The 57,671-nt window shown below is 62.7% G+C and carries 47 protein-coding genes and 1 pseudogene (1 of these 48 running past the window's edge); 27 read left to right on the forward strand and 21 right to left on the reverse strand.

Going from position 1 to position 57,671, the window contains the following annotated elements; all coding sequences use genetic code 11:
• On the reverse strand, window positions 1-235 hold a 235-nt coding region (locus HPY64_10290), incomplete at its 3' end, for a transposase family protein (GenBank protein NPV67522.1).
• Between the two features lie 380 nt (window positions 236-615).
• Here HPY64_10290 and HPY64_10295 point away from each other — a divergent pair.
• A complete protein-coding gene (locus HPY64_10295; GenBank protein ID NPV67523.1) occupies window positions 616-3,723 on the forward strand; it encodes a hypothetical protein in 3,108 nt (1,035 codons plus the stop codon).
• A 77-nt stretch (window positions 3,724-3,800) separates the two neighbouring features.
• Here the strand turns inward: HPY64_10295 and HPY64_10300 are convergent, their stop codons facing one another.
• Window positions 3,801-4,523 (reverse strand): FHA domain-containing protein, encoded by a 723-nt coding sequence (locus HPY64_10300; protein NPV67524.1) that lies wholly within the window; start codon window positions 4,521-4,523, stop codon window positions 3,801-3,803.
• Between the two features lie 231 nt (window positions 4,524-4,754).
• On the opposite strand from HPY64_10300, the gene HPY64_10305 reads away from it, so the two are divergent.
• Both HPY64_10305 and HPY64_10310 read left to right on the forward strand, forming a co-directional pair.
• Complete coding sequence (locus tag HPY64_10305) at window positions 4,755-6,938, forward strand: VWA domain-containing protein (GenBank protein NPV67525.1); 2,184 nt, start codon at window positions 4,755-4,757, stop codon at window positions 6,936-6,938.
• An 83-nt stretch (window positions 6,939-7,021) separates the two neighbouring features.
• Entirely contained in the window at window positions 7,022-8,131 is a 1,110-nt protein-coding gene (locus tag HPY64_10310; GenBank protein ID NPV67526.1) for an alanine racemase, read from the forward strand.
• A 70-nt stretch (window positions 8,132-8,201) separates the two neighbouring features.
• Here the strand turns inward: HPY64_10310 and HPY64_10315 are convergent, their stop codons facing one another.
• On the reverse strand, window positions 8,202-9,014 hold the full coding sequence (locus HPY64_10315) for a hypothetical protein (protein ID NPV67527.1): 813 nt from the start codon (window positions 9,012-9,014) through the stop codon (window positions 8,202-8,204).
• 79 nt (window positions 9,015-9,093) lie between these two features.
• Here HPY64_10315 and HPY64_10320 point away from each other — a divergent pair, with 79 nt between their 5' ends.
• Entirely contained in the window at window positions 9,094-10,515 is a 1,422-nt protein-coding gene (locus HPY64_10320; GenBank protein ID NPV67528.1) for a hypothetical protein, read from the forward strand.
• An 86-nt stretch (window positions 10,516-10,601) separates the two neighbouring features.
• A complete protein-coding gene (locus HPY64_10325) occupies window positions 10,602-12,170 on the forward strand; it encodes a protein kinase (protein NPV67529.1) in 1,569 nt (522 codons plus the stop codon).
• A 48-nt stretch (window positions 12,171-12,218) separates the two neighbouring features.
• On the opposite strand, the gene HPY64_10330 is transcribed toward HPY64_10325, so the two are convergent.
• From HPY64_10330 to HPY64_10340, 3 genes are all read right to left on the reverse strand, one after another.
• Complete coding sequence (locus HPY64_10330; GenBank protein ID NPV67530.1) at window positions 12,219-12,563, reverse strand: DUF4345 family protein; 345 nt, start codon at window positions 12,561-12,563, stop codon at window positions 12,219-12,221.
• A 26-nt stretch (window positions 12,564-12,589) separates the two neighbouring features.
• On the reverse strand, window positions 12,590-13,864 hold the full coding sequence (locus HPY64_10335) for a cysteine desulfurase-like protein (protein ID NPV67531.1): 1,275 nt from the start codon (window positions 13,862-13,864) through the stop codon (window positions 12,590-12,592).
• Between the two features lie 420 nt (window positions 13,865-14,284).
• Window positions 14,285-14,452: a hypothetical protein gene (locus HPY64_10340; protein NPV67532.1), complete on the reverse strand. Its 168-nt coding sequence runs from the start codon at window positions 14,450-14,452 to the stop codon at window positions 14,285-14,287.
• A gap of 256 nt (window positions 14,453-14,708) precedes the next feature.
• Between HPY64_10340 and HPY64_10345 the strand changes: the two genes are divergently transcribed.
• The 4 genes from HPY64_10345 (at window position 14,709) to priA (ending at window position 19,472) form a co-directional block, all read left to right on the forward strand.
• A complete protein-coding gene (locus HPY64_10345; GenBank protein ID NPV67533.1) occupies window positions 14,709-14,900 on the forward strand; it encodes an IS1 family transposase in 192 nt (63 codons plus the stop codon).
• Window positions 14,901-15,021: 121 nt separating this feature from the next.
• On the forward strand, window positions 15,022-15,456 hold the full coding sequence (locus HPY64_10350; protein NPV67534.1) for an IS1 family transposase: 435 nt from the start codon (window positions 15,022-15,024) through the stop codon (window positions 15,454-15,456).
• A gap of 92 nt (window positions 15,457-15,548) precedes the next feature.
• Complete coding sequence (gene amrB, locus HPY64_10355) at window positions 15,549-16,397, forward strand: AmmeMemoRadiSam system protein B (protein NPV67535.1); 849 nt, start codon at window positions 15,549-15,551, stop codon at window positions 16,395-16,397.
• A 90-nt stretch (window positions 16,398-16,487) separates the two neighbouring features.
• Complete coding sequence (gene priA / locus HPY64_10360) at window positions 16,488-19,472, forward strand: primosomal protein N' (protein NPV67536.1); 2,985 nt, start codon at window positions 16,488-16,490, stop codon at window positions 19,470-19,472.
• Window positions 19,473-19,476: 4 nt separating this feature from the next.
• Here the strand turns inward: priA and HPY64_10365 are convergent, their stop codons facing one another.
• On the reverse strand, window positions 19,477-21,090 hold the full coding sequence (locus HPY64_10365) for a hypothetical protein (GenBank protein NPV67537.1): 1,614 nt from the start codon (window positions 21,088-21,090) through the stop codon (window positions 19,477-19,479).
• Between the two features lie 73 nt (window positions 21,091-21,163).
• Between HPY64_10365 and HPY64_10370 the strand changes: the two genes are divergently transcribed.
• Genes HPY64_10370 through HPY64_10385 form a run of 4 tightly spaced genes read left to right on the forward strand, consistent with a single transcriptional unit; the run spans window position 21,164 to window position 25,569 of the window.
• Complete coding sequence (locus HPY64_10370) at window positions 21,164-22,507, forward strand: phospholipid carrier-dependent glycosyltransferase (GenBank protein ID NPV67538.1); 1,344 nt, start codon at window positions 21,164-21,166, stop codon at window positions 22,505-22,507.
• 35 nt (window positions 22,508-22,542) lie between these two features.
• On the forward strand, window positions 22,543-22,950 hold the full coding sequence (locus HPY64_10375) for a hypothetical protein (protein ID NPV67539.1): 408 nt from the start codon (window positions 22,543-22,545) through the stop codon (window positions 22,948-22,950).
• Window positions 22,951-22,965: 15 nt separating this feature from the next.
• On the forward strand, window positions 22,966-24,462 hold the full coding sequence (locus tag HPY64_10380; protein ID NPV67540.1) for a hypothetical protein: 1,497 nt from the start codon (window positions 22,966-22,968) through the stop codon (window positions 24,460-24,462).
• 12 nt (window positions 24,463-24,474) lie between these two features.
• Entirely contained in the window at window positions 24,475-25,569 is a 1,095-nt protein-coding gene (locus HPY64_10385; GenBank protein ID NPV67541.1) for a hypothetical protein, read from the forward strand.
• Here the strand turns inward: HPY64_10385 and pgl are convergent.
• The 3 genes from pgl to rpiA are packed head-to-tail and all read right to left on the reverse strand — an operon-like array spanning window position 25,564 to window position 28,473.
• Window positions 25,564-26,307: a 6-phosphogluconolactonase gene (pgl, locus tag HPY64_10390; protein ID NPV67542.1), complete on the reverse strand. Its 744-nt coding sequence runs from the start codon at window positions 26,305-26,307 to the stop codon at window positions 25,564-25,566. The genes HPY64_10385 and pgl overlap by 6 nt on opposite strands.
• On the reverse strand, window positions 26,304-27,773 hold the full coding sequence (gene zwf, locus HPY64_10395) for a glucose-6-phosphate dehydrogenase (protein ID NPV67543.1): 1,470 nt from the start codon (window positions 27,771-27,773) through the stop codon (window positions 26,304-26,306). The genes pgl and zwf overlap by 4 nt, the downstream gene beginning before the upstream one ends.
• Window positions 27,774-27,783: 10 nt before the next feature.
• Window positions 27,784-28,473, reverse strand: coding sequence for a ribose-5-phosphate isomerase RpiA (gene rpiA, locus HPY64_10400; protein NPV67544.1), 690 nt, complete (start codon window positions 28,471-28,473; stop codon window positions 27,784-27,786).
• Between the two features lie 246 nt (window positions 28,474-28,719).
• Between rpiA and HPY64_10405 the strand changes: the two genes are divergently transcribed.
• Both HPY64_10405 and HPY64_10410 read left to right on the forward strand, forming a co-directional pair.
• Window positions 28,720-29,883, forward strand: a complete 1,164-nt coding sequence (locus HPY64_10405; protein ID NPV67545.1) for a peptidase M4 family protein — start codon at window positions 28,720-28,722, stop codon at window positions 29,881-29,883.
• Window positions 29,884-29,922: 39 nt separating this feature from the next.
• The gene (locus HPY64_10410; GenBank protein ID NPV67546.1) at window positions 29,923-30,225 is read left to right on the forward strand and encodes a hypothetical protein; all 303 of its coding nucleotides are present in this window, start codon (window positions 29,923-29,925) and stop codon (window positions 30,223-30,225) included.
• A 65-nt stretch (window positions 30,226-30,290) separates the two neighbouring features.
• On the opposite strand, the gene HPY64_10415 is transcribed toward HPY64_10410, so the two are convergent.
• From HPY64_10415 to HPY64_10430, 4 genes are all read right to left on the reverse strand, one after another.
• Window positions 30,291-31,922, reverse strand: a complete 1,632-nt coding sequence (locus tag HPY64_10415; GenBank protein NPV67547.1) for a glucose-6-phosphate isomerase — start codon at window positions 31,920-31,922, stop codon at window positions 30,291-30,293.
• On the reverse strand, window positions 31,919-33,019 hold the full coding sequence (gene tal / locus HPY64_10420; GenBank protein ID NPV67548.1) for a transaldolase: 1,101 nt from the start codon (window positions 33,017-33,019) through the stop codon (window positions 31,919-31,921). The genes HPY64_10415 and tal overlap by 4 nt, the downstream gene beginning before the upstream one ends.
• 83 nt (window positions 33,020-33,102) lie before the next feature.
• Entirely contained in the window at window positions 33,103-33,822 is a 720-nt protein-coding gene (locus HPY64_10425; GenBank protein ID NPV67549.1) for an SDR family oxidoreductase, read from the reverse strand.
• Window positions 33,823-33,845: 23 nt separating this feature from the next.
• Window positions 33,846-35,135, reverse strand: coding sequence for a Stp1/IreP family PP2C-type Ser/Thr phosphatase (locus tag HPY64_10430; protein NPV67550.1), 1,290 nt, complete (start codon window positions 35,133-35,135; stop codon window positions 33,846-33,848).
• A gap of 209 nt (window positions 35,136-35,344) precedes the next feature.
• Here HPY64_10430 and HPY64_10435 point away from each other — a divergent pair, with 209 nt between their 5' ends.
• Window positions 35,345-36,139 carry a hypothetical protein gene (locus HPY64_10435; GenBank protein NPV67551.1) on the forward strand — a complete coding sequence of 265 codons (795 nt, stop codon included), beginning with the start codon at window positions 35,345-35,347 and terminating at the stop codon, window positions 36,137-36,139.
• Between the two features lie 235 nt (window positions 36,140-36,374).
• Window positions 36,375-38,006: a phosphodiester glycosidase family protein gene (locus tag HPY64_10440; GenBank protein ID NPV67552.1), complete on the forward strand. Its 1,632-nt coding sequence runs from the start codon at window positions 36,375-36,377 to the stop codon at window positions 38,004-38,006.
• 4 nt (window positions 38,007-38,010) lie between these two features.
• Here the strand turns inward: HPY64_10440 and HPY64_10445 are convergent, their stop codons facing one another.
• Window positions 38,011-38,373, reverse strand: coding sequence for a hypothetical protein (locus tag HPY64_10445; protein ID NPV67553.1), 363 nt, complete (start codon window positions 38,371-38,373; stop codon window positions 38,011-38,013).
• Between the two features lie 197 nt (window positions 38,374-38,570).
• Window positions 38,571-39,137: an NUDIX hydrolase gene (locus HPY64_10450; GenBank protein NPV67554.1), complete on the reverse strand. Its 567-nt coding sequence runs from the start codon at window positions 39,135-39,137 to the stop codon at window positions 38,571-38,573.
• A gap of 162 nt (window positions 39,138-39,299) precedes the next feature.
• Between HPY64_10450 and HPY64_10455 the strand changes: the two genes are divergently transcribed.
• Complete coding sequence (locus HPY64_10455) at window positions 39,300-40,913, forward strand: gamma-glutamyltransferase family protein (protein ID NPV67555.1); 1,614 nt, start codon at window positions 39,300-39,302, stop codon at window positions 40,911-40,913.
• A gap of 80 nt (window positions 40,914-40,993) precedes the next feature.
• Window positions 40,994-41,776 carry an SDR family oxidoreductase gene (locus HPY64_10460; GenBank protein NPV67556.1) on the forward strand — a complete coding sequence of 261 codons (783 nt, stop codon included), beginning with the start codon at window positions 40,994-40,996 and terminating at the stop codon, window positions 41,774-41,776.
• 71 nt (window positions 41,777-41,847) lie between these two features.
• On the opposite strand, the gene HPY64_10465 is transcribed toward HPY64_10460, so the two are convergent.
• The 5 genes and pseudogenes from HPY64_10465 to HPY64_10485 all read right to left on the reverse strand — a co-directional run bounded on the left by HPY64_10465 (window position 41,848) and on the right by HPY64_10485 (window position 49,572).
• Window positions 41,848-42,438 (reverse strand): BMP family ABC transporter substrate-binding protein, encoded by a 591-nt coding sequence (locus HPY64_10465; GenBank protein ID NPV67557.1) that lies wholly within the window; start codon window positions 42,436-42,438, stop codon window positions 41,848-41,850.
• Window positions 42,439-42,857: 419 nt separating this feature from the next.
• A pseudogene (locus HPY64_10470) lies at window positions 42,858-43,840 on the reverse strand (BMP family ABC transporter substrate-binding protein).
• A gap of 137 nt (window positions 43,841-43,977) precedes the next feature.
• On the reverse strand, window positions 43,978-45,030 hold the full coding sequence (locus HPY64_10475) for an aminomethyl transferase family protein (GenBank protein ID NPV67558.1): 1,053 nt from the start codon (window positions 45,028-45,030) through the stop codon (window positions 43,978-43,980).
• A 49-nt stretch (window positions 45,031-45,079) separates the two neighbouring features.
• Window positions 45,080-48,064, reverse strand: coding sequence for a penicillin-binding protein (locus tag HPY64_10480; protein NPV67559.1), 2,985 nt, complete (start codon window positions 48,062-48,064; stop codon window positions 45,080-45,082).
• Window positions 48,065-48,306: 242 nt separating this feature from the next.
• On the reverse strand, window positions 48,307-49,572 hold the full coding sequence (locus HPY64_10485; GenBank protein NPV67560.1) for a hypothetical protein: 1,266 nt from the start codon (window positions 49,570-49,572) through the stop codon (window positions 48,307-48,309).
• 551 nt (window positions 49,573-50,123) lie between these two features.
• On the opposite strand from HPY64_10485, the gene HPY64_10490 reads away from it, so the two are divergent.
• From HPY64_10490 to groEL, 8 genes are all read left to right on the forward strand, one after another.
• Window positions 50,124-50,480: an IS1 family transposase gene (locus HPY64_10490; protein NPV67561.1), complete on the forward strand. Its 357-nt coding sequence runs from the start codon at window positions 50,124-50,126 to the stop codon at window positions 50,478-50,480.
• A gap of 145 nt (window positions 50,481-50,625) precedes the next feature.
• Complete coding sequence (locus tag HPY64_10495; GenBank protein ID NPV67562.1) at window positions 50,626-50,871, forward strand: IS1 family transposase; 246 nt, start codon at window positions 50,626-50,628, stop codon at window positions 50,869-50,871.
• Between the two features lie 107 nt (window positions 50,872-50,978).
• Window positions 50,979-51,995, forward strand: a complete 1,017-nt coding sequence (locus HPY64_10500) for a LacI family DNA-binding transcriptional regulator (protein NPV67563.1) — start codon at window positions 50,979-50,981, stop codon at window positions 51,993-51,995.
• A 154-nt stretch (window positions 51,996-52,149) separates the two neighbouring features.
• Window positions 52,150-53,598, forward strand: a complete 1,449-nt coding sequence (locus HPY64_10505) for a glycoside hydrolase family 32 protein (GenBank protein ID NPV67564.1) — start codon at window positions 52,150-52,152, stop codon at window positions 53,596-53,598.
• A 97-nt stretch (window positions 53,599-53,695) separates the two neighbouring features.
• A complete protein-coding gene (locus tag HPY64_10510) occupies window positions 53,696-55,084 on the forward strand; it encodes a sugar ABC transporter substrate-binding protein (GenBank protein NPV67565.1) in 1,389 nt (462 codons plus the stop codon).
• Between the two features lie 70 nt (window positions 55,085-55,154).
• The gene (locus tag HPY64_10515; GenBank protein NPV67566.1) at window positions 55,155-56,102 is read left to right on the forward strand and encodes a sugar ABC transporter permease; all 948 of its coding nucleotides are present in this window, start codon (window positions 55,155-55,157) and stop codon (window positions 56,100-56,102) included.
• A 31-nt stretch (window positions 56,103-56,133) separates the two neighbouring features.
• Window positions 56,134-57,006 carry a carbohydrate ABC transporter permease gene (locus HPY64_10520; GenBank protein NPV67567.1) on the forward strand — a complete coding sequence of 291 codons (873 nt, stop codon included), beginning with the start codon at window positions 56,134-56,136 and terminating at the stop codon, window positions 57,004-57,006.
• Window positions 57,007-57,009: 3 nt separating this feature from the next.
• Window positions 57,010-57,671 carry the start of a chaperonin GroEL gene (gene groEL, locus HPY64_10525; GenBank protein NPV67568.1) on the forward strand. It continues 967 nt past the right edge of the window, so the window shows 662 of its 1,629 coding nt (coding positions 1-662); it begins with the start codon at window positions 57,010-57,012; its stop codon lies off the right edge, out of view.

The following is a 57,671-nucleotide window of genomic DNA, read 5'->3' on the forward strand; positions in this document are numbered from 1 at the left end:
GCCCCAGCGCCTTGGCCAGGGGCTTGGCCCGCCACTTCGCCCACTCCGCTATCCCCCGCGCTTCATCTTCTCCCGAAAGCCTGGCTGACACCATGATCATCAGCACCGCTGCCAACGGATAGCGTACGCCGCGCCGGTCTCGCCGATCCTTTAACCCCTTCAGTCGCTCATAGAGCCCCCCTACCTCCCTGCAAAGTGCCTCTATCTGTCCGCTTCCGGCTATGGTATAGTCCATGTTGACCTTTCCTGGTGCAGGGTTCGTGGCGCACAACACTACCTTAACCAGGAAAGGCCTTTTTGTCTTGGAACTTTGCAACAGCCGTGGTGGCCGTGGGGAGGCCGAACCGATGCCGCATGGTCAGGAGACCGGGAGGCGAGAATGCCGCCACGGGCGCGGCTGCCCGATCGCCGACAACCCCGCTGTGTACCCTGTTGACCGGCCAGTGAATTCCTGCAGCGGGATGCGTTACAATGGGGGGTGGATGGGCAACCTGGCAGCTGCGTCGCCCGGAGTCAGGTGACTGAATGCACCTGAGGGGGGCGGTATGTTGCCAGGCAAGATCCGGGATGGTGGGCGTCGCTTTTTCAGGTGTGGGGGCAGGCAAGGCGGTTGATATGAATGAGGACAGCGTAGACCGCGAGCAGCAGAGCTTTCTCGGCTCAACCCAGCCGTCGCTCCCGCCGGAGATGCTGCCGCCGGGCGGCGCAGACGATGAAACGGCAACGCTCTCTGAGTTGCCGCTGGTGATCGCTCCTGAGACCCGGTCGGACCTGCCGGGTGCTTTCCCCGCGCCAACGATGGCCGGGCAGCCGCCAGCGCAATCGCCGCCAACGCCGCCAGCCATGCACGCGGTCACCCCGTCAGGCCAGCGTCCCGGTCGCCGGGGTGCCCCGCCGCGCCGTGGCCCTCGACGCCGCAGCCAGTTCAAGCTGTTTTCCGGTGGCTGCCTGATCACGATTGGGGCGGCGCTGCTTGCCTTTTTAGGGCTGGTGATTGTCGTCGGCCTGGTCATCTTCACCGCCCTTAGCGCCCGGCTGGAGGACGGCCTGCAGCGCCTTGGCGATCTTTCCTCCCGCCACACCTTCCAGACAACAGTACTCTACGACCGCCATGGCGAGGAGCTCTACCAGATTTTTGAGGAAGGTCGCCGGACGAACATCACCCTGGAAGAATTGCCGGAATACGTCAAATGGGCAACGATCGCCATTGAAGACAGGACGTTCTACAGCAACCCCGGTGTCGATCTGGCAGGTATCATTCGCGCGGCGCTGCAGAACGCGCAGGAAGGCGGGATTGTCTCCGGCGCGAGCACGATCACTCAGCAACTGGTGCGCAACATCGCTTTCGATTATGAGTACCGCACCGCCCCGAGCTGGCAGCGCAAGATCGAGGAAGCCATCCTGGCGCTCATCCTGACGACCAGGATGAGCAAGGATGACATCCTGGAGCTTTACCTCAACGAGATTTACTACGGGAACCTGGCCTATGGTATCGAGGCGGCCAGCCAGACGATCTTCGGTAAGCCTGCCGCGGAATTGACCCTGGGGGAAGCCGCGCTGCTGGCCGGACTGCCACAGGCCCCGGCTGAACTGAACCCGCTCAATCCTGACCCGGCTGTGCAGGAAGCTGTGCTGGCCCGCCGGCGGCTGGTGATCGACCTGATGCTGGAGAATGGTTTTATCACGTCGGAACAGGCGTATGCGGCCTACGGTGAGCCGCTTTCCTATGCCAGTGCGGATGTGTCGCTGGTTGCCCCGCACTTTACGGTGGCGGCCCGCAACGAACTGGAATCGATCATGGCCATGCTCGGCTACCCGCCGGAGTCCATCGCTACCGGTGGGCTGCAGGTCTATACGACGGTTGACCTGCGCTTTCAAGACCTGGCTGAGCGGACAGCAAAAGAACAGGTCGCTGCGCTGCGTGATGTGCACCACATGACCAATGCTGCGGTGGTCATCCTGCACCCGTTGACCGGCGAGGTGCTGGCGATGGTAGGCAGCGTGGACTACTGGGACGACAGCATCGACGGGCGGGTGAACGTGGCGCTGGCTCCCCGCCAGCCCGGCAGCACGATGAAGCCGTTCACCTATGCGGCGGCGCTGGAACTGGGCTGGACTCCGGCCACCATCCTCTGGGACACCGAGGTGCGCCTGGAAGCACCGGGTCAGCCGCCTTACATCCCGGTCAACTACGACCGCACCCATCACGGGCCGGTTCGGCTGCGCGATGCGCTGGCCAACAGCTATAACATCCCGGCGGTGCAGACTCTGCGGCAGGTGACAGTGCCCTATTTGTTGAACCTGATGCAGCGTTTTGGGGTGCAGAGTCTGGGCGATGATGCGTCCCGCTATGGGCTATCGCTCACGCTGGGGGGCGGCGAGGTCACGTTGCTGGAACTGACCCGCGCCTACAGCGTGTTCGCTAATGGCGGGTTGCTCGTGCCCACCACCATGATCCGTTGCATCATCGATGGCGATAACAACATCGTTTACCAGTACGAGAATGGTTGCCCGCGCGGGCAGGCTACTACGCGGACGGTCAACGTGATGGCCTACGGCCTGCCGGTGCTGGATCCACGTATCGCCTTCTTGATCAGCGATATTCTGGCCGACAACGAAGCCCGCACGCCGGCTATGGGCGCCCGCAGCCCGCTTTACACCGGTGACATTGTAAGCAGCGTCAAGACCGGGACAACCAACGATACCCGCGACAACTGGACAGTCGGCTATACCCATAATGTGGTTGTCGGCGTGTGGACCGGCAACAGCGATAACTCGGCGATGGTCAACACCAGCGGCCTGATTGGCGCTGCGCCGATCTGGAACGCTATCCTGCGCAGCCTGTATGCCGACCCAGACCTGCTGGCGGTACTGGCCCAGGACGGGCAACTCCTGCCGGATTATCTAACCGCGCCGCCCGGTCTGAGTCGGCGGCCGGTGTGCGCGATCCAGACGCTGCGCGATCCGGCCACCGAGTGCCCAACCACAAAGGTGGAGTGGTTCATGGATAGCCCGGCGCTTGTTCCTGACGGGCAGGGTGGCCTGACGGCGGGCAGCACACCGCTTTCTCAGCCGCTGGTGACGCCTGACCCGGATGCTTATGGCCCGCAACTGAACGAAATAGAAGATGGCCTGTTCCAGGCGCTGGTCAAGCCGCTGGCGCCTGATCTGGCCCAGGCGCTGGTCAGCCGCACCGATCCAACCCTGCCGGAAGTTCCGCCGCGCTACTGCCTGATCCCCAATGAAGTCGACCCGGCCATGGTTCCCGGTGCTCAGACGCTACTGTTCATCGGCCCACCGCCCGATCCACGCGATGCCATCTATGCGGCAGCCTGGGCGCAGGCGCACAACGTGCCAATCCTGCCGACCCTGCCGTGCACGGCGGAGCTGCTGGTGCTGGGCAGCGGCGGCCCGGCGGTTGTCGAAGCCTATATCACGTCCCCTGCGCCTGGTCAGGAGGTCAGGACGGAGATTCCGATCATCGGCACGGCCAATTTCACGCCGCAACAAGCCGCGTACTACAAGCTGGAAATTCGCGGTCCGGCCTTCCCGGAGTGGGTAACGCTGGGCCAGCCGCACAGCAATGCCGTGATTAACGGCCAGCTGGAAACGCTGGCGGCAGCCGGTCTGCCCTCCGGCACTTACTACCTGCGCCTGGTGATCGTTGGGCTGGACGGCAACTACCTGCAGGAGCCGTACCAAGTGGCTTTCATCGTGCCCTGAGGTCTGGTCCGCCGCGACGCAGCAAAAAGCCCCGCCGGGCATGGCGGGGCTTTTTGTCACGGGGCTTGGTCCTGGCGCTAGAGGATGGGCAGCAGGAGTGGCAGCAGCAGGCCGATGTTCTGCGGGCACTGCAGATTGAACAGCTCCGGCATCAGCGGCAGATCGCACCACAGGTTGAGGTAGTCGATGACGAAGCCGATGATGGCGATGGAAACAATGCACAGCAGCACCAGACAGCCGCAGCCAATGGCGATCCAGCGCCCGGTGTTGCTGGCCTGAGGCTGCTCTTCGTAGTATTCGTAGCCCGCCTGTTCCTCCGCGTAGGGCCGGGCGGGGGCGCTATACTGTGGTTGCACGTATGGCTCAACTGGTGGCTGGCGGACGGGCGGTGCGTAAGGCTCCGGCTGGACGACGGGCTGCGGCCCGTAGGCGGGCGGGCGAGCCGTTGCACCGATCATGGTCTCCTGCTGCGCTACACCGGGAACCTGACTGATCCGGGCCTCGTAGGAGAGGGTAACCGTCTCGCCCAGGCCGATCGTGTCGCCGTTCAGCAGCGGGCGCACCCCGGTCAGACGCTGGCCGTTGACGAACGTCCCATTGGTGGAACCGAGATCTTCCAGCGTGTAGCCGGTCGGGGTTCGGGTCAGCCGGCAGTGATGGCGACTGACCTCCGGATCGTTGATCACGATGTCGTTGGTGATATCGCGCCCCAGGGCGATGATGTCTTTGCTCAGTTCATACGTCTGGTTGGGCTGCGGGCCACGTCGAACAACGAGCCGAATGCCGCCGTTCGCTTGCATCTGATGCCTCCTCATCCGGGCAGGGAGAGGGGAGTCTCGCCTGATAAGACCTTGTCGTTGACGATGGGAAGTATAGGAGCAATGAGGGAGGCTGTCAAACAGAGATCAGGGGGGCGGGTGGCCGGGAATGGAGGCCGCGGGAAGGGAAAAAGCAGGGAACTTTCCGGCGGGGGAGTACGTCTAGTAGCCAGAGCACTCGATCTGGCCGTTGATGTTCTGGTGAGGTGGCTTATGAAACGCGCAGTTCTGGTATTGAGCACGCTCCTGCTGCTGCTGACGACGGTCTGGCCCGCCCTGGCGGATGGCATCATCATCCCTCTGCCGCCGCCAATCCCCGGCCCCGTCACTGATCCACCCTGGCTGACGATCAAATATCACCGCGTACATGTGACCATCGACAATCAGGTCGCGACAACCCGCATCGACCAGTTGTTTGTCAACGAGGGGCAGGCAGTGGTCGAAGGCACATACATGTTCCCGCTGCCGCAGGGCGCCACCGTGAGCGACTTTACAATGTGGGTGGATGGTCGCCCGATCGAACCGCAACTCCTGGAAGCGGAGGAAGCCCGGCGTATCTACAACGACATCGTGCGCCAGTGGCGCGATCCAGCGCTGCTGGAGTACGTGGGCACGAACGCCATCCGCGCTAACGTGTTCCCCATCCCGCCGGGCGAGCAACGCCGGATCGAGATCGAATACCAGCAGGTGCTGGAAGTCGATAGTGGTCTGGTGCATTACGTGTATCCACTCAACACGGAACGCTTCAGCGCCCGCCCGCTGGAAGAAGTGACCGTGACGGTTGAGATCACCTCCAACGATCCGATGCAGACGGTTTATAGTCCCAGCCATCGCATTGCTGTTGACCAGACAGACGAATTCCATGCCCGTGTGGGGTATGAGGAATATAACGTCCTCCCTGATAAGGACTTTAGCCTCTACTATACTGTCTCGCCGGAGGATATCGCTCTTAACCTGCTGACCTACCGCGAGAGCGCCGACGAGGATGGTTTCTTTATGCTGCTCATCGCTCCGCCGGTGGAGGTCAGGGCGGAAGTCGTCATCCCCAAGGATGTGCTGATCGTGCTGGATCAGTCGGGCAGTATGGCCGGTGAAAAGTGGGATCAGGCCCGCACGGCGGTCGAATACATCCTCGAGAATCTTAATGCAGAAGACCGTTTCAACATGATCGTGTTCAGCACCGGCAGCCGCATCTACGCCAATACGCTCCAGCCGCCAGCGGAAGGGGCTGCTGCCGCCCGCTGGGTCAACAGCCTGGAGGCCATCGGTGGGACGGATATCAACGGCGCGCTGCTCCGGGCGTTGGAGATGGTCGATCCAGAACGGGCGACCGTGCTCCTGTTTGTCACCGATGGCCTGCCGACCGAGGGCGAGACCGCCATCGACCGCATCCTGGAAAATGTCCGTGCCAAGGCCCCGCAGAATGTGCGGCTGTTCAGTTTCGGTGTGGGTGATGACGTCGATACCTTCCTGCTGGACCGGCTGGCCCAGGAGAATCGCGGCACCAGCGCCTACGTGCGCTCCGGCGAGCGCATCGACGAGGAAATTGGCGCGTGGTATGCCAAGGTGAATGCGCCTGTGCTGACCGATATCGCCCTGGACTTTGACGGGATGATGATTGAGGACATGTATCCCGCCGAGCCGCTGCCCGATCTGTTCGCCGGGACGCAGATGGTGATCGTCGGGCGCTACCGTGGCAGCGGTCGGGATGTGACGATCCGCCTGAGTGGCGATGTCAATGGTGAGCGCCAGACATTCGTCTACGATGGGCTGGATTTCCCCGATCGCGCTGGCGGCGGCTCCGGCACGGACGCTGAAGCCTTCATCCCGCGCCTGTGGGCCACCCGGCGCATCGGCGCTCTGCTGGACCAGATCCGACTGCAGGGCGAGAACAAGGAACTGGTCGATAGCGTGATCCGCCTGAGCCTTCGCTATGGGATCATCACGCCTTACACGTCCTTCCTGATCCAGGAAGAAGACATTTTCACCCAGGCCGGGCGCGATGTCATCCTGCGGGAAGCGCAGTCCAGCATGGACTTGGCCTTCAGCCAGTCGGCGGGGGCAGCAGCCGTTGACGCGGCGGAGGCGATCGGCGGGGCGCGGAGCGCGGAAGCGCCGGCGGCGATGCCAACGATGGTGCAGACCAAATCCGGCGAATTGATTGATACACGTGAGGTTATCCGCCAGGTGCGTGACAGGGCGTTTGTCCTGCGCGAGGGCGTGTGGATTGACACCGCCTATGACCCGACGCAGATGACCACGCAGAAGGTTGAGTTCCTCAGCGAGGCGTATTTCGAATTGCTGGCGCAGCAGCCGGCTCTGGCCGACTTCTTTGCCCTGGGTGAGCGGGTGATCGTGGTACTGGAGGGTGTGGCCTACGAGGTGGTGACCGGCTGATCCCGGTCGCCGGGCGGCAAGATCGCGCGGACGGGCTAGAATTGGGGCCTGTCCGCGCTTCTTTTGCACCGGGGAGACTGAGCATGTTGTCCGATATCACCAGACCAACCGCCCTTCTGAACGAAGAGACTGCCCGCCGCAACATCGCCCGTATGGCGGAAAAGGCGCGTCGCTCGGGGGTGCGCTTCCGCCCGCACTTCAAGACGCACCAGTCCGCCGTCATCGGGGAGTGGTTCCGTGCGGAAGGCGTGACGGCAATCGCGGTCTCGTCGGTTAGCATGGCCCGGTACTTCGCCGCGCACGGCTGGCGGGACATCCTGATCGCCTTCCCGGTCAACTGGCGGGAGATTGAGGCGATCAACGCCCTGGCAAAGGCGATCAATCTGCATCTGCTGGTCGAATCGGTGGAGACAGTCCGTTTCCTTTCCGAACGGCTGGCTTTTCCGGTGATGGTATGGCTCAAAGTCGATACGGGCTACGGGCGCACCGGCCTCCGCTGGGACGATCTTGAAAATCTGAAAAGGGTGGCCAGGGCGGTTGAGGCAGGCCGGCAGATGACACTGTGTGGTGTGTTGACTCATGCTGGCCATAGTTACCAGGCGCGGTCCGTGGCAGAACTGCGCTCGATTTTCGCCGCGACCGTTGGGCGGATCCGCGTTGCGCGCGGTGCACTGGAACAGGCCGGGTTCAGCGGTCTGCAGACCTCTGTGGGCGATACGCCCTGCTGCTCGGTGGTGGAAGGTTTCGCCGGTGTGGACGAAGTTCGGCCCGGTAACTTTGTGTTCTACGATATGATGCAGGTGCAGATCGGGGCGTGCCGGGTGGAAGATGTGGCGGTCGCCGTGGCCTGCCCGGTGGTGGCTATCCATCCCGGTGATCGCAGGATCGTGATCTACGGTGGCGCGGTGCACCTTTCCAAGGAACGGCTGGCGCTTGATGATGGGGCAATCAGCTATGGCGCGGTGGCCCTGCCGGACGAAAGCAGAGGATGGGGGCCGCCGCTGCCGGGATGCTATGTAGCCAGCCTGTCGCAGGAACATGGCGTCATCCGGGCCAGCGATGACTTGCTGGCACAGGCGCGGGTTGGCGACCTGCTGATGGTGCTGCCGGTGCACTCCTGCCTTACGGTCGATTTGCTCAAGGTGTACCGTACACTGGCGAGCGAGCGCATCCCGATGATGGGAGCGGGCTAGCGGAAGTATAGCGTCCGCCAGGCGGCAGGAATCCATCGCCCGACCGTCGGGTCGGAGGGGCGAGGGTCGCCTATAATGAGGGTATGAAGCGCAGGCTCGGACTCCAGGCGGGATTCTTGCTGCTGATCATGGTGGGAACAGCCCTTGGCTGCAACCTGCCGATCGGTGTGCCACGCGCCACGCCAACCCTGGCGCCGACACATACGCCGAGCCATACGCCTGTCAGATCGCCCACGCCTGTGCCGTCATTGCCGCCCAGCGCGACGCCACTGGCGTTGCTGTACGCGACCCTTACGCCGACTCCATCGGCAACCCCGACTCCTTCTTTCACGGTGACGGCGTCACTCACTGTGACAGCGTCGCCTACGGAGACGGCGTCACTCACTGTGACGGCGTCGCCTACGGAGACGGCGTCACCCACTGTGACGGCGTCACCCACTGTGACGGCGTCTTCCACCGTCACAGCGTCGCCTACTGTGACGGTATCCCTGACCGTGACAGCGTCTCCCACGGCTACCCGGACGGCCACCACGACCCGCACGCCAACCGCTACAGCGACAGCCACCGCGACCGCTACTGCTACGGCGACACTGCCACCTACGTTGACCGCCACACCATCGCTAACCTGGACGGTGACGGCCACACCCACCGCTTCGCCGACGTCCAGCGCGACGCCTTCGCTGACCCGGTCGCCGACAGCGACCACCAGGCCTTCTGCTACGCCAACCCGAACACTCCTGCCGACTGTAACCCCGTCACCAAGCGCGACGGCGACGCCTCTGCCAACCCGAACTGCCCCGCCTCCGCCAACGGCTTCGTTGACACCAACCGCCCTGCCCACCGCTGCGCCACCGCCAACCCGCACGGCAACGGCCAAACCCACCCTGATCTCCTCTCCAACGACTACGCCGTTCCCCACCAAAACTATGCTGCCAAGCCGTACGCCGACAGATACGCCATCTATGGTGCAGGCGCCAACCCGCACGGCGACTGCGACGCAGGCTGTCTCACCAACGGCATTGTTCACCAAGACAGCGATGCCGACCCTGACACCCACGTTGACGCACACACCTGTCGTTGTGCCTTCAGCAACCGGGAGCGCGACGGCGACCTCAACTTTGCTGCCAACCTCGACCGCGCCACCGACGAACACGGCCATCCCGCTGACGATCCAGAGCTTCCCGGTGGCGACTCGCCCGCCGCAGGTGACCCGTGTGCCCGATCTGGGCCTCCCGCCGACGTTCGCCCTGCCGTCGCCATCGCCGACTGCCATTCCTACACCGACCCCGCGTCCGCCAGTCCTGCCGCCTACACCGCTGCCGATCCCGCCTACGCCCACGTCAGCTGCAACCGCTGTCGCCTTTGCGCTGCCGGGCGGGATGCTGGCCATGCCGCATGATGTCTTTGTGGTTGATCCGCGCAGTCTGGCGGTGTTGCGCCCGGCGGAGGCTGGCGCTTCGACCCTGGCGCTGGATTACGGCCCCGGTGGGCAGATCGCGGCGGTTCAGGACGAGGATGCAGCTCATCCTGGCTTCGGCTACACGCTGCGGGTGGGGGCGCAGACGCTGATCGGCTCGCCGCTGCCCAGCGCGACCATCCGCTTCACTAGCGTGAAGTGGTCGCCGGATGGCTTGGCGGTGGCCTTTGTGGCGGAAACGCCCGGCGCACGCCGTGGCGAGCCTGTTGGTGATACACCCAGCGATGGCCTGTGGGTCTGGACACTGCGTCCGGACAGCCAGAATCAGGATACCTACCACGCGCTGGAGAACCGTTACGAGTACAACCGGGGCCGCGACCTGGCGCGTATGGTGCGCGACTTCGCGTGGTCTCCGGACGGCCGCCGGTTGCTGGTGAGCCAGGATCGGGCGGGTGGCTTTAGCGGGCAACTGGTCGTGATCCCGCCGGATCATAAAGCCTGGGCGGAGCCATTTCCAATTCTGCCGTTTGAGAACGGTTCCTGGTCGCTAGATGGCCGCTATGTCCTGGTCAGCGGCCTGTACCGGGATATCGGGGCGGCGGCGCTTGGCTGGGCTGACCCCGAAAGCGGGGCGCTGGACGTATTGTTGGATGGCCGGGCCCAGGGCCTGTGGATACAGGATGCGGTTCAGTTACCGGATGGCCGGATCGCCTTCTTTGGCGGGCCTTCGGCGGGCGGCGCGGAAAGACCGCCGCAGGTCAACCTCTATGTCTACAGCGGTGGGCAGGAACCGCGTGCAGTGGTGGGAGCGGGCGGCGGACCGGCACTGAACGTGATCTGGAACGCGGCGCGGTCGGCGGCGATCGTCCGTCTGGCTGATGGCCGGACGCTGATCATGAGCGTCAATGGAATGGTACAGGACATCAGCGCCAACGTGGGGACGGGTAGCGTGGTCTGGGGGGAATAGGCGCTGCCCGGACATGGTTTTGACTTCTGCACTTGCCGCGTACAATACAGGCGTTGGAGTTAGCCAGGACTGGCGGAGCGTGCCACATGTTGCAGCCGGGTGATGTGCTGGGCGGGTATGAGATTGTCGAGCAGCTGGGTGCAGGCGGGATGGCGACCGTTTACCGGGCTTATCAGCCGCGCCTGGATCGCTATGTAGCGATCAAGGTTATGCACCAGACACTTTCCGCCGAGGAAAACTTCCTGGCGCGTTTCCAGCGGGAGGCGCGCATCATCGCCCGCCTAGATCACCCGCATATCGTCCCGGTCTACGATTTCGACGACCATGATGGCTCCCCCTACCTGGTCATGAAGTATGTGGAAGGGGAGACGCTGGAAGATCGGCTGCGGCGGGGGCCGCTCCCGCTCCCCGAAGTCGTGCGGATCATGACGGCTGTGGCTGACGCGCTGACCTATGCCCATGAACACGGCGTGCTGCACCGCGACGTCAAGCCCGCTAACATTCTGATCGACGCCCGCGGCACCCCTTACCTGACTGATTTTGGATTGGCCCGGCTGGCCGCCGGGGGATCGTCCACCCTAAGCCAGGGTACGATCATCGGCACGCCGCACTATATCTCGCCGGAGCAGGCGCTGGGTCAGGCCGAACTGGATGCGCGGACGGATGTCTATTCGCTGGGGGTGGTGCTGTACGAACTGGTGGTGGGGCGCGTGCCGTTCCCCGGCGATACGCCGTTTTCCGTGGTACATGACCACATCTACGCCCCGCTGCCCACGCCGCGTGAAGTCAACCCTTCGGTATCGCCGGCGGTGGAAGCCGTCCTCATCCGGGCGCTGGCCAAGAAGCCTGACGACCGTTACCCGACGCCCAACGCGCTGCTGGAGGCTTTCCGCGCTGCGCTGGGCGAGTCCCCGTCAGCGCCGGGCGCCGGACAGCAGCCCTCTGCTGCTCAACGCACAAAGCGCTCGCCCGGCCCCGGCTTTGCTGAGACGCTGCCGCCGGTCCCGCCCCCGCCTGCACGACGGCCCTCGCCGCCCCGGCGCTTTCTGGATGATGATGAGCCTGATCTGGACGATCTTGGCGACATCATCGAGGAGAAGGTTGAGGCTTGGGCGGAATCGATCGAGGACTGGGCGGAACAGCTCGGGGAGCGGATCACGGGGAATATGGGATCGCTGGGAGGAGGTGAAGCAATGCGCGCCCGTCGCCGCCAGCCACTAACTGAAGAGGAAAAGATTCGCCGCCGGGTGGAGAAACGACTCAAGGAACAGGCCGACTTACGGATTCACAGCGTGATCTTCCTGATGGTTAACCTGTTGCTGTGGGTCATCTGGTTGCTAGCGGGCGGTGGATTCCCGTGGCCGTTGATCGTCACCCTGGGCTGGGGGATCGGCATCGTGGCCCATTACATGGATTACCAGCAAAAGTACGGCTCCGGAGCAGAGCGCCGCGAGCGCGAGATTCAGCGCGAGCTGGAACGGGCGCGGCTGCGGGGCGAACTGCCCGCGGACGATACCGGTCTGCGGCCTGCCAAGCGCAAGAATGAAGACCTGGCCGATTACCCCGTGCGCCTCACGGACGACGGGGAACTCTCGGCCAGCCTGATCGAAGAGATGGAAGACGAAGACTCTCCCCGGCGGCACGGGCACAGCTAGGGTATGGCGGGGCGTGGCTGATCTCCACGCCCGCCTGGTTTCCTGGCTTTACAGCAGCAGCAAAATGCCAAAGACGTACTCCACGGCCAGGCTGATCAGGTTGGAGCGTTCCGTCGAGCGATCGTAGACGATCGAGAAGGTGCGTGCGATGCCGATCGCCAGGTACGCCAGGCCGAGCATCCGATAGGTCTCCGGCGTGGCGTAAAGTAGGGGGGCCAGGCCCATCCCGATGAACAGCCCGCCGAACACCCCGCGCAGTTCAGAGACGCCGCGTGCGCCGGGCGCTTCCAGCCCGATGAAGCCGGTGATGGCGCGGGGCCGGATCAGTCCCAGCAGGCCGGTAGCGATGGTGAGCACCGCCGCCGCGATTTTGAGGATATTCAGCAGTGGCATAGTTTTCTCTCCTTTTGTGCAGGTTTCTACAGGCTGTCCAGCGCATCAAGCAGGCGGTCGATTTCGTCGTGCGTATTATAGTGCACCAGGCCAACACGCACTGCGCCGCCGCTCCGGGCCAGCCCCAGCCGTTCCATCACCGCGACGGCGTAATAATCGCCATCCCAGACGTAGATATTCCGGGCAGCCAGATGCTCGGCGATAGCACGTGGGGTATGCCCGGCCAGGGTGAAGATGACTGTCGGCACCCGCTCTGCGAACTGCGCCGGATCGGTGATACCGTAGATGCGGACGCCCGGCAGGCGCATCAACCCGTCGATCAGGTGGGCCACCAGGCCGCGCTCATAGGCGCTCAGGGCCGCCATTGCCGTCTTGAATTGGAGCCGCCGCCCACTGAGACCTGGAAACTGGCTGCTGTACTCGCCACCGTACGTTGCGCCGATCTCGGCCAGATAGTCCAGTGCAGCGGCGGTAGCGTGCCAGGTCTCGTAGCTGGGCGTGCCGGTCTCCCAGCGGTAGGGAGGCGTATCCTGGGCCGGACGTACTTTGTAAGCGGGCAACGCCACCAGCAGATCGTAGCGGCCGTACATCACGCCGATGTGCGGGCCGAAGAACTTGTAGGCGCTGCAGATCAGGAAGTCACATCCGATGGCCTGCACGTCGATGGGGATGTGCGGTGCGCTCTGCACAGCGTCTACCACATGCAATGCACCGACGCTGTGAGCCAGCCGGGCGATCCAGTCGACAGGGTTGATCGTGCCCAGGGCATTAGAGGCGTGGACGGTGGCGACGACCTTCGTCCGGGGTGTGATCGCCGCCTCCAGGCTGGCCATATCCAGCGTACCGGTTTCCACGTCGAAGTCGGCCCAGCGCAGTGACAGCTGCTGATCGCTGGCAAGGCGCATCCAGGGGGCGATGTTGGCGTCGTGATCCATGCGTGTGACCACGATCTCGTCGCCGGGCTGCAGGGTTCGGCCAATGGCCCGGCTCAGGGCAAAGTTGAGCGTGGTCATGTTCGGGCCGAAGACGATCTCTTCCGGGCGGGAAGCGTTCAGAAAGTCGGCAGCAATCTCCCGCGTTGCCATCTGCATCGCATCGCTGCGCTGGCTGGTGGCGAACGCCCCGCCGTGGTTGGCGTTCATGGTGATGTAATACTCGGCGACGGCGTCGATCACGCGCCGGGGAACCTGCGTCCCGGCGGGGTTGTCAAAGTGAACGGGCAGCGGGCCGCCGGGTGCGACCGGTCGGTTCAGGGCCGGGAACTGGGCGCGCAGGGCGTTTACGTCAAGCGGCATGGGCATCATCTCCTTAGTGTGGCAATCGCATCCTGAACGTTAACGGAAAGGGCTTTAGGGAGGTAGTTATCGTCCCAGCTAGCTCTTTTGCGGCGAGCGCATTTCATTGGATGGTTCATACTCAAGCAGGTTTAGGGCTGCGTGACGGATCAAGGCCGTATTTTCAGGGGCATGGTCGCGACGAATATGGCTCCGGTCCTGGTTGAAACTGACGTCAAGTACCCAATGCAGACTGTTCTCAATGTGCCAGTTTCTCTTCGACAGTCATAGGTCTCTCTCCTTTTTGCTGCTGCTATGATCCATCCGATCTGTTCGAAGAGAAACTTAGTCATACAAATTTTATAAACCCTTAATGTTTAGTGTGCAATTGCCGTGACAAGGGCGGGCCATTTAGTAACCCGCCCCTGTATACATTGACTCAGGCGATCAGTCGCGCTCGAAGCCGTAGCCTTTGAACTTCAGTGTCCTGCTGTTCTCGGTGACGGTGCGTATAATAGCTTCGTCAAAGCCGTCGCGCCACCAGGCGCGGATCTCCAGCGACACTTCCACCTCACACCCCGTAAGGCTGGTGAGGTGTTGCAGAATCTCATCCACGATCTGATCTACCTGGCTGGTCAGGCGCTGGGCATCTAACTGCACATTGCCATGATAGCGGGTCTGCAGCAGTTTAGACGGCGATGGTGGCGCAGGCTCCCTGCGCTGTCGATCTCCACAAAATGCACTTCCTTGGAGAAGGGCGGGTGGTTGTTGCGGGTGCTAAGGCCGTCCTGCACCTCCTGCTCTAAGTAGAAGAGGACACGCAGTTGGTCACCAGGGTGGGTGTCATCGGGGAGTGGAAAACAGACAGGACATGGACATAGCCCCAATCACATGCCCTTACTGTCGCCAAACCGACCGCCAGGTCAAGGCCGGGCGGAATGCCTCGGGTAGCCAGCGGTACAAATGCCAGCACTGCCAGCGGAAATACACGCCCAACCCCAGCCCGCGTGGCCACAGCGACGAGCTGCACCGCCAGGCCTTGCAGAGTATGTGGATGGGATGAATTTTCGGCGCATTGGGCGGACCCAGTTCATCACCCACCGCACGGTGATGAACTGGGTCAACGCCTATGGCACCCGCCTTCCGGAGCGTCCTCCGCAGCCCAACGACCCGGGTTAGATGAGTTGTTCACCTTTGTCGGGCAGAAAAAAACCGAAGCCTACATCCTGACCCAGGTCGACCGAGCCAGTCGCTGCATTGTCGGCTGGGCGGTGGCCTCTCCGCGCACGCCCGAAGCCCTGCAAGCCATGCTGGACCGCAGTCCCCAGGCGACACGCTACTACTCCGATGGCTATACGCTCTATGAGACCCTGATTTACACCCCCGGCCAGCACGTGGCCGTGGTCGATAAGAGCCAGACCTGTTCGGTAGAGGCTGACAACGCTGAACTGCGCCATTATCTGGCACGGCTCGCCCGCAAGTCGCGTTGTTTCTCGCGGTGTATTCAGGCACTGCGCACCGCTATCAAGCTCTTTGTGTATGCCTGGAACCGCCGCCAACGCTACAAACGCCAGTTCCCAACCCATCCGGCCCATGTCCGAGATTTCATATGCCCTTGAATTTATCCACTCCCGATCGGGCGCCCGGGGCGACGCACCTGCTGTATAATCAGGATAACAGGCTGGTCGATCGGAGACGTGGAGAATACGCTATGGCGGCAACGATCAAAGATGTCAGACCATCCCCTCTGGCCGGAACCTGGTACCCCGCTGATGCGCAGGCCCTGCGCCAGATGGTTGATGGATTCCTGGCTCAGGCTAAACCCGCCGCCCCAGAGGGTCGCATCATCGGCCTGCTGGCCCCACACGCGGGCCTGCGTTATTCCGGGCCGGTCGCCGGCTATGCCTTCAAGCTGGTGGGCGATCTCCAGCCGGAAGTCGTCGCCATCCTGTGCCCCTATCACCGCCCCCCCTATCAGCTTTATGACAGTCCCTTTGCCACCACTGCCCATGACGCCTATGAGACGCCGCTGGGCATCGTGCCTGTGGACCGGAAGACTCTGCACACACTGGCAGAAATCGTGCCGCTGGCGGCTGTCCGGGGCGACCAGGAGCATGCCATTGAGATCGAATTACCCTTCCTGCAGCGCGTCCTGCCACACCCATTCGCCATCCTGCCGATCATGATCATCCACCAGACGGAAGACCTGATCGAGCAACTGGGTCATGCCCTGGCCCGCGTTCTCAAGGATCGACGTGCGCTGCTGGTGGCTAGCTCAGACCTGTCTCACTTCTTCCCACAGCAGATGGCTCAGCGGCTCGACCAGGCTACGCTGGCCCATGTGCGCAATTTCGACCCGCGCGGCGTCCTTCAGGAGGGCGGCCAGCCCGGTGAGGGGGCCTGTGGGCGCGCCGCGATTGCGGCAGTCATGTGGGCAGCCCGCGATCTGGGCGCCGATTCAGCATCCATCCTGCACTATGCCACCTCAGGTGACACCGCCGGCGACTACCGACATGTCGTCGGTTATGGGGCAGGAGTCTTCTTTGCGCGGGCTAATTGAACGCTTGTTGATGGCCACATCGCTTGCCGGACGGACGGCCTGCAGGCATGCGAGGCCGTTTCATGCCGGATATTCTGGTTAGATCGCCGCATGTACGCTGAAGTTGCCGTCAACGTCCCGGTGCACAGCACTTTTCACTACCACATCCCGGTCCAGCTTGCCGGTAAGATTCAGCCGGGGCATCTGGTGCGTGTTGCCTTCGGCACAGCCGATCAGCCGGGCATTGTGCTTACTCTCTCCCAGCACAGCCCGGTCGCCGAAACCAAGCCGATCAAAGAGTTGCTGGATTCGACGCCGGCCCTGGGGATGCCCCATCTCCAGCTCGCCCGCTGGTTGAGCGAGACAACGCTAGCCCCGCTGGGAACCTGCCTGTGGCTCTTCCTGCCACCCGGAATCGCCGGGCAGTCCGATATCCAGCTCAGCCTGACCGAAGCCGGAAAATGGGTGATCGCCAACGCCGGTGAAGCGCTGGGTGACCTCAGTGAGGAAGCCACATTGCTCCTGCGCCTGCTGGCGCGGCGCGGGCCGCTGCGTGGACGCCAGCTTAACCAGGCCATGCGCGGCCACAACTGGCAACAGGCCGCGGAAAGCCTGGCACGCCACGAACTGATTCACCGCGAAGTCGTGCTGGCCCCACCCCGTGTCCAGCCGCGCAAGGTGCGCACGGCCCGACTGGCGATCCCCGCTGAGCGCATTGAGGCGATTGCCACGCGGCTGGGCCGCGAAAGCCGCCGTGCCAGTGTCCTGGAAGTCCTGCTGGCCTCGCCGGTACGCCAACCAACTGTCGCCAGTGTGTGCCGGGCCGCCGGCTGTTCCGAGCAAATCCTGCGCACACTGGCCGCCGCGGGGGACATCACGCTCACTCCTCCCAGCACCTGGCTGGAACTGACCGTACCCAATGAGCGCATGGCCCAGCAGCTGGCGGAAGGTGAATTTGACCGGGCAACGCGGCAGAAACAGGCGTTAGAAGCATTGCTGGCGGCGGGAGGCGCCCTGCCAGCGCAAGCCCTGGACAGCGCCATCGCCCGCACCTTGCTGGAAAAAGGGTTAATCCGGGCCGAAGATCAACCGGCTACCGTGGCGCTTTCCGCCCGCTATCTGCTGCCTGACGGACAACCCGATCCCGCTGCGCTGATGGCCCGCCTGATCGCGCTACGCGGTGGGATCAAGGCGTTGAGCGTGCTGCGCTTGCTGGCCCGTGAAGGCCAGCCGGTCAAGATCAACTGGATCTATGCCCAGACAGGCGCCAGCCTGAACCTGCTCAAAGAATTGGAAGAGGACGGGTTGATCGTCCTCGCGGAAAACGAAGAGTGGCGCGATCCGCTGGCCGGGCGCGACTTTGCGCCGACCGTCGCGCCAACGCTGACCCCCGATCAGCAGGCCGCCTGGGAACGCCTGCGCGAGCACATGGACGCTCTCAAATGGGAGGGCGTCTCCCCTACCCCGGATGAGCCGCATGTCTTCCTGCTGCATGGCGTCACCGGCTCCGGCAAGACCGAAGTCTATCTGCGCGCGGTGGAGCACACCCTGGCCCATGGCCGTGAGGCGATCGTGCTGGTGCCCGAAATCGCCCTGACCCCGCAGACCGTTGGACGGTTTGCTGCCCGCTTCCCCGGCCAGGTCGCCGTGATTCACAGTGATCTGACGCCCGGCGAACGTTTCGATACCTGGCGCCGGGCGCGCGCCGGAGAACTCAAGGTGATCGTCGGCACGCGCTCAGCCCTGTTCACCCCCCTGCCTGACCTGGGGCTGGTCATCCTGGATGAGGAGCACGATCAGAGCTACAAGCAGTCACCGCCGCTGCCGCCGCCCTACTACCATGCCCGCGAAGCAGCCATCGAACTGACTCGCCGTAGCCGGGGTATTGTGATCCTTGGCAGCGCCACCCCATCCATCGAAAGTATGTATGCCGCCCGGCGCGGTTTGTACCAGCGGATCATTCTGCCGGTGCGGGTGGCGGGTCACCGCCAGCGCATACTGGAGACTCCGACCGGGGGCGGCCCGGCCCTGTATCACCCCGCTGATCCTGGCAGCGCCCTGACCGTTGACCTGCCGGAAGTCGACATCGTCGATATGCGGGCAGAGTTACGGGCAGGCAATACCTCCATGTTCAGTCGGGCGCTGCAGGAAGCGCTCAGGGCAACTTTCGCTCGCGGCGAGCAGGCCATCCTGTTTCTCAACCGGCGGGGCACGGCCAGCTATGTGTTCTGCCGGGATTGCGGCTATGTCGCCGCCTGCCCGCGCTGCGAGATGCCCCTGACCTACCACCAGGCTGGAGAGGCATTGCGCTGCCATCACTGCGGGTTTCGGCGGCCCATTCCCGCCGCCTGCCCCGCCTGCGGCAGCCGCCGGATCAGGCACTTTGGCGCGGGCACAGAGGCCGTCCAGGCGGAACTGGGCAAGCTGCTACCGGCTGCAGTTTCCATCCGCTGGGATCGTGATACGGCCAGCCACCACCGCGAACATGACGCCATCCTGCAACGCTTTGCCCGCCGGGAGGCCAGCGTACTAATCGGCACCCAGATGATCGCCAAAGGGCTAGACCTGCCGGGCGTGACGTTGGTCGGTGTGCTCAACGCCGATGTAGGGCTGGCCCTGCCAGACTTCCGTGCGCGGGAACGCACCTTCCAGCTGTTGACCCAGGTCGTTGGGCGTGCCGGGCGTGGTTTACAGCCCGGACATGGCATCATCCAGACCTATCGCCCTGATGATCTGGCCATCAGCGCCGCCGCCGCTCATGACTACGAGGCTTTCTACGCCAGCGAACTGGAGCAGCGCCGGGAACTGGGCTACCCCCCTTTCCGGCGCCTGGTCCGCCTGCTCATCCGTGGCCGCAGCGCCCCGGAGACCCAGCGCGAGGCGGAAGACGCCGCCCGCTACCTGCAGAACCGCATCCGGGAATTGAAGCTGGAAGCCACAACCCTGGTTGGGCCGGCGCCCTGTTTCTTCAGCAAGCTGGAAGGCGCTTACCGCTGGCATGTGCTGGTCCGCTCCGCTGACCCCATCCCGATCTTTGCGGGTATCAGCCTGGCCAAGGGCTGGCACCTGGACATCGATCCACTGGATATCCTGTGAGCGATCAGGGTGGCGGCAGCACAGCGTAGATGCGGTAGATCGTATCGGGAACTGACGCGGCCAGCTGCAGGCGGGGGTGGGCGGCAGTCCCCGCGTAAATGCCTTCCAGGGCCGCCCGTGGCACGGGCAGCAGTATGTGGGTCACGCCGTACCGGTCAGCGACAGCCAGGATCGTCTCCAGGTCTTCTTCCGGAACCATTACCGTCCGGTAGCCGAGCAGGTAATTGATTGACCAGGGATCGCGGGTCATCAGGATCAACTCGCGATCCATGCCAGCCTGGAGATCAGCGAGTACATCCCCAATGCCATAGATCGTGCTGGCGTAGTTCCGGTTCAGATTCAAGTCATCGCGCACGATATCAAAGGCGCCCGGCAGCAGCATCAGGATCACCAGCACGCTCAGCGCCCACTGGACGACGCGCGGGCGCACAAAGTGTGTCACCACCGCTGCGCCGCCAACCATCAGCAACGGCAACACACCCAGATAAAGCTTTTTGAAGCTTCCTCCCTGGCTATGTATCGGCGTCACCAGACCGTAAAAGAGCCAGCCGCCGAGCACCAGCAGCAGCGCCGGTAACAATGGCCAGAACAGCCGGTTCGCCAACGAAGCCGCCGCCTGGCTTTCCGCATCACCTTCTCGACCACGTTTCCACCAGGCCCAGCCCAGCAGCAACCCCAGACCACCGATCGCGGCACCAAAGAACTGGCCGGTCACTGCCGCCATCAACTTCAGACTCGCCGTCAGTTCAAAGAGCCGCTTCTGTATCATATTGCCCAGACCCACCGCCAGATAACGCTCAAGTGTCAAAGGCGTAGCATATACATACAGCTCTTCAGAGTGACGGGTAAAAGCGGTGCTGATCGCACCACCCGGCCACGCCATACCAAGAACCTGCACATTGCGCACTACCCACGGCGCAACGACCAGCAGAAAGGCCAACCCGAAACCTGCATAATGCCAGAGCCGCACGCGGTGACCTCGCAGAGCAGCGATCCCGGCGCTGAGGATAAAGACCGGCAGGAGCAGCAGGCCATCGTTGCGCGTCAGGAGGGCCAGCCCGCTGCACATGCCGCTGAGCCACAGCCAGCGTCCGTCAGACATCAGGCCGCGCCACATAGCTATCAGGCCGAGCATGGCCAGCACACTGAACGGGACGGTTGTATCCGTGTGCAGCGAAGCGATCAGCAGGTCCGGCAGGAAGGCCGTTCCCAGCCCGGCGAGAATCCGGGCGGAGAGCGGCAGGTCAAGCTGATCCGCCAGCCATACTGCCAGCGCTGCCTGTACTGCACCCAGCAGAGCAAACGGCAGGATCGCAGCCTGAACAGAATCGCCACCGAGAGCCATGCCCAGGGCTGCCAGAATACCCGGCAGCGGCATCCAGTAGTCAATCGGGTGGCTCACCCCGGCAGGCGGCCCGTTCAGGTAATGCCAGATGTAATCGATGGTGAAACCTTTCCCCTGCAGCAGGTTCCGGCCCAGCAAGTAATAATGGGTGGGGTCCCACAGACCGGGATGCTCGATCTGGGTAAGCAACGCCAGCCGGGTCAGCAGGGCCACGCCAGACACCAGCAGAAGAACCAGCCACCGGAGCTGATGGCGGGGAATCTGTCCGATCATACTGTTCTTGTGAGATACCTCGTCCTCAGGTATAAACGCGCCACGAGTATAACAGAAAGACGGCGACAACCGGATGAGACGTGATCAGTTGAGCAAGGTGTTGAAGTCAGTACGCCTGCGGCTGGCGGTGATCCTCGCGCTGGCGCTGATCCTGCGCCTGGTGCATGTGCTGAGCTACCCCTTTGACCCGGACGTCAGCGGCAGCGACTACAGCTGGTACGCCCGCGAGGGACAGACTTTGATCACCACTGGCCGGACGGACGGTCCGCCGCCGACCGGCCCGCTCTTCCTGCTCATCGCCGGCTATGCCGGGGAGATCGGCCAGACGATCTTCGCAAACGCGGTGGACAGCAGCCAGCCCGTGATCCGCCTGCTGGGTGTGATCCTGGGGACGCTCACCATCCTGATGATCTACCGTATCGGGCGGGCTGGCTGGTCGGAGGGCGCCGGTCTCCTGGCTGCCGCGCTGCTGGCGGTCAACCCGGCGTTCATTGTGGAAGCAGGCAACCTGACCACCGAAACCACAGCTATCTTTCTGCTGACCTGGGCACTGGCGCTATGGCTTGAACGCGCTGCAAATCCTGACCAACGCTTGATGCTGGCAACCGGGGCGTTGCTGGCGCTGGGGGCGCTGACCCGCGCCGTCCAGCTGGCGATACCGGCGCTGCTGATCGTTGATCTGGCGCTCCGGCACGGTCTGCGCCGTGCGGCCAGGTATGGCGCAGCCCTGCTACTGGCCTTCTTCCTGACCATCTCCCCGTGGACGCTTTACAACCTGGTAGTCTGGGATCGTCTGACGCTGACCGGCGAGGGATTGACGGCCATGCTCTACATCGGGGCGACCGGCTGGCAGGCTCCCGACCAGGTTGATGCCGCACTGGGCGTAGACCCGGCGGCAGATGACCCGGCCGTCCGCCAGCAGGCCTACCTGGATGGCTTCCGCCAGGCCGTCTTTGACGACCCGCTGGGCTACGCCGCAAAACGCACTGGTGAACTGCTCAGCGCGCTGCTCCAGCCACACAATACCAACTTCTACGCGGGTCCGAGTCTGAAAGCGCTGGCCCTTGACTGGTTGCGCGCGGATCGCTCGCCCGGCGGTTTGCTCGGCCTGACCCGGGCGGAGCAGTTCTGGCCCAAGCTACTGCTGTACCTCTTCCATTACGCGGGGCTGCTGCTGGGCATGCTGGGCCTGGCGCTTAACCTGCGCCGCTGGCACGCCCTGTGGCCGCTATATGGGCTGTTCCTCTACTTCCTGGGAATTCACCTGGCATTGAGCGCCATCCCGCGCTACCTGTTCCCGCTGGAAGCATTCTGGTGGCTGTTTGGCGCCGCTGTGCTGAGCGCTGCGCTTGCCCGCCGGACGGGCCACACCAGAAGGCAGAACTTGGCATCAGCGACCCATCCAGGGCTACAATAGCACCGGATTAATTCACCAAACCGATCAGGGTGACCATGCCATCTTTCCCGGCCAACCCGGACTATCATTTCCTCATCTTCGCACCCGGCTTGGACAACTGGATCTTCCGGGCAGCTCGCCGCTACTGGGCCGCCTACCGTCCGATCCTGTATGGGATGCGTACGCCGGAAGACTTTGCCCTGGTCGGCTATGCGGCGGCTGAGGGGCGCGTCGTGGTAGTGACGCTCGCTATGCGCCGCGACACGGCCGCCGCCGTCCGCGCGACAGCTGAAGCGCAGTTGCCAACGGTGACACTGGATCCGCTGGTCTACGACACGCCGACCGACCTCCAGATCACCTTGAATGCGCGGGTGGAGTTCAACCAGCGCTTCGGCGTACCCCAGATGCCGGCTGATCCGGGCATCCAGTCTACCCGCACTCCGGGACCAATCCCGCTTGGCTGAACAGGTGGCCTGACCATGCGTCTTGACGAGTACCAGTGGTCGCGCAACCCGCGCGGCATGCATAACACCGGGGTCTTTCGCTACGATCTGCGGCGCTACCGGGAGATCAAAGCTGGCTGGGTAAAGCTGGTCTCCGCCGATCACGAGTTTGTGCCTAACATCCCGGAGCTGCTGGCGGCGGGCATCACGCCGATCATCCGTGTCTACCGTGCCGGCTGGGGTAGCCGCGCCGCCGACGCGCAGATCTACGCCGACATCGCCCGCTACATTCAGGCGGGCGCACGCTGGTTTGAGCTATGGAACGAGCCAAACCTGGGCAACGAATGGCCCGCTCCGCTTGGATCGACGCTCGACCCCAACAACGTCAGCGTGTACATTGCCCCGCTCATGGATCACTGGGTGGAATGGGCCGAGCGGGTGATCGAAATGGGCGGCTACCCGGCGTTCATCGCCCTGGCGGAAAGCGATAGCCCGCCTCATCACACCACCGGCTGGTTGCGCAACATGATGATCTACCTGCGCGATGTCCATGCCGCACGCTTCCGCCGCATCCTGGGCAACGGACTCTGGCTGGCCACCCACCCATACCTCTACAACCACTTCTATCAGGAGATCCCCGGCGGCGGCCCGCTCAGCGCCCGCCCGCCGGAACAGCAGAATGCGGCCCAGGGCGGCTGGCACTTTGAATATCCTTATGACCCAATCGGTCAGGCCGACGATCCCGGCCGCACAGTGTGGGGCAACACGCCGCGCACCCCTTACGGTGACCCAAACGGCCTGACCAGCGTCGGCCACGCCTTCATGGAGTTGCTGCGCGATTACTTCGGCGGCGGGGTGGTGCCTGTTGTGGGTACCGAAGGCGGGATCTGGCCCTGGCCAGGGCCGGGCGACGGGACGCGCGTCGATGACGCACGCTATCCCGGTGTGACCTGGCAGAGCCACGCCGAAGCCACCGCCGCTATGTTCGACTGGCTCGCCAGTAGCGCCGCCCCTCCCTGGATGTTTGGCGTCACGCTCTGGAAAGAAGACGCCTACTGGGAAAGCCCGCATGGCGTCGCGCCCGCTGTCCAGCGCCTGGCGGGCCTCCCTGCTCCGCTAAAAGAAGTGCCCCCACTGGATACGGGTGGCACCGTATGGTCCAGCCCACTCCAGCCCAATGCGGTCGCTACCCCGCTGCCGGAAGGCCCTGGCCCGGTTCATGGCGGCCCGGACTACCACTTCATCATCCTCGCGCCGGGTATCGATCCGGAGTGGTTTTTTCAGGCAGCGGAGCAGTACTGGTTGCGTTTTGCCCCGGTGCTTCTGGATTCGCCCGCGCTGATCGCCGAATTGCCCTACGACAAGACGCTTGCTGTGACCGTCATCGCCACGCCTGACCAGGCAGAAGCCATGAACGCCACCATCCGCGATCGCTGGCCGACCATCTGGTACGATCTGATCATCGTGCAATCCGCCGCTGATCTGCTGACCGTGTTCAACCAGCGCCTGAACGTCAACCGGCGTTTTGGCTAGAGGCAGCCCGCGATGGCCCAGGCGTCCTATCGTCCTCCGGTCAGCACAGGCGGCAGGCGATGGCCCGGCTGCCGGGGCATCATCCGCCGAGTCTTGCTTGCGCCGTTCCATCTGCTGCGTTTCCTGCTCAGCCTGCCGCTGCACCTGATCCGGTTCATCATCCATCTGCCGCGCAACATCTGGCAACTGTGGACACGGGGCGCACGGGGTATCGTGACTCTGGAACAGCAGATCGCCCGGCTATGGCGCGGGGGAAAAGCGGGCGTGCGTCTGTTGCGCCTTTACTTCCCGCGCCAGGAAGTCGCCCGCATCCTGTATACCCGGCTGCATCCCCTGCGCCTGTGGCATGGTCTGTGTGCCCTGCGTCTGCGTCTGAAGCCCACGCTCTGGGATGCGCGGCCCGGCCTGGCGCACATCCCGCGAGCGCTGGAGTGGGCGCGGCAGTATCGCCGCCACCACTCACGCTTTGAGGACATCGAAGCGCTGCGCTCCATCCTGTACGCCGACGATACCCCCCTGCCAGATGAACCGCTGCGGCCACCGGTCGGCCTGATCGGTCGCCGCTTGAGTGTGCGCCCGCGCTGGGGCGCCTTCCTGCACGGTCTGACCCGTTACAGCGGCGCACAGCGCATCCTAGAAGTAGGGACCGGCTACGGAATCTCCGGCCTGTACCTGGCCCGTGGCCTGCTGGAGAACTATCCGGTGCGCACCTGCCTGCTGATCACCCTGGAACAGGAGGCTGACCGCGCCAACTATGCCCGCAACAACTTCTACCGGTTAGGCTTCAAAGATATCGCGGATGTGCGCACCGGCGAGGTGGCACTAACGCTGGAAGCGGCGCTCAAAGACATTGCGCCGCTCAACATGGCCTTCATCGACGGTCTGCGCGATCATGATGCGATTCTGCGCACGGTGGCGCAGATCAAGCGCCGCACCCGCCCCGGCGCCCTGATCATCCTGACCGGCATTCACAGCTCGCCGGAGATGGCCCGCGCCTGGCGTGCAGTGCAGCACATGCCACAGATTGCGGCCACGGTTGACCTGTGGCAGTGGGGAGTGCTGGTCACCGGTCAGGGGCCGGCCCTGCATCTGTGTGCCCGGCTATAGACTCCCGGCGGCGGCCTCGTCAATCATCCAGAGCAGACGGCCCTTGTCCGGGCGGACGATCTGAGCAGGCAGCACCGTCGGCTGGTAAGGGCCATAGAGCACCTGGCGCAGACGCGCCGCTTTCTCCGCGCCGGTCACCAGGAAGGTCACCTGGTGGGCGGCATTGATAGCAACCGGCGTCAATGTGATCCGCCAGGCCTTCAGGCTGTCAACATGGTATGCCGCCACCCAGCGTCGCTCTTCGCGGATGGCTGGTGCGCCGGGGAACAGCGAGGCCGTGTGCCCGTCCTCGCCCATACCCAGCAGAACGAGGTCAAAGCGCGGCAGAAGCTGCTGGCGGTCCCCCAGCACAGCCTTGAAGAAATCGCGCAGCTTGGCCTCGTACTCGGCAGCTGCCGCCGCCGGGGGCATCTCGCCGCTGATACGGTGGATATTCTGCGGGGGAATCGGCACATGATCCAGCAGAGTGTCGCAGGCCATCCGGTAGTTGCTATCTTCGTGGGTCGGCGGCACCGCACGCTCATCGCCCCAGAACACATGCGTCACCAGCCAGTCCAGCTGATCGATCATGTCCGGTTCAGCCAGGCGGGAGTACACCGCCGCCGGAGTACTGCCACCGGAAAGCGCCAGCACAAACCGACCACGCGCCGCTATCGCTTCCTGGGCCTTGGCGACTACATGCTGCGCTGCCGCTTCAGCCAGTTCCGCCGGGTTAGAGAAGGTGCGTATCGTGCTCATGCTTCATCCTTGCTCATAGGATCCCCGCAGCCGTGCCACCAGCGGCGATCTTCGGCTGCTATAAAGGCGTCAGCCTGCTCCGGCCCCCAGGTGCCCGGTTTGTACGTCAGGAGGGGCGAGATTTCCGGCGAAGCCTCCCAGCCCTGAATCACCGGATCAATGATACCCCAGGCCAGTTCGATCTCGTCGCTGCGGGCAAACAGGGAAGCATCCCCCTGCAGGGCGTCCAGCAGCAGCCGTTCGTAGGCGTCAGGCAACGACTCGCCGTTGAAAGCCGTCTGATAGTGAAATTCCATGTCCACCGGACGCATCGCCTGCGCCGAATCGGGCACCTTGACCTGAAACTTCAGATGCACGCCTTCATCGGGTTGGATGCACATAGCCAGGATGTTGGGGGTCAACTTGAAGTCCGGCGGCAGATCAAACATGACGTGCGGCGGGCGCTGAAACTGGATGCTGATCTGGCTGGCCTTGGCCCGGAGCGCCTTGCCCGACCGCAGATAGAACGGCACGCCCTTCCAGCGCCAGTTGTCGATATACAGCCTGAGCGCCGCGTAGGTCGGAGTCCGTGAATCTGGCGCCACACCCTCAGCGTCGCGGTAGCCGCGGTACTGGGCGCGGATGGTATCCGCCAGGTTAATTGGCCGGATGGCGCTCAACACCTTGGCCTTTTCGTTGCGCACGGCGTCCGCCTCAAAGGAGGCCGGCGGTTCCATTGCCACCAGCGACAACAGTTGCAGCAGGTGGTTCTGGAACATGTCGCGCAGCACACCGGAGCCATCGTAGTACCCGGCGCGGTGCCCGACATCAACCGTTTCCGTCACTGAAATCTGCACATGGTCAACATAGCGTCGGTTCCAGACCGGCTCAAAAATGGTGTTGGCAAAGCGCAGGAACAGGATGTTCTGGGCTGTTTCCTTGCCCAGGTAGTGATCAATCCGGTACACCTGATGTTCTTCAAACGCGGCATGCACAACGTTGTTCAGCGCCCGCGCTGAGGCACGATCCTGGCCGAACGGCTTCTCGATCACCACCCGCCGCCAGCAGCCATCCCGCTCGCGGGCCATATCCGCTTCCGCCAGGTTGCGGATGGCCGCCTCGTAGAGTTCCGGGCCGACCGAAAGGTAGTACAACCGGTTGGCTGGCCCGCCCTCCAGCCTGACCAGGGTGCGATCCAGCTTCCTGAAGTCATCCAGCTCATTCAGACTGCCGGGGACATAGAATAGCCGGTCAGCAAACGATGGCCACAGCGCCGGGTCAAACGCCGCCCCCATGAACTGCTCGGCGTGCTCGCGCAGCGTTTGCCGGAACTGGTCATCGCTCCAGGGCCGCCGTGCCGAACCAATCACCCTGATGTCCTTCGGCAAGCGACCTTTGCAGTACAGGTGTAACAACGCCGGGACCAGTTTGCGGCTGGTCAGGTCACCCGACGCACCAAAGATAACGATAGTGGTATTCTCGCTCATGGACCTCACCTCACGAGCGCCGTACGTGCCGGACGCCATCCGGGCTGGCCACAATCAGATCGGTTGCCAGGCCCAGGAACAATCCATGCCCGATGATCCCTGCCCGTGCATCCAGTTGTGCCGCCAGTGCCCAGGGATCGGCGATCGGGCCAAAGCGCGTGTCCAGAATGAAGCCGCCCTGATCCGTCCGGTAGGGCGAACCGTCAGCCCGGCAGCGCAGCACTGGCTGGCCACCCAGCCCTTCCAGGAAGCGCAGTTGAGCCTTCCAGCCGAATTCCAGCACCTCAATCGGCAACGGCCAGCGGATGCCCAGTGCCGCCGAAAGCTTGGAGTGATCGACCACGATGATCTCCCGCCGGCTGGCCTGAGCGACCATTTTCTCCCGCAACAGCGCCCCGCCGCCGCCCTTGATCAGATTAAGGGCCGGGTCAACCTCATCGGCGCCATCGATCGTCAGATCAATGGCCGGATGATCATCGAGGGTAGTCAAGGGAATGCCCAGAGCGCGCGCCGTTTCTTCAACGTTGCGGGAGCAGGGCACGCCTAGAATATCCGTTAACGCGCCAGCAGCGATCAGTTGCCCGATCCGGCGGATCGCGAAAATCGCCGTGCTGCCCTCCCCCAGCCCGACAACCATGCCCGATTCAACGAAGTCCACCGCACGTTCTGCCGCCTGACGCTTGAGTTCCGCGATCTCCATCTATTATGCTGCGCCTTCCTGACAGAAGCCCTTCCTCACCATCGCCGGGGGCCGTCCCCGGCTGGCCGGCGAACCGGCGCTTCCCGGCGATTGTAACACACAAGCCGCCCGATGATACGCCCCAGGCGCTCCCCCTGGCGCACAGCCCGCCGGTCGGTCGTGCTATAATGCGCGTAGGGGGCAGGACATCGCCAGCAACAGTGGGAAACACAGATTTTCCTGTTCTCCCAGGAAAGGAAAACCGTGATGCACACCGGCCCGCACTTCCCGATCCAGTGTATCGTGCCGCCACATATGCTGCAGAATATCGCACAGAATGGCACCGACGAACAGCGTACCTGGGCAATCGGCACGCTGACCCAATCCGAGCAATTCCGCGGGCAGCGGCTGGCTACCCAGCAATTCGCTGTCATGGGTTTGAGCATGGTCACCGGTGGGGGACTGAACCGCTCCGTGTTCAACGCGCGGTATACCACCGAACTACCCGGCTCTCTGGCCCGTGGCGAAGGCGATCCGCCCACCGGCGATCCGGCTGTGGATGAGGCATATGACGGCGCGGGCACAACCTATGAGTTCTACCGGCAGGCTTATGGCCGGGATTCAATTGACGGCCAAGGGATGGCGCTGCTGTCGACCGTGCATTTTGGCATCGGCTATGACAACGCCTTCTGGAACGGCAAGCAGATGGTCTATGGCGATGGCGACGAAGACCTGCCGGAGAACATGCGATTGTTCAACCGCTTCACGGCTGCCGTGGACATCATCGCCCATGAGCTAACTCACGGCATGACGCAGTATGAATCGCGCCTGAATTACTTTGAGCAGCCGGGCGCGTTGAACGAGTCGCTCTCCGATGTGTTCGGGGCGCTGACCAAGCAGTACCTGCTCCGCCACACCGCCGACCAGGCGGACTGGATCATCGGCGCTGGGCTGTTCACCGCCAATGTCAGCGGTGTCGGTATCCGTTCGCTCAAGGCGCCGGGTACTGCCTACGATGACCCGGTGCTGGGCAAGGACCCCCAGCCGGCCCACATGAACCAGTACAAAAACGTCTCCTACGACAACGGTGGGGTACACATCAATTCCGGCATTCCCAACCACGCTTTCTATGTCACCGCCAGGGAACTGGGCGGCTTTGCCTGGGAAAAAGCGGGCTATATCTGGTACATCACACAGCGGGACAAATTGAGCGCCAAATCCGACTTTCAGGCGGTAGCCAACCTGACCTACCAGGTCGCCGCTTCGCTCTATGGCAGCGGCAGCCTGGAGCAACAGGCCGTCAGGACCGGCTGGCAGGAAGTTGGCATCAATGTGTCGACCGATACCGAGCCGCCAACTACTCCGCCCACCGAAGAACCTGCCGGCTGCCGCCAGACGCTGATCAATCTGTTGATGGGCCGACGGAGCTAGAAAAGACCTTTCACCTGTGATGCAGGCCGGAGGGCCGCCATGAAGATTGAGTTTGAGCGCACGGGTGGATTCATGGGGTTACGCATCTTCGCGGAGATGGACACGGCTGATCTGCCGCCAGAGGAAGCAGAGGCCATTCACAACCTGCTCGCCGAAGCTAACTTCTTCGCTCTGCCTGAGGAACTGATGGCATCCACGCCCGGCATGGATTACTTCCAATACCGGCTGACCGTCACCCCGGAGGACGGCGAAGCGCATACTGTGCGCTTCACAGACAGTGCCGCCCCACTGGAGATGCTCCCCCTCGTGCGCCGTCTGACACGCCTGGCGCGCAGCCAGTAACCAGCGCAGGCGCTCGACTGAGGGTCGGGCGCCTGCGAAACCGGTCTACTACTACCAGCGCACAATTACGCCTGGGCCAGCAGGCTTCGTAGCCCCCCAATGACGTCCGCGCCGAGATCGAAGCGCGCCACCCGCCGACCGGCTTTCTGTAACGCGCCATAGTCGCCGTTAGCCTGCGCCCGAATCAGCGTGCCGAAGGAAAGACTCCCGCCGGGCTGTCCGGCCACATCCGGGATCAGGACGTCCGGCTCGCTGGCCCCTACCAGCTGGATGAACAGCCCGCGCCCACCATCGCCCTTGTGCAGCTGCCCCGTCGAATGCAGGAAGCGCGGCCCGTAGCCGACGGTCACCGCCAGGCCGGTTTCCCGCCGCAACTGGCCCTGCAGCGCCTGCAAGGCAGCCCCGATCTCCCCGCTCGGTGTCAGATACGCCTGCAGGGCGATGTAATCACCCGGTCGGCCTGAAGCCAGAAAACCCCTCAGGTCTGCGGGGCGCGGAGGCATAGCCGGGACTTCTGGCAGGCGTCCGGTCGTTCTAAAAGCGTCCACCGCCTGCCGTGCCAGGACTTTGGCTGCTTCTACATCAGGCTGGTCAAATGGGTTAATGCCCAGCAGATGCCCGGCGACGGCAGTGGCAAACTCCCATAGCATGAACTGCTGGCCCAGATCGTAGCGGTCACTCATCGCCAGCCGGACAACAGGATGCCCGGCAGCTTCCAGTGCGCTCAGCGCCGTGCTTGACCCGGCGTCTCCGTCCAGGGTCACAGCAACAAACAGGCGATCCGCGCCGTAAGTCTCCGGAGCATCCAGCGGTTCACCCACCACCGGCAGAATGCCAACCCCGTCCTTGCCGGTGCTTTCTGCCACGAGTTGCTCGATCCAGTCGCCCAGGCTGGCGATTGCCGGGGGCAGCGCCAGGGTGAGCTTGTCGCGGCCTGCCCTGGCCAATGCCCCCATCACCGCCCCCAGGTAGGCGCCGGGATTGGCGGTGACATCCGGATTGCGGCAGGACTCAGCCATCTCCCCGGCGCGGTCTAGCAGCCGCGCGACATCCGCGCCGACCAGCGCCGCCGGGATCAAGCCGAACAGGGACAGTGCCGAATAACGCCCGCCGATAGTGGGATCGTTGAGAAACGTCCGGCGGAAGCGGTAATCGCAGGCCAGCGCTTCCAGCGTGCTGCCCGGATCGGTGATGACAATGAAGTGCTGCCCGGCCTGTTCCGGCCCCACTTCCGCCGCGACAAGGTTGTAGCAATACTTGAAGAACGAAAGCGTCTCCACCGTCCCGCCCGACTTGGTGGAGACAATATACAGCGTCCGGCGGGGATCGCAGGCCTGTGTCCTGGCAACGACCGCACCCGGATCGGTGCTATCCAGCACCTCCAGCCGTAGCCCACCGCCGGAATCGCCCAGCGCCCGGCTGAAAAGCTCCGGGGCCAGGCTGGAACCACCCATCCCCAGCAGCAGGGCCTGGGTGTACCCGGCAGCGCGAACCTCCGCGACAAAATCAGCGATGTCCGCCAGTTGCGGACGCATGGTTTCCGGCAGGTGCAGCCAGCCCAACCGGTTGGTGATTTCGGTCGGGTCCGGCTTCCAGACCGTATGATCGTGCGCCCAGAGGCGGGCGACAACCCGCGCCGCCCGCAATCCGGTCAGCGCATTCTCAACATCGGTTTGGTAAGCGCCCGGCGTGCTCATGCGCCCCTCTCCAGGAGTTGCGCCCGCTTGGCTTCCACGCTCGCCAGCAGACTCTCAAACGATCGGGCAAAGGCTTCCACGCCCTCGTCCTGCAATTCCTGTGTGGCGGCTTCCAGGTCGATACCCAGATCGGCCAGCGCCGCCAGTTGCGCCCGCGCCGCCTCAAGATCCGCCTCCAGCGTCAGCGCCGCGCGGCCATGATCGAGGATGGCGTCCAGCGTAGCCGGCGGCACGGTGTTGACCGTGTGCGGGCCGATCAGTTCATCCACATACATCGTATCCGGGTAAGCCGGGTTCTTGGTGCTGGTACTGGCCCACAACGGGCGTTGCACACGCGCTCCCCGGTTAGTCAGCGCCTGCCAGCGCGGTCCGGCAAAGATTTCCTTGAAGCGTGCGTAGACCACCTTGGAGTTGGCGATAGCCGTCTTCCCCAACAGCGATGTCGCGCCTCTGGCTTCCAGCAATTTATCCACCTTGGTATCCACGCGACTGACAAAAAACGACGCTACCGAAGCAACGCGATGGGGATCGCCGCCAGCAGCGACCAGGGCCTCCAGACCATCCAGATAAGCGCCGGTCACGGCTTCGTACTGGCTCAGCGAGAAGATCAGGGTGACGTTGATATTGATGCCCTCGCCGATCAGGGTCTTGATGGCGGGTATACCGGCCGGTGTAGCCGGGACTTTGATCATAACGTTCGGGCGCCCCAGCGTGCGAAACAGGCGACGCGCCTGTGCCACTGTTTCCGCCGTGTCATGGGCGAGCAACGGGCTGACCTCCAGACTGACATACCCGTCCAGGCCGTCAGTCCGATCGTAGATCGGGCGCAACATATCCGCCGCCCGCTTGATGTCCTCAATCGCCAGCGCCTCGTAAATATCGTTCACGCTCGCGCCGCTGGTAATCAGGGCCTGCATTGCTTCGTCGTAGTCGCTGCTCTGGGCGATCGCCTTCTCAAAGATAGTCGGATTAGAAGTCACCCCCAGAACACCCTCGTCCAGCAGGGCCTGGAATTCCCCTGAGTCCAGCAGGCCGCGGCGGATATTGTCGTACCAGATTGACTGGCCCAAAGCAGCCAGAGCATGCAATATGGTCATCAGGTTCTCCCCGTTCACTCACGATCAACTGGCAAGGCATGGCGCAGTGCGCCGCCCGGCAATTGTACCCGAAGCCAGCGTCCTCATGACAGGCCGTATACCGGGATGGCCGCGCCATGAATCGCCCGCGCCGCCTCTGAAAGCAGGAACAGAATCACGTCTGCCAGCGCCTCCGGCGCGACCCAGCGGGAGAAATCGGCCTGTGGCATGTCGGCCCGATTCTGGGGGGTGTCAATCGTCCCCGGCAAAACGGCGTTGACGTTGACCCCGTACTGCCTGACCTCAGCGGCCATGCTTTCCGTCAGACGGACGACCGCCGCCTTGGCCAGGCTGTAAGCCGCCATGTTCCGGCTACCCTGCAGCGCAGCGCGGGCGCTCACGCTGACAATCCGGCCCTTCCGGCGGGCGATCATGTGGGGCAGAACAGCCCGGCTAGCCAGGAACATCGTCCGCACATTCAGGTCAAACAGGAATTGCAGCGTGGCAGGGTCCGTCTCGTGAACAGGCGTCCCACCGCGGTAACCGCCGGCAATGTTAACCAGCCCGTCGATCACCCCGAAGTGCGCCAGCGTGCGCTCGACCATCGCCTCAACTTCCGCCTCATCAGTCAGGTCAGCCTTCAGCGGGAGGTAGCGCTCCGGCATCCCGGCGAGCGCCGGGAAGTGCTGGTCAAAGCTGGCGTCGATGGAGCGATCGACCAGAGCCAACCGCGCCCCAGCCTGTTGCAGCGCCCTGACCGTGGCGCTGCCCAGGTTGCCTGTCGCACCGGTAACGACAACCACCTGATCGGTCAACGTGAACATGCTTTGCGTCCCCTTCCGATGTACTAATCGGCAGGACGGCTCCGGCGCTTCCGCCGCTTCGTTGAGGCCGGGCGTGGTAATTCGATAGTATCCCGTGCGGATGACGCTTCGCCGGCAGAGGACTCGCTGGAACCTTCGCGGGCCTGTTCATCCAGCGACACAGCAGGCTGCCCGGCGGCTGCCAGCGATGGCGCTGGTGTATCCGCAGCACTGTCCCGGACAGACATGAGCTGGATCACCACCACCGAGATGTTATCCTCGCCGCCGCGTTCATTGGCCAGGTCGATCAGTCGGCGGGTCGCCGCTTCCGGGTCGTTATCTGCCAGCACCAGCCGGGCGATCTCATCCGGGCGGACATGGCGGGTTAGCCCATCGGTGCATAGGACGATCCGATCGCCAGCCTTGAGGTAACGGTCGTACATATCGGCGGTGGTGTCGGGGGTCTGACCCAGCGCCCGGTAGAGTACATTGCGCATCGGATGCTGTATGGCCTGCTCCTCGGTGATGTGCCCAGCGGAAAGCAGCGCTTCTACAAAACTATGGTCAGACGTGATCTGGTTGATCCAGCCTTCCTCGCCATCCACCAGGTAAGCGCGGCTATCGCCGACATGGGCCACCAGCGCCCGCCGCCCATGCACGTAGGCCAGCGTGGCGGTGGTGCCCATCCCGCGCAGTGTTGCATCTTCGCCGACGCGATCGATCACGGCCAGGTTAGCCGCCTGGATGGCCGCAGCCAGTTTCTGGCTGATCAGTTCCTCGGCCAGGCTGAGCAGGCTGTTGCCGCCACGCTCCTCGCCAACAAAATCCGCCTGTACGGCCTCCACCGTCAGGCGGCTGGCTTCTTCTCCGCCCGCTGCGCCCCCCATCCCATCAGCGACCAGCGCCAGCAAAATCCCCTTGATCGCCCACAGACCGATGGAATCTTCGTTATTTTCGCGCAGGCGGCCAATATCGGTACGGGCGCTGACACAGGCGATCAGCTGCGATTCTTCATCCGGCACAATCAGGGGACTGCCGCAGGCGACACAGTAACGGGCGGCAGGGCGGTTGAACGTCCCGCAGGAAAGACAGGTCACTGGCTCCTGCAACCGCTGGCGCGAAAGGAGGGCCGTCCCCGGCGTTTCGCCCTCGATATGCGCCCAAGCTTCGCCTTCCTCGGCGGAACGCATCGCCCGCAGGATCCGCTGGCTGCGACGGCGCGCCCGAGGGGTCGCGGCGGGCTGCCCCTCTAGCGCAGTGCCGCACTGGAAGCAGTACGTCGCGCGGTCAAGATTGGCGTGTCCGCAGACAACACAGATCCTGTGCGCGGACATGGTGGCTCCTTGATCCAGGTCCTGGCGTTCAGGTCGCTTTACGAGGTCTGCCATCACCTGACGCCAGTTTGCCCCAATTCTAAGCACGGCAGAGGCTGCTGACAAGTGACGTTATGCGGCGGGCCGGCTGGCGCTGTGTCGCATTTTCCTTCACCTGCCAGAGTCCGCTATACTGGGTAAAGGAGTCGCCAGACAGAAATGATGATCCGATGAACGAGCCGCTTTCATTGAATCCCCGGGTTGTCCGTCAGGGGCTTGGCTGGGCACAGAGCTGGACGGATGGCCCGATCCTGTGCGTAATCACGCCCGAATCCATCCGTTTTGCCGTGGTCAACGACCAGCGGTTTGTGGCTGGCTGGGAATGGGTGGAGCAGACCGGCGCACCGTACCGCTTCTTTCTCATCCCGCCCTTCATCGCCAGCACGCTCACCGGCCACAAAGCGTACGAATTCACCGGTCTTTGGGTGCGCACCAACCGTAACCATGTCGCCGTGACAGTTCAGGACACGCAGGGCGAATACATCCTGCAGTGGCGCTGGCAGGCGGTCAGCTTCCCGGCCCCGGCGTTCTTTGAGCAGATGGCCCAGGCGCCAGAAGAGACGGTGGAACGGCAAACGTTTGTGGCAATCGCCGATGCCGTCCACCTGGCGATTGCCAACCTGGGGCGGCTGGAAGCGATCGAGGAATTCGACCGGCGGCAACTGGCCATCGTGATCGATTTTGCGCCCGGCCACTTCAAGATCGATGGTCAGCCGATCACGCTGGGCGACGAGAAACGCTACTACTTTGACCCGCGCCTGATCATGCGCGGCCTGGAGATTGTCCGCGGTCGGCACATCGGCTTCGCCATTGCCGCCACTCCGGTCCCCGGCCAGTCCATCCTGTATATGACCAGCGAACGGGACAACTGGCGGCTGTACTGTTCGCTGCTGAGCATCATCCCGGATGAGACGATCCACATCCTCAGCCATCGCGTGCGCACCATCCGCCGTCCGGCCTGGTAAACCGCGCCGCTAACGCGCTCTGCTCTACCCATGCGCCGGATGACCCGTTCAAGACATTATGTTCGGCAATTGACACTGGCTCCGCCGGACGGGCTATAATGCAGGCGATCTAATCAGCAGGTCCTGCGGCACCTTCTGCATCGCTTGCCAGCACAACGATTCCTCAGGGCCGGGCAGAACGATGTGTTTCTGGCGGCAACGCTGATCTTCGGCCTCTGGAAGGCAAGAGCGCCCCATGCCTGATATCACATATGAGCAAACGCGGATCACCCACGCTGACGGCCAGTGGGCCGACGTCAGCATCGTGCGTTGCCCGGCGGGCAGACTGCGCTTCAGCGATCTCAGTCCCAGCCCGGCACGCATCCGTCTGCGCGATGCTGCCTACTTTCGCTACAGCAAGGCGCGTATCCGTGGCGAACAGGCGCCAGAAGTAGTTGCCTGGGCTTGCCTGGAAAACGACCACCATGTCCAGCGCATGTTCCCAACCCTGAACACGATCAGCGAAGAGGGCGAACACTTCCTCAGCGCCAACGCCTTCATCACCTACTTCCTGCGGGAATTGCTGCGCCGGGGATGGCTGCGCTGGCGGACGGGCGACTGGTACGCCAGTGTGCCTGCCCAGTACGCCAGCTGGGAAGAACGGGCGGTGATCATCCTGCACTGGTTGATGGCGGAAAATCGTTTGTGGCTAGAGACCGGGCCGCAGAGCACCCCACCGGCTCGAACTGGCTTTGAAGGCTGCGATCCGCTCTTCCATCTCACGCCGGTTGGCCGTTGCGGCTACATCCGGGATGCCGTGCGCGCACACTATCCGGCGGCGGCCTTCAATTCCAGTTTCTTCCTGCTGGAGCGGGATGATCTCCTCAGCCACCACTCCGCGCTTGGCGATCCTTATGGACTACTCGTCGAAAACAGCACGATCATCCGCCCCCCGCTCTACCGCCGCGCAACACTCTGGCGCGACACAGCCGGGCACTGGCAGATCGGGACAATCGGGATGGAAGATGTGCGTCTGCACTTGCCCGGCGAAGTCACGCTCTACCCGGAGAAAAGCGGCGTTAAACCCGGTCGGCGCCAAGCGCTTTTTGCCGTCAACCCGCCCGGCGAAATGCCAGTAGCCCTCTACACCCGCCACTTCGGGGTTGACACGGTGGGCTATCCCATCGGCTACACCCCGGTCAGCAAAGGGCGCTTTGAACTGACGATCATCGATCGCACCATCACCAGCTGGCAACGCGGCGGTAACCTGCTGATTCCCCAGAACGGCCTGGTGATCTCATTCGCCGCAGGGCGGGATGGCCAGCCGCTGATGGCCCTTGGCGATCTCAGCACCAATATCGCCGCCCTGCGGGAGTTGATCGGCGGTGGTCAGGTGCGCTATAGCTTCTGGCAACCACACCACGAGGGGATGATCAGTGCCCAGCAGGCCGGACCACAACTGATCGCAGCTGGCGAGATCGCGCGTGACGCCAGCATCTTCGCCAGGGAAGAATACTGGATCAGCGTGGAAGATGCGGAACAAGTCCACCCTGGCATCGTCCCAACGGACTTTCCGGTAGACCTGGAACAGACGCGGGCCGCCCGCCTGGGGATCGGGATTGACGCTGCCGGCGATCTGGTCATCCTTGCTGTATCCGGTACCAGCCGGGGCATCGCCCGGCCTGGCATCGACAGCGCTGGCGCGACCCTGCTGGAACTGGCCGGATTATTGCAGGAAGCTGGCGCGCTGCAGGCCATCAACCTGGACGGTGGCGGTTCTGTCCAGTTATTTGCAGAAGGCGGGCTGTACAACATCCCTGGCGACCGGCGGGGTCGCCAGGGCATCGTTTACGAGCGTCTGGTGCCAACCATCGGGCTGATCGAATGAGGGACTACAGCTCGGCCAGCGCTTCCCCTTCGGAAGCAAAGGCGAACATCGGGATGGGTGAAAGGCCCCGTTCCCCCCGGCTGGCGCCCATATGCGCAACCGCCAGATCCGCGTGTTTGGCCACCACAATGATCTTCTTGATGTTATCGTGGTAAAGGATGCCGCGGGCTGGCTGCAGCGCTTTTTCCTCGTAGACGGGGCGGAATTCGCCAGCCACAATCAGCAGGGTGACCTCCTGATCAGCTTCGTCAAGCTTGGCCAGCACTTCCCGAAACATCGGCTCGGAATCTCGCTCGGCGTCCCAACCGGGCAGGAACGCCACCCGCACGACATCGGGCCGGGGCCGGGTTACTTCATAGGCTGCCATTGCGGCCTCCCTCTCTGCAGATTTCCCTGGGAATGATGACGTTTGCTGTACCCTTTTCTGCCTCAGAGTATGCCAGAAAGCGCCCTGCCCCACAACCGCGAATTCCGCGGGACACAGGCAAAACCCGCCGCCCCCCCCCCTCCGGTCGTAGGGCAAGCAGTGGGGAGGTCGTCTACGGCACAGCCGGCACCCTGGAATCAAAACGGGGCAAAGATTGCTGCGCCGGGATACGTCTCCAGCAGCCGCCGATCCTCCAGTAGCGGCCAGGGACGGGGGTGCTTCTGCAGATAATGCTCGATAACATAGCGCGAGAAGGGCGACAGGTCGATGCGGTCAAATTCCTCCGGGGCGACAAAACGCGCCTGGCGCGTTTCCGTACCGTCCGCCACCGGTTCCGCCAGCGGATCCACGGTGCAGAGCAGGCACACATACAGATCATTGCGGGCTGGACGGGGGATATTGCGCAGGCAGATCACCCCAACCGGGTTGCAGAGCAGGCCAGTCTCTTCCTGCACTTCGCGCATGATCGCCGTGGCCAGCGTGTCCTCCTGCTCGATCCACCCGCCGGGGAGCGTCCAGCGCCCGACCGGTGGGATTCCCCGTTCGACCAGCAGCGCCCGTTCGCCCCGCAGAATCAGTGCCCCAACGCCAACCCCGATCTCCGCGTACTGTACCCACCCGCAGGCCAGACAGACATCGCGCTCGCGGCCACTATCCTCGCGCCTGCTCGTCGGATGGCCGCATTGCTGACAGTAACACGCCATGGCTCTCACCTCTCACCTGAAAAACGCGGCTCCGGAACAACCCGTGCCGCCTTTCCATCCTGTAACCAGCGCCAGAGTATAACGTCCGGGCGGCAAATGAAGTATGATTGGAGCCATCTGCACCGTCCGCGGGAAACCTGCGTGAAACCCGATCAATCACCCATGACCGCTGATCAATTTGCTTTCACTTCGCGTCGCTCGCCCGTGCTGACCACCGGCGCTATGGTCGCTGCCAGCCAACCGCTGGCCGCCCAGGCCGGGTTGGAGATCCTGCGCGCGGGCGGTAACGCCGCCGATGCCGCTGTTGCTGTTGCAGCAACGCTAAATGTGGTGGAGCCGATGTCCACCGGAGTCGGCGGCGACTGCTTTGCCCTGTATTATGACGCCTCCAGCCGGACTGTCACCGCCCTGAACGGCAGCGGTCGTGCCCCTGCCGCGCTCACCCTGGACGATCTTCGCCGCGAAGGTCTGAGCCGTATCCCGGAGCATAGCCCGCACAGCGTGACCGTGCCCGGCACCGTGCGCGGCTGGGCCGATCTGCTTGAACGGCATGGCCGCATGACCCTGGCCGACGTGCTCCAGTCAGCGATCCGCTACGCCGAGCGCGGCTATCCCGTCAGCCCGATCATCGCTCACAGCTGGGAGCGGTGCACCAGCGCCTTCCGGGCGGAGGATCTGCCACATGACTTCCTGCCGGAGGGTCGCGCGCCGCGCCCCGGCGACGTGGTGCGCCTGCCGGCGCTGGCCCGCACCCTGCGCGCCATTGCTGAAGGCGGTCCCGCCGCGTTCTATGAAGGGCCGATCGCGGAAGCTATCGCTGCCCGCGTGCAGGCTGCCGGTGGGCGGCTGGCGGTGGAGGATTTGAGGGCGCACAGGAGCACCTGGGAAACGCCGATCAGCACCGAGGCCTTCGGCGTGCGCGTGTACGAATGCCCGCCCAACGGGCAGGGGCTGGCCGCCCTGCTGGCCCTGAATATCGTGCGCGGGATCGACCTGCGCGGCATGGCCCCCGCCGACCGCCTGCATGTGCTGATCGAGGCGATGCGCCTGGCCTTCGCCGACGCCGGGCACTACGTGGCCGATCCGGCGTTCGCCCCTGCTCCGCTCGACGCGCTGCTGAGCGAGCCGTACGCCGCCAGCCGCCGCGCCCTGATCAACCCGGCGTTAGCGATGCAACCACCCGCTTTTGGCCGCCCGCTTCCCGGCAGCGATACCGTCTATTTGACCGTCGTCGATCAGCAGGGCAATGCCTGCTCGTTCATCAACAGCCTGTATATGGGTTTTGGTAGCGGCCTGGTTGTGCGGGAAGCTGGGATTGCCCTGCAGAATCGCGGCGCGCTCTTCTCGCTGGAGCCATCTCATCCCAACCGCCTGGAGCCGGGCAAGCGCCCCTACCACACCATCATCCCGGCCATGGCCACCCGCAACGGGGAACTGATCGCCTCTTTTGGCGTCATGGGTGGGTTCATGCAACCGCAGGGCCATCTGCAAGTTGCCGTGGCCCTGTTTGTTGACGGCCTTGACCCGCAGGCAGCGCTGGATCGTCCCCGCTTCTGCATCCTGGGGGGGGAGCCAGACGGCAGGATCGCGGTGGAAGAAGGCATTCCGTTCGAGGTACTGGCTAGCCTGGCCGGGCGGGGGCATCAGCTGGTGCCGGTAACCGGCAGGGAGCGGGGATTGTTTGGCGGAGGCCAGATCATCCTGCGTGATCCGGCCAGTGGCGTGCTATGGGGCGGCAGCGACCCGCGCAAGGATGGCGCGGCGGTGGCCTTTTGAGCGATTCCGGAATCGTCCGAATGGCACGGCATCCGGGGTCATCCGGCAGGCGAGATGGTGAACAAATCGGGCATGAACCCATGCTAGGCACATCATCATTACTGGGGGCGGACCGCAGAGTACTGGTTATCGGCGGGACCGGCTTCGTCGGCGGCGCTGTGATCGACGCACTTTTGGAAGCCAATGCGCAGGTGACGGCAATGGTGCCCTACGGCAAAGGACCGCTGCTTGGCGCAGCTGGTGGATCGTTGCGTGTGGTGGAAGCTGACGTGTGGAACCGCGGCAGCCTGCGCGGGCACGGGCGCGGCCAAGATGTCGTGATTCACCTGGTCGGCTCGCTGCAACAGCGACCGGAGCGCGGCAAGACCTACCACCACCTCAACGTTGCTTCACTGCAGAACACGGCGCGTATGGCCGTTGAAGACGGCGTCAAACTGATGATCTTCCTCAGCGCAGCAGGCGCGCCCTGGTTGCGGGGGGAATACGTGCAGAGTAAGCGCGAAGCAGAACGTTACCTTCAGCGCAGCGGCATCCGCTGGACTGTCGTGCGCTCGCCGCTGGTCTATCCACGCGGGCGGCTGCTCAATCCGCTGCTGATCATGAGCGCCATCGCCGGCGGAATCCCGCTGCTGGGATGGCCGTTCGTGCGCTGGGCGCCCTTGCCGGTGGATGTGCTGGCCCGCGGTCTGGCCGAGCTTGCGCTGGGCGAACCCTGGATCAACCGTACGGTCTACGGACGGCAGATCCGCCAGCTCAGCCGCGCGTATCTGGCGCGTCGGACATCAGGCCCGCTGACCGGCCATGCTGCTGGCAACACCGCCCTGGATATCGAGGAAGAACCGCCCTTCGGCTGGCTTCCCTGATCCTGCCGGGCAAGACAACGAGGCGACCGCCAGGGCGATCGCCTCGTTTTTGCTCCTGCCTGCTAAAGTTATCAGCCGCCCAGCGAAACGCCGGTCTGCAGTTCGCCGCTGGTCAGCTGCGCGGCAATGGTCGCCAGCTCTTCCTTGACCGCCTCCGGCACTACATCGGCAAAGTCATGGAAGTCCGCCAGTCCCACCGGGCCATAGAAGTTGCCCGTCGGCGGGTTGCCTGCCGCGATCTGCGTCACGATTTCGTCGATGCCGACCGGGATCAGCTTCATCGCGCTGGAGACCAGGCAGGCGTGTGCTTCCGGCAGCGTCTCCCACTGGTCGGTATCCACCCCGATGCAGTACAGCGGCTTCTCCGCCGTCGTCCGGTTGGCTACCTCGGTCAGACCGCCGTTGCCGGTCTTCCCGCCCGCCGAGAAGATCACGTCCGCGCCCTGGTCAATCGCCTGAGCCGCTGTCGTCGCACCCCACTCCGGGTCGGTGAAGGCCACATCCAGCCCGCCCGGATGGAAGGTCGTGATCACGTTGATGTCCGGGTTGGTCGCCTTCGCCCCGGCCTCAAAGCCACGGGCGAACAGCACCACCGGTGGCACCAGGTCAGTGCCATACACCCCGGCGACCGTCCCGCTCTGGCTCAGCCGCGCCGCCAGCACACCCGCCAGGTACCCGGCCTGATCTTCGTGGACACCAGCCCGATCGCATTGGGCGGGGCATCCACGTAGAACTGGTCCACACCGATGAAGTAGACATCCGGATACTCCGCCGCGGCCTGTACCGTCGCCTCGCCCAGGGCAAAGCCCACCGTCACGATGACGTCATAACCGTTCTCGGCAAACTCAGCAATGTTGTTGGCGTAGTCGGTGCTGTCCTGGGTCTCGATGTAGTTGGCTTCCCCACCGATCTTTTCCACCACCGCCAGCACACCTTCCCAGGCGCTCTGGTTGAAGCTGCGGTCGTCTACCTCACCTACATCCGTTACCAGACCGATGCGCAGCGGGCGAAGCTCAACTTGCTCTTCCGCCGGGCCGCCCAGCGAAACGCCGGTCTGCAGTTCGCCGCTGGTCAGTTGCTCAGCGATGGTCGCCAGCTCTTCCTTGACTGCCTCCGGCACCACATCGGCAAAGTCATGGAAGTCCGCCAGTCCCACCGGGCCATAGAAGTTGCCCGTCGGCGGGTTGCCTTCCACATACTGATTGACAATCTCCTCAATGCCGACCGGGATCAGCTTCATCGCGCTGGAGACCAGGCAGGCGTGTGCTTCCGGCAGCGTCTCCCACTGGTCGGTATCCACCCCGATGCAGTACAGCGGCCTCTCCGCCGTCGTCCGGTTGGCTACCTCGGTCAGACCGCCGTTGCCGGTCTTCCCACCCGCCGAGAAGATCACGTCCGCGCCCTGGTCAATCGCCTGGGCCGCTGTCGTCGCACCCCACTCCGGGTCGGTGAAGGCCACATCCAGCCCGCCCGGATGGAAGGTCGTGATCACGTTGATGTCCGGGTTGGTCGCCTTCGCCCCGGCTTCAAAGCCACGGGCGAACAGCACCACCGGTGGCACCAGGTCAGTGCCATACACCCCGGCGACCGTCCCGCTCTGGCTCAGCCGCGCCGCCAGCACACCCGCCAGGTACCCGGCCTGATCTTCGTGGAACACCAGCCCGGCAACATTCGGCAGCGCCTCCGCCTGGAACTGGTCCACACCGATGAAGTAGACATCCGGATACTCCGCCGCGGCCTGTACCGTCGCCTCGCCCAGGGCGAAGCCCACCGTCACGATGATGTCGTAACCGTTCTCGGCAAACTCGGCAATGTTGTTGGCGTAGTCGGTGCTGCCTGGGTCTCGATGTAGTTGGCTTCCCCGCCATACTTCGCCGCTGCCGCCTGAACGCCTTCCCAGGCGCTCTGGTTGAAGCTGCGGTCATCCACCTCGCCCACGTCTGTCACCAGACCGATGCGCAATCCATCCTGCGCAGCGGCCTTTGGCATCGCCGGGAACGCCGAAGTGACCAGCACCAGCAGAGCCAGTATTGCCAGAGACGTAAACAACGGCCGACGTCGCATGTAGAACCTCCCTTTGTGGATTCATATAGTTTACATATGCCTCTTGGGACATATTCACCAAGAGTCTAGAGCCAAACAGAAGGGGCGTCAACCGACAGAAACGGTCAGGAACTGGCCTGCCATCACCTCCTTTCCATTTATGAGAGCCGATCCACAGCAAAACGTATGGTAGCCGTCACGTCACCGGGCAACTGCAACGGTTGACCTACCGTAGCCAGTTCTGGTCGCACATAGCCCAACCCGATCCAGGCGCCGTCAGGCTGCTGTGCGACGCTGGTCAGGAGGCCTTGCCGGCGGCCGTCGACCGTCCACTCAGCGCCGGGTGTGGCCGCCCCGCTGAGCGTCACCGTAACCAGAGTGCGGGCCAGTTTGCCGCGGCTCTCCATCCGGGCAATGATCTCCTGTCCGGTATAGCAGCCTTTGTTGAAACTCACATCTGCCCACAGGCCAGCTTCCAGCGGTATGAATTCCTCGTTGAGTTCCGCCGGGCCAGGCAGACCCGCCTCCACCCGCAACAGCTCCCAGACAGCCAGGCCGGAAGCGCGAACGCTCTCTCTGCCCCCGGCCTGAAGCACAGTCTGCCACAGCTCAGCCGCCCGCGCCGCAGGCACAATCAGTCCGGCGGCTGGGACGCCCGGCGGATCAACAGCCACGATCAGCAGCTGATCGCTACCGAAGCGCGTTGCGTATACATGATGCAGCGCCAGATCCGGCAGATCAGGAGATAGCGACCGGGCAATCACCCAGGCCCGCGGACCGTACAACACCAGCTGCGCCCATTCGCCGGTCACGTCGCGGATCTGCATCCGGTCACGAAAAAACACGTTACGCTGCAAATAGGCCGTCACCCGTGCCCCGCGCCCCGGGCCGGTGCGAACCAGCGTGCGCTCCTCATCCAGGTTATGTAGCACCAGCCGATCGATGATCCGCCCGATCGGCGTCGTCAGGACAGTTGCCCGTCCTGTCCCCGGTGGTAAATCAGCAACGGCGTTGGTGGAGATGCGGTTGAGAATCGCCAGCCGATCGCGATCGGTCAGTTCCAGACGGCCTTCATCCCGCCGGTCGACCAGGACCGCTGATTCCTGCGCCGCCCGGTACTCCGCGGCCAGATCACCGAAGTGCAACGGCGGCAAGGCTCCATCGCTGAACTCCGCTCCCTGGGCCGCCTGCAACGACTGCAAAGTATCCACCACGTTCCCTCCTGCGAATAGCAGGTCGCTGCCTCGCTCTCAGGCCCGGTTAGTCCAGGTCGCGGCGTACCGTGAAGCTCACCCGCTCGCTGAGGACGCTATTGCCGGCAGCGTCAAAGGCTTCTGCCCACACACTATGCGATCCCAATGCGTCCAACACAAAGGAAGCCCTGAAGGGCGCTTCGCTGGCCGTGGCGATTGGTTCGCCATCGAAGTAGTAGACCACCTGCGTCACGCCCACGTTATCGGCATAGGCGACTCCCAGTTCCAGCACCGGATTCAGTCCTGAAACGCGGATTTCCGCCCCACCCTCCGGCACAGTTATGCTGACCTGCGGGGGCGTGTTGTCTACCGTTACCTGGATGATACTCTCCTGCACGGCCTGATCCGCCGCTACCACCGTCAGCCGCAGGCTGTACAGCCCCTCCAGGCCAGTCGTATCCCACTGACCGAGCAGCGCACCGCGCGCCGGGATGTAAACCCGTTCACCGATCTGCGTCCAATCGGTCGGGTTCAGCCCTGCGCCATAAGCAAGCTGGTAATATTCAAAGTTGGGCAGTGTGGCATTGCCACGCACCTCCACCACCCCGCGTACATAAGCCAGCGGATCCGGCTCCAGGATGGCCACTGGCCCCAGGATCGGCGGCAGGCCCACCACGTCATACTCCTCCGGCGGCCCCTGAATACCCTGTGCCGCGGCCCAGGCCTGCGCCTCTGGCGGATAGGTAAAGTACACCCGTTGCTCCACCAGATCGCGCGGCGTGCTGGCGGTAGCCCGGCGACCATTCTGGCGGTTAACCTCCACCATCTGGTAATACGTATCCTGGCGCACTGGCTGGGTTCCCTGAGCGAAGACCTCCGTTACTACAGGGCAATACCGGGTGGGCAGGAGACCGCTGATGGCGCAGACCTGTTGCTCCACAATGGTCGCTGGCCGCGGCCAATCCACCACCGGCAGGCCATCGCGCTCGACGGTATAGCGCAGAATCGCGTACCAGAGCGACGCCGGGCCGTTGCCTGCATCCAGTCCCACCGTCGGGCTGCGGTCAACATTGCCCAGCCACACCCCCACGCTACGCTGCGGCGTATAACCGACCGCCCACAGGTCGCGTCCGTCCGCTGCCAGCCCGGCGTAAACGCCCGCCGGCCGGCCAATATCATACACGTTGGACGCGCCAAACACGCGCGCCCGCAACCCGCGATCGCTAAGCATATGATTCATCAGGTAGGCCAGGGCTGGATCAAGGGTATCGCGGTGTTGCGGCTCATAGCTCCACAGCACCGCTCCCTGTGCATCAGTGATCTGCAGCACCATCACCGGATCCAGCGCCCGGAAACCGGGCGCTTCCAGCTCAACCGGGACGCGCGTTCCGACCATGTGGCCGCCATTGGCCAGCACGCTGAAGCTATACGTCAGGTCAAGCAACGTGGCCTCGCCGCCAGTGACAGCCAGCGATGAGTCATAGCTGGATGGGCTGTCCCGCAGGGTAGTCAGGCCCATGCTATGCGCCGTCCGTACGACATTCGGTGCGCCGACCAGGTTCATCACCTGCGCCGCAGGCGGGGTGGCATCGCGGATCAGCGCCTCGCGCAGGCTGATCGGCCCGGCATGGATGCCATTGCGGTTAGCTACCTCCAGAGGGGCCGACGCCTCGCCGATCGTCAGGGGCACATCCAGGGTCATGGTCGCCGCTGTGTAGCCCTGCGAGAGCGCCGTCAGATAGATGTACGGGCGTAACATGCTGCCCGCTTCATAGGCGCGGGCGGCGGAGTCCAGCGCCCCACCCAGGCCCTCATTCCAGTAATCCACGCTGCCCACGTAGGCCAGCACTTCGCCAGTAGCCGAATCGATCACTACCGCCGCGCCGTTTGTCACCCCGTGAGCCAGCCCGATGTCTTCCGGGCGCATTGGCGGCAGATAGGCGGCAGCAACACAGGGATCGCCGATCGCGGTCGCATACACAAACGCCGGGTCCACGCCGCTCAGCCGGGTGATATGGGTCCGCAGAGCGCACTCCACCTGATACTGCAGTTCCAGATCAAGTGTGGTGGTGATCCGCAGGCCGCCTTCCGCGACCAACCGCGCTCCATCGTAACCGGCGTCCCGGAGAATCAACTCGGCCTGGCGGCGGGCCGCCAGCGCGTAGTGCGGGGCGACCACATCCGTCGGGGCCAGCGGGCGACTCACCTCCAGGCGGATGGCCGCCGCCTGAGCCTGATCAGGACCAATGAAAGCGTAGGCCGCCATCGAATCCAGCACCAGTTTCTGCCGTTCGAACGCAGCATCCGGCTGGTCAAACGGGTTGGCCAGCGGCTGCGCCGGGATGCCTGCCAGGAGCGCCGCCTCGCTCAGGGTCAACCCGGTGGCGCTTTTGCCCAGGTACAGGCGCGCAGCGGCGTCGATCCCGTACGCGCCATTGCCGTACAGGGCTGTGTTCAGGTACCAGGTCAGCAGTTCCTGGCGAGAATAGCGCCGCCGCAATTCCATGATCAGAATCGTATCTGTATAGGCGCGGTCAGGATGGCTGGCCGGCAACTCCGACAGAGGCATGATTACCTGCTGCGTCAGATATTCCAGGATCGGATCGTGCAGGCTCATCTGCCCGAAGATCAGAGCATCCCACAGGGCATTCACCAGAGCCGGAAGGGTGAAGCCGGGACGCTCAAAAAAGCGACCATCCTCGATGGCCACCGTCGCCTGCCAGACGGCCGGCGGCAATTCCGGCAGCGACAACCAGGCGCTTTCGCCAGCCGGACGATCAGCGATCTGGTAGAGGATACGTTTCCCTTCCCTATCCAGAAGCAGCGAGGGCTGGCCGCCCACAGCCAACCGGGGAGCGCCCGGCTGATCAGGAACGGCCCTGGCGACACTCAGGTAGAGATTAAGACCAGCCGCCCCGGCCACAATGATTACCAGCCCGATCAGCCCCACCACAAGCACCAGAACAGCAGCGCCGCCCAGCACAGGCGCGCCCGGCCCGCTGCGCTGGCGGCGTTGACGACGGCGGTGGATGATCTGCGCGACAGAATGCACACCTGCCTCCCCTGCGCTCAGGCCAGATGGATTACCGGGCCAGGCGCTATCTCTGCTGCAATCGGTCCCTCACGCCCGACCTGCATCGCGTCAGCGGCCAGCCCTCCGGATCACTCCCCGGCGGGCCTGTCAGGACGCGGATACAACCCATTCTGCGCGGCCCTGGCCGGGAGACTCAGATGATCTCCCGGAAAATATCCTGCAGTCAGTGGCTTCCAGATGACTCTGGCCGTGATGGCTGGCTACTCGTCGGCCAGCGGGACCTTCAGGTACCACGCCAGCACGCGCGCTGCCGCACGCGCCAGCGACGGCCCCGCCTGCTCATCCGCCTGACGGCGTAGCGCCGCCAGCGACGGCATCACCGCCGGATCGGGCGGCAGCGGGGCTTCCCGGATTTCCTGGAAGATCGGCACATCGCCGTTCTCCAGCATCAGGGTAACCGTACGCTGATAGGCCAGGTGCCCGCGTCGGCGGGTGGCCGCCCCGCGCAATTGCACCCCGTGCACGCTGGCCAGGGAAGCGCGCTGGCGTCCATCAAACGCTTCCGGAGGAGCAAACGTAATCAGCCGTTCAGCCCGATCAAAGACAATCCGGCGCTCAAATTGCTGGTTCAGCCGGGCAAGCAGCACCACACCCAGCAGGCCAACCATGGTCAGGGCTACCCCGGCTATCACCAGGCCAAGCAGCGGATTGATCCCGGTAGAACCGCCGCGCAACAGCCAGATCACCCCCGCAAAAAAGGCTACCGTCAGCAGCCCCAGAAACGTGATCGCCGCTGAGGCGCGACCTGACTGAACGGGGATGGTCAACTGCAACCGATCCTGCCGATCACGCGTGAGTAGTGCCCCACCGCCCAGGCGCAGTGGCAGGCGGATATCTGCTGCGCTGTCCACCGTATAGACCGGCGGCGCAACCGGCGGAGTGATCACAGTCGCCGTCGCTGCGGCGGAAGAAGACGCGGGCGGCATCTCCGGCGCTATCACCACCGGAGCGACCGGCGCCGGAGTGACCGGCGTCGCCGGAGAAGGCCGAGGGCTGGCTGCTTCCTCTGGCAGGGAAGGCGGAGCGCTCACCGGCCGGGAGGCTGCCGCCGGGGCGGTTACTGCCTGACCGCCGACCGGACTCACCCGCACAATCGCTGGCGGCTCCGGCTCTTCCGCCAGGAGCGGGCAGCCGGTCAGATCGGCCAGGGCGCGCGCCACATCATCGGCGGTGATCAGCATCCGCGAGTCTTCCCAGCGCACCAGACGCCGCCATGGCCCGCCGGGAGCCAGCGTGATTCCCACCGCCCAGCCGCCATCCCAGTGCACCTGTACCGCTTCCAGCCCATCGGCGCTGATGTGATCGCCCGGCGGCAGGTCTCGCCAGCGCCCGAACAGCGGATGATAATAGATCACCCCGGCGCGCACTTCGAGCACCGGGCGGCCGTCCGGCCCGTGCAACCGCCAGGTGCCCGGCCCGTAGTAAACGGTAAGCTGCTCATCAGCAGCAACGGCGCGGATGGTCATGCCGTGCCTTCCTGCTCAGCGTTCTCCCAAGTTCTATCCACCTGGATCAGCAATAACTATAGCACACCTGCGCCTCACAGAACCGCCCGAAGGTAGTGTATGTACCGAAGTCGGTTGGAATAGAAAAGACGCGAATCCGAAGTAAGGTTTTGATGCCAATCAACAAACGCACCAAGGATCGCGTCATGATAAGCATAGGAAAATCGAGCAGAGAATACAATACCTTTCAGGGTTTTACAGAAGGAGTTAGCCACTGTGGTGTGACGCGGCGTATCAATGCCCCATTGGAAGCCACTGTGGAGATGGGGGTTGCATCGGGGGTTACCATGAACGCCGGGTGAAAGTCAGACAGCGGCAAGGCTAAGCGCAAGGTCAACGATGTGCGACACGTCATGCGCGGCAGCTTTCGCGCAATGGCCATCGCCGCCGCCAAATGGTCACGGGGTTTGGAGTGCGGTAACCCCATCACCTGATTTGAATTTCAACCGACAAGAATACACTCCCGGATTTCAGGGAGTGTCTAAAGGTAAAGATATGGGTAAAATGGGGGTATGAGCCAATGTCCATACTGTCACCGAACCGAACAGCAGGTCAAAGCGGGTCTGAATGCCTCAGGCAGCCAGCGCTATCTGTGTAAGGCGTGCCGCCGCAAGTACACGCCCCAGCCGAATGACATCGGGTATCCAGCTGAAATACGGCGCCAGGCGCTGGAGATGTATGTTGATGGGCTGAACTTTCGGCGTATTGCGCGCCTGCTAAAAGTCAACCATCAAACGGTCGCCAACTGGGTCAAAGCCCACGCTGATCAATTGCCCGATCCGCCGCCGGCTCCTGCCGAGCCCATTGAGGTGGAAGAACTCGATGAGTTGTTCACCTTCGTTGAGCGTAAAAAAACGTCGTCTACGTGATCACCCAGGTCGACCGAGCCAGTCGCTGCATTGTCGGCTGGGATGTGGTCTGGGAAAGGAGCACAGAGGCGCTGCAAGCCATGCTCGACCGTAATCCTCAGGCCCGGCGGTATTTTCGGACGACTTCTCAACCTATCACACACTGGTGTACTATCCCGGTCGTCATCAGGCCCTGACCGACAAGAGCCAGACCTATTCCGTTGAAGCGGACAATGCTGAACTCCGTCACTATCTGGCGCGGCTGGCGCGTAAGTCGCGTTGCTTTTCTCGGTGCATTCACGCCCTCTGGCGTTCTATCAAGTTGTTTGTGTTTGCCTGGAACCGCCGCCAGTTATTCAAACGCCAGTTCCCGGCTTACCCGGCTCACCTGAAAGATTTCGTGTATCCTTGAAATTAGACACTCCCGGATTTCAATATCACTTGACAGCAAAATCGCATTCGTGCTAGCATTGGAATGCATTCCAATATCTTTTTTTGACCTGGGCTGGAATCGTTTCCATGTCATCTGTCAGGTCAGCCAAGAGCACAATCCGTGATATTGCGACCCATGCTGGTGTAGGCGCGGGCACGGTATCGCGCGTCCTCAACAATCACCCTCATGTCAGCGATTCCACTCGCGCCAAAGTGCTCAAGGCGATCGAAGAACTGAACTATCGCCCCAGCTTTTCGGCCCGCCAGATGCGTACTGGCAAATCCCAGGTGATCGGCTTCATCACCGATGAGATCGCTTCTACACAGTTTGCCGTCAACATCATCAAGGGTGCTCAGGCGGTCGCTTGGGACTACGGAAAACTGGTGCTAGTTGTCAACAGCGACGGCAACCAAGCGATCGAGTATGAGGCTATCGAGATGATGCTGGAGCGAGGGGTCGATGGCATCATCTATGCTTCGATGTTCCATCGTCAGGCTCAGTTACCCGACGCGATCCACGAAGTTCCTGCAGTCCTGGTGGACTGTTTTTTGCCGGATCGCTCTCTGCCTTCGGTTGTGCCGGATGAATTTGGCGCAGCTTATGAGGCAACTGAGATTCTCATCCGTAAGGGACATCGCCGCATCGGGCTGATCAATCTCGGCGGAGAAGCCAAACCAGCCATCGAGGGTCGGTTGGCTGGTTATACCGCAGCGATGCAAGCCCATGGCTTATACGACCCGAACCTCATTATACATGGCGGAGATGAGGGAGCCGGTGGCCATGGTTATGTCAGTGCCATGGAACTCATGAATCGCGCTGAGCGGCCAACAGCTATCTTCTGTGCCCAGGACCGAATTGCGGCGCAGGCTTATCGCGCCTTGCATGAACTGAGTATCGCCATACCTGATGAAGTCGCTGTGATGGGTTTTGACAATCACATCGATGTGGCCACCACGCTCTCTCCGCCACTTTCGACAATGGCGTTACCCCATCTCGAAATGGGGCAGTGGGCGGTTGAGTACCTGTTGAGTGGGGCAGGGAAGCCGCTAGAGCCAGTGCAGGTCAAGCTACCCTGTCCATACGTCGAACGACAATCTATTTGAGGGGTGAGATTTTTGGGGGTTACGGCTAGGTAGGCTCATCGGGCCAGGAAGCCTGTCTGGATGAGCATACCGATCATGTACCGGATTGACCGTGAAAGGAGAAGCTCAGCCCTGGTTAACCGCCTGAATGCGGATAATCCCGGCGAGCGCACATATGGACTCCGTCAGTTCACTACGTCGCCAGCACCGCTTTAACGATCACCAGCGTCCTCAATATCATTTCTTGCCGCCTGCCAACTGGATGAACGATCCAAACGGTCTTATTCAGTGGGATGGCCAATATCATCTGTTCTATCAGTACAACCCTGATGGGGCTTATCACGCCAACATGCATTGGGGCCATGCCGTCAGCTCTGACCTAATTCATTGGACGGACCTGCCGATTGCCCTCAAGCCAACTCCTGGAGGATGGGATGAAGGGGGCTGCTGGTCCGGCTGTGCAATCAACAACAACGGCGTGCCAACGCTCATGTATACGGGCGTGCGTGGCAAACGCGGTGAAAATCAGGCACAGGGCATTGCCACCAGCAGCGATAACTTGCTGACCTGGCAGCAATATCCCGCTAACCCGGTAATCAGTCAAATTCCTGCCGAGGCGCGCCAGCGGCGTGATTTCCGTGATCCCTTCGTGTGGCGAGAGGATGATGGCTGGTACTTGTTGCTAGCTTCCCGTGTGGAAGGTATTGGCGGAACGGTATTTCTGTATCGATCGCCCGACCTGATCCACTGGGAATATCTCAACCCGTTGCTCATTGGCCGGATGGAACAGACCGGGCGTACCTGGGAGTGTCCCAACTTTTTCCGGCTAGGTGACAAGTGGGTGCTGATCCTCTCCGCTCATATCGATCCAGAGCGCACTGCCAAGGTCTTCTACTTCGTTGGGGAATACAAAGAGCATCGTTTCTTCCCGGAAGTAGAGGGTATTTTTGATTACGGCGTGCTGTATGCCCCCCTTACCATGCAGGATGATCGGGGCCGCCGCCTGTTGTGGGGCTGGCTACGTGAAGACCGCACAGTCGAAAAACAGCTTGCTGCAGGCTGGTCAGGTGTGCAATCAATCCCGCGTGTACTCACGCTACTCCCTGATCATCGCCTGGGCACGACTCCCGCACCAGAGGTGGAACAGTTGCGTGGTGAGCACCAGCGCTACGCTGACATCTCCTTGAGCACCCTTGCCGAGGAAATGCGCTTGGAACCAGACGGTCACGCCCTGGACATTGTGGCCGAATTCGAGCCTGGTCAAAAAGGTCTGTTCGGTCTGAGTGTACTTGCTACACCGGACGGCCAGGAAAGAACGCGCATCCTCTATGATGCTCCAACCCAGCGCCTGATTGTCGAGCGGATGCAGTCCAGTCTGGCCGATGGGGTGAATCCTTATGCTCATGCCGCCCCGCATCCATTGATGCCCGGCGAACGGTTGCAGCTCCGCATCCTGCTGGATGGCTCCGTAATCGAGATCATCGCTAATCAACGCACCAGCATTGTCAGTCGGGCGTATCCTACGCGCACCGACAGCACGGGGCTTACCCTTTTTGCGCACAACAGCGATGGCCATCTGGCCTCGCTGGAAGTGTGGAAGATGGCATCGATCTGGCCGGTCTAAGAATGAGATAGGCCGGGAGAAAAAGGAGGTCTACAGCCAAGTAAGTCGTGTGGAAGCAGGTCCGTTTGTTAGTGCAAGAATCTAGAAGGAGTGCACAATGACTACCAAAATAAGTCGTCGCGAGATGCTCAAACTTACCGCCGCAAGCGCGGTAGCGATGAGCACCGGCCTGGTTTCCAGCACAAAAATCTTCGCCGCGCCGCCAGGACAGGACACCATCACCCTGCGCTTCCAGGAAAACGAACAGTACTACGCGGAAGTCGTGGAAGCCTTTAAGCAGCAATTCCCGAACGTCAACATTGAGTACGTGACCGTAACTGGCATTGACCATGCTGAGGTCGCCAGCAAGATCCTCTCCCAACTGGCTGCCGGGACACCGGTTGACATTGGCTATGCAGCGACAGAAGCGACCCAGCTGTATGCTGGTGAAGGTCTTGCCCTGCCTCTGACTCAGCGGGTGCTGGATTCCAAGGAAGAGTTGGCCGAGTACTTCGCTGACGTCAGCCCGGTACTGACCGAGACGATGATGTACGAAGGCGACCTGTACCAGCTGCCTCGTGACTTCAATGCTGCCAACATGTACTTCAACACGGAGCTGCTGGCCAAGGCCGGGCTGGAGATGCCGCCTGCGGAGTGGACGAAGGATGACTTTGTTGAATACGCCCGCGCCATGACCGGCATCGATGGCTCTTATGGCTATGGCTGGACAAACCGGCTGTGGGGTAGCTGGACACCCTGGTTCTTCGTCAACAACACCAACTTCTTGGTGGAAGAGCGTGCCCCCGGTGGCGAATGGATGTGGGAAACCTTCTATGCCGATGATCCCAAGGCCCAGGGTCGCGGCGGCGGCTGGCGCTGGCCAGCTCCACAGGCCAACAATCCGGAAATGCTGGAAGCCTTGGAGTTCGTCGTCTCGCTCACGCGGGATGGTCTGACGCCAGAAGTGGGCATGGGCACAGGCGAAACACTGACGGGCTTCTTCACCAGCGGCAAGCTGGGCATGACCCCGGCTGGTGGTTTCTGGTCCGGAAACCTGTACAATCAAGGCATGCCCAAGGATGCATTTGACGTCCAGTTCTGGCCAGCCTGGAAGTCCCAGCGCCATCAACTCGGTGTTGGTGCAGCCTGGATCCTGAACGGGAGCCAGCATGAAGATGAAGCCTGGGAGTTCGTCAAGTTCACCACCAAGAAGGAGATCATGGAAATCTGCGGTCTCTTCAACCCGGTGACTCTGACAACCCCGGTGCGCCGCTCGATGAATAACGAAGAGCGTTACTCGGTCACCGGCCCGGCCAACTGGCAGGTCTTCTATGCCACGCTGGATGAGCGTCCGGATACTGGCCCGATTCCGGCCCCGGTCTTCTCCATCGAAATGACTGACATCTACACCCGGTTCACCGGCCTGGCGGTTAATGGCGACATGACCCCCAAGGAAGCGCTGGACGGTATGCAGGCCGAACTCGAGGCGCTGTACGCTCGGCAATAGTCAGCAATGTAAGGCAATCCCTGGGGAGCCGTCCCTGGCTCCCCAGGGTACTTGAACAGGAGGCTGCGGAATGGTCTCTCAAGCCATACAGCCGAAACGCAATCGGATCACCCAGTGGCTTGCTGCCGACACAATGGAAGGTATCCGACGCCAGCGTGCGTTGCTGGGTTATCTGTTTATTGCGCCATCTATCATCGGATTGCTGATTTTCATTATCGGCCCGATGATCGCTACATTCGCTTTGAGTTTCTTTAAATGGAATGTCTTCCGGCCGCCAGAGTTCATTAATTTCGAGAATTTCACCCGGCTGTTCAGCGATCCGCGCGTTTTCACGGCCTTCAGGAACACATTTCTGCTGGTCATAATGACTGTGGTTATGCTGGAAATCTTAGCTCTGGCGCTGGCACTTTCAGTGCATCGCCTGGCCAGCCGCCCACTGAGCTACTTTTTCCGGACGTCATACTTCCTGCCAGTGCTGCTCTCTGGCGCAGCGGTAGCCGTGACGCTAGGTTATATGTTTCACCGCGATTTTGGGGTTATCAACTACTACCTGGGATTGCTTGGTATCCCCAAAATCTCCTGGTTGACTGATAGTAATGTGGTGCTGTGGTCCGTTTCTCTCACGACAGTCTGGCGCAATTTGGGTTTCACTTTCATCATTTATCTGGGTGGGGTCAGCTCTCTACCAACTGAGATTCTTGAAGCGGCCCAGGTAGATGGGGCGTATGGCTGGCGACGGTTGAAAAGCGTGGTGCTTCCTCTGCTGAGTCCGACTATCCTGTTCGCCACTGTGACGGACATCATCAAGATGCTCCAGTTCTTTGATGAGCCGTTCATCATGACGCGCGGGGGTCCCGGCGATGCCAGTCGTACTGTGGTGATGCTGATGTATGAGAACGCCTTTGGCAACCTGGCTTTCGGTTACGGTTCAGCTATTGCCCTGATTCTCTTCGCCGTGATCCTGCTCGTGACCGGCATCCAATTTGCGCTCAGCCGCCGCTGGGTCTTCTACAGTTAGGAGGAACGCCGTGACCACGACATCACCTAGAATGGCTACGCACAGTAGCGCCTGGTCAAACAGGCTGTCCAGGACTATCCCACGCAAGCCAGGAGACTGGGTTCGCCTGCTGTTCTTGTTTGTCATTGCTGTGCTGACGCTGATGCCCCTTGTCTGGGTGGTCTCCACCTCGTTGCGTCAGCCGATAGAATCGTTCAGTGTCCCGCCAGAGTGGATTCCGGTCGACATGGACTTCAGCAACTACAACGAGGTCTTCGAGCGGATTCCTTTCTGGAGTCAGATGACCAACAGCTTCATCATCACTATTACGGTTGTCGCTGGCCAGATCGTTACCGCATCGTTGGCTGGTTATGCCTTTGCCCGGCTGCGCTTTCCGGGCCGGAACTTTCTGTTTTGGATGGTCTTGGCCACTATGATGATCCCTGGCCAGGCAACGATCATCCCGGTGTTCATTCTGATCTCACGAGGACTGGGAATCAACGACACGCTCTGGGCGCTGATCATCCCTAGCCTATCCACAGCATTCGGCATCTTCTTGCTGCGGCAGTATTTCCTGCAAATCCCTGGCGACTTTGAAGAAGCTGCCATGATCGATGGCGCCAATCAGTGGCAGATCTTCCGCCAGATTTACTTCCCCTTGGCTTCACCAGGGCTGGCTATCCTGGCCGTTTTGACCTTCAACGCTAAGTGGAATGACTACTTTACGCCGCTGGTCTTTATGAACACCAAAGACCGCTTCCCGATCACGCTTGGTATCGTCGACCTGAAGGGTTACATGGCGACGGGCAGTATCTCTGTTGTGCTGGCGGGGATCGTACTGTCCACAATCCCGGTGATCATCATCTACATCTTCGGCCAGCGCTACCTGATCGAAGGCCTGATGATGGGTGGTATCAAAGGCTAGCCCATGAAACTGACACAACGGCCAGGAGTGGTTTTCCAGCCCAGAGTCCATGCCGCCATGCAGCGTGGTATTCACAGCATGGTCAATGCCATCCGACCGACTTTAGGGCCTGTTGGAGGCGTAGTAGCCATCGAACCCATACACAACAAGTCACAGAAGCCACCAGAGGTCATTGATAATGGCGGGATCATTGCCCGCCGGATCATTGAACTGGCTGACCGTGATGAAGATATGGGGGCTATGCTGCTTCGGGCGATGATTCGCCGCCAGCAGGAGGATGTTGGCGACGGTACGGCGACGGCCGCTGTACTTTTCCAGGCCATCTATGATGCAGGTCTGCGCTACCTGACTGCCGGCGAAAACGCCATGCGGCTCCGCGAATATCTGGAAAACACCCTGCCGCTTATCCTGGCTGAGCTTGACCGGATGACCTTTCGCGTAGAAGGCCAGGCAGCCCTGACCAGAATCGCTCAATCCCTGTGCCACGACCCTGAAATGGCTGAGTTGCTGGGGGAAATATTCGACACAGTCGGCGAATACGGTCAGGTTGACATCCGTAAAGGTTACGGACGCGGTCTCAAACGGGAATACGTCGAAGGGGTTTATTACCCAACAGGACTGTTCTCCCGCGAGATGGTTGACAAACAGGAGATATTCCGGGCGGA

The organism is Anaerolineae bacterium (assembly GCA_013178165.1).
Lineage (GTDB): Bacteria > Chloroflexota > Anaerolineae > Aggregatilineales > Ch27 > Ch27.

What these genes read in the sequence shown, in the direction of transcription:
- HPY64_10295 (NPV67523.1), top strand. Translation starts at nt 616, where the DNA reads ATGAATGAGGACAGCGTAGACCGCGAGCAGCAGAGCTTTCTCGGCTCA.
- HPY64_10300 (NPV67524.1), bottom strand. Translation starts at nt 4,523, where the DNA reads ATGCAAGCGAACGGCGGCATTCGGCTCGTTGTTCGACGTGGCCCGCAG.
- HPY64_10305 (NPV67525.1), top strand. Translation starts at nt 4,755, where the DNA reads ATGAAACGCGCAGTTCTGGTATTGAGCACGCTCCTGCTGCTGCTGACG.
- HPY64_10310 (NPV67526.1), top strand. Translation starts at nt 7,022, where the DNA reads ATGTTGTCCGATATCACCAGACCAACCGCCCTTCTGAACGAAGAGACT.
- HPY64_10320 (NPV67528.1), top strand. Translation starts at nt 9,094, where the DNA reads ATGGTGCAGGCGCCAACCCGCACGGCGACTGCGACGCAGGCTGTCTCA.
- HPY64_10325 (NPV67529.1), top strand. Translation starts at nt 10,602, where the DNA reads ATGTTGCAGCCGGGTGATGTGCTGGGCGGGTATGAGATTGTCGAGCAG.
- HPY64_10330 (NPV67530.1), bottom strand. Translation starts at nt 12,563, where the DNA reads ATGCCACTGCTGAATATCCTCAAAATCGCGGCGGCGGTGCTCACCATC.
- HPY64_10335 (NPV67531.1), bottom strand. Translation starts at nt 13,864, where the DNA reads ATGCCCATGCCGCTTGACGTAAACGCCCTGCGCGCCCAGTTCCCGGCC.
- HPY64_10345 (NPV67533.1), top strand. Translation starts at nt 14,709, where the DNA reads ATGGACATAGCCCCAATCACATGCCCTTACTGTCGCCAAACCGACCGC.
- amrB (NPV67535.1), top strand. Translation starts at nt 15,549, where the DNA reads ATGGCGGCAACGATCAAAGATGTCAGACCATCCCCTCTGGCCGGAACC.
- priA (NPV67536.1), top strand. Translation starts at nt 16,488, where the DNA reads ATGTACGCTGAAGTTGCCGTCAACGTCCCGGTGCACAGCACTTTTCAC.
- HPY64_10365 (NPV67537.1), bottom strand. Translation starts at nt 21,090, where the DNA reads ATGATCGGACAGATTCCCCGCCATCAGCTCCGGTGGCTGGTTCTTCTG.
- HPY64_10370 (NPV67538.1), top strand. Translation starts at nt 21,164, where the DNA reads ATGAGACGTGATCAGTTGAGCAAGGTGTTGAAGTCAGTACGCCTGCGG.
- HPY64_10375 (NPV67539.1), top strand. Translation starts at nt 22,543, where the DNA reads ATGCCATCTTTCCCGGCCAACCCGGACTATCATTTCCTCATCTTCGCA.
- HPY64_10380 (NPV67540.1), top strand. Translation starts at nt 22,966, where the DNA reads ATGCGTCTTGACGAGTACCAGTGGTCGCGCAACCCGCGCGGCATGCAT.
- HPY64_10385 (NPV67541.1), top strand. Translation starts at nt 24,475, where the DNA reads ATGGCCCAGGCGTCCTATCGTCCTCCGGTCAGCACAGGCGGCAGGCGA.
- pgl (NPV67542.1), bottom strand. Translation starts at nt 26,307, where the DNA reads ATGAGCACGATACGCACCTTCTCTAACCCGGCGGAACTGGCTGAAGCG.
- zwf (NPV67543.1), bottom strand. Translation starts at nt 27,773, where the DNA reads ATGAGCGAGAATACCACTATCGTTATCTTTGGTGCGTCGGGTGACCTG.
- rpiA (NPV67544.1), bottom strand. Translation starts at nt 28,473, where the DNA reads ATGGAGATCGCGGAACTCAAGCGTCAGGCGGCAGAACGTGCGGTGGAC.
- HPY64_10405 (NPV67545.1), top strand. Translation starts at nt 28,720, where the DNA reads ATGCACACCGGCCCGCACTTCCCGATCCAGTGTATCGTGCCGCCACAT.
- HPY64_10410 (NPV67546.1), top strand. Translation starts at nt 29,923, where the DNA reads ATGAAGATTGAGTTTGAGCGCACGGGTGGATTCATGGGGTTACGCATC.
- HPY64_10415 (NPV67547.1), bottom strand. Translation starts at nt 31,922, where the DNA reads ATGAGCACGCCGGGCGCTTACCAAACCGATGTTGAGAATGCGCTGACC.
- tal (NPV67548.1), bottom strand. Translation starts at nt 33,019, where the DNA reads ATGACCATATTGCATGCTCTGGCTGCTTTGGGCCAGTCAATCTGGTAC.
- HPY64_10425 (NPV67549.1), bottom strand. Translation starts at nt 33,822, where the DNA reads ATGTTCACGTTGACCGATCAGGTGGTTGTCGTTACCGGTGCGACAGGC.
- HPY64_10430 (NPV67550.1), bottom strand. Translation starts at nt 35,135, where the DNA reads ATGTCCGCGCACAGGATCTGTGTTGTCTGCGGACACGCCAATCTTGAC.
- HPY64_10435 (NPV67551.1), top strand. Translation starts at nt 35,345, where the DNA reads ATGAACGAGCCGCTTTCATTGAATCCCCGGGTTGTCCGTCAGGGGCTT.
- HPY64_10440 (NPV67552.1), top strand. Translation starts at nt 36,375, where the DNA reads ATGCCTGATATCACATATGAGCAAACGCGGATCACCCACGCTGACGGC.
- HPY64_10445 (NPV67553.1), bottom strand. Translation starts at nt 38,373, where the DNA reads ATGGCAGCCTATGAAGTAACCCGGCCCCGGCCCGATGTCGTGCGGGTG.
- HPY64_10450 (NPV67554.1), bottom strand. Translation starts at nt 39,137, where the DNA reads ATGGCGTGTTACTGTCAGCAATGCGGCCATCCGACGAGCAGGCGCGAG.
- HPY64_10455 (NPV67555.1), top strand. Translation starts at nt 39,300, where the DNA reads ATGACCGCTGATCAATTTGCTTTCACTTCGCGTCGCTCGCCCGTGCTG.
- HPY64_10460 (NPV67556.1), top strand. Translation starts at nt 40,994, where the DNA reads ATGCTAGGCACATCATCATTACTGGGGGCGGACCGCAGAGTACTGGTT.
- HPY64_10485 (NPV67560.1), bottom strand. Translation starts at nt 49,572, where the DNA reads ATGACCATCCGCGCCGTTGCTGCTGATGAGCAGCTTACCGTTTACTAC.
- HPY64_10490 (NPV67561.1), top strand. Translation starts at nt 50,124, where the DNA reads ATGAGCCAATGTCCATACTGTCACCGAACCGAACAGCAGGTCAAAGCG.
- HPY64_10500 (NPV67563.1), top strand. Translation starts at nt 50,979, where the DNA reads ATGTCATCTGTCAGGTCAGCCAAGAGCACAATCCGTGATATTGCGACC.
- HPY64_10505 (NPV67564.1), top strand. Translation starts at nt 52,150, where the DNA reads ATGGACTCCGTCAGTTCACTACGTCGCCAGCACCGCTTTAACGATCAC.
- HPY64_10510 (NPV67565.1), top strand. Translation starts at nt 53,696, where the DNA reads ATGACTACCAAAATAAGTCGTCGCGAGATGCTCAAACTTACCGCCGCA.
- HPY64_10515 (NPV67566.1), top strand. Translation starts at nt 55,155, where the DNA reads ATGGTCTCTCAAGCCATACAGCCGAAACGCAATCGGATCACCCAGTGG.
- HPY64_10520 (NPV67567.1), top strand. Translation starts at nt 56,134, where the DNA reads ATGGCTACGCACAGTAGCGCCTGGTCAAACAGGCTGTCCAGGACTATC.